The sequence below is a fragment of the Glutamicibacter nicotianae genome, assembly GCF_016907615.1.
Taxonomy (GTDB): domain Bacteria; phylum Actinomycetota; class Actinomycetes; order Actinomycetales; family Micrococcaceae; genus Glutamicibacter; species Glutamicibacter nicotianae.
Map to the genome: position 1 here is coordinate 338957 of NZ_JAFBCH010000001.1, position 57671 is coordinate 396627.

Sequence of the window (57671 nt, forward strand, 5' to 3'; positions counted from 1 at the left end):
GCCGAACGGTGCCGCACCGGCGGCTTCTGCACCGAGAAGGAGCTCGAGGAAGTGCTCGACGGACTGCTCTCCCGTGATCCGCGGCAACGCAGTGCCGCCGCCGCCCGGGCGCCGCAGGCGCTGGCCGGGTTGCGCCGCGAGGACGGCTACGAGGTCGCCTCCGGAGAACGCCTGGAGGTCTTCGACCACTTCGCGCCGCAACTAACCCAGGACGCACCTCAGCCATCTGGCACCGAGACGCAACCAGCGGTGCCATCCGAGACGAGACCCGTAGTGCAATCCAAGACGCAACCCGTTGCTGAACCAGCACCAGCACCAGCGCCGGCCCCGAAGCCTTCCCGAGGCAGTCCGCGCTCCGCGGTCCAGCTGCTGCCGTGGATCGCCTTGCTGCTGGCTCTGGTGCTCGGTGTGCTATCCCTCTGGTTGGTGTTCGGCCAGTCGCCGGACACGGCAACGGCCTCCGCGGCAGCCGCAGTGGCTGGCGTGGAGGCCGCCTGGCCGCCCGGAGGCTAGGCGCGCTGCTTGCCCGCTGCCTGGGCACGCCGGCGCCAGAACCACAGGCCGGCGTAGCCCGCCAGAGCCACGGCCGCGCCGCCGGCCAGGGCGCCGAGCTGCGCGCTGCCCGGCAGCCAGCTGCCGGTTCCCGCCACCGTGCCGCCGGATTCTGTCTGTGCCGCGGGTTCCCAGCCATCGGTGCCGGTGGCCTCTCCGGTGACCTCGATGGCCAGCTCGAAGTTCAGCGGGTTCAGCCCGCGCGGCTCATAGGCTGTGCCGGCCACGGTGATGTAGTAGTCCCCCGGATAGCCCAGCTTCGGATGCGAGCCGTCGACCTGCAGGTCGCGGGACACCGTCGTGGCCAGGCTGCGCGTCAGCGAGGCGCCGGCATCGTCTGCAGATAGTTCCTGCTTGGCGGTGCCGGTCATGATGCCCTCCTGCAGCAGCGGGTTGTAGGTGCCGGTGACCAGTTCCTTGGCGCTGGCATTGGGAGAGTCGAGCACTGTCATCCGGTAATTCAGCCGTTGCCCCTGCGCCACATGGACCTTGTAGTACTTCACCTCATTGGGGAGCACCGAGTCCGAGTAGGCCGAGCCGGAAGACAGTTCGGCCGCATTGGAGAAGCCGCTGCCGCCGGATACTGCCTGCGGCTCGGCATCCAGCGTGACCGACACCGGCGGCAGATCACCTGGGGTGGTGCCGGTGAGCGTGGCAGGATCCAACGCCGGCTGCACCACGACGGTGATCTGCACCGGCAGCTGCGCATCATCCTGCCAGCGCCCATCGCGCTGCAGGGACAGGTACAGTTCGTCGTTGTTCTGGTCCAGGCAGCGCGAGTAGCCCTCGGCCTTCTTCGGTTGGGAGTCCAGTGCCACCAGCGGAAGGTTGTCGATGTTGCGGCGCGAGGTGGAATTGCTGCCCCTGTCGCACCAGTCCCCGTTGGCCTGCACCAGCGCGGCCGATAGTTCGGTGCTCTCCTGGCTGGTGGGCTGCTGCGATGGATCGACTACCAGCTGCGCGCTCACGTGCAGCCGTTCGCCGTCGGCAATCTGCGGCAGCCGGTAATACAGCGCTGAGTCGTCGCCGGTGGTCGGCAGCTCGTCGACCCACTGGCCGGCCTCCAGCTGCGGGGCCGATGCCTGGTCCTGTGCGCCGTCGACCTGCTGGCCGACCGGTTCATGCAGGGGGAGTTCCGCTTCGGAAGCCAGCGCGCCAGCGGCCGGCGACAGGGCAAGTCCGGCACAAAGCAGGGTGGCAAGGATTCTCATGGTCGGCCTCCTGGCACGGTCGGGTCGATGTTGTCGGAGCGCTCATGGGCGGTCGTGGCCCGGTTTCGGAAGAGGAAGGTTCCCGCGCCCAGCAGGGCGGCGGTGCCCACCAGGCCGCCGGTGAACCAGGGCCACAACGGTGCCGAGGAGGCTGCCGGGGCGGTTTCGGCCTGCGGTTCGCTTTCGGACGGGGACGGAGCGGCCGATGATTCAGGGGCGGCTTCCGCTTCAGTGGCGGTTTCCGATTCCGTGGCACCGACCTCGGGCGAGGCGGAGGGCATCTCGCTGGCCTCGAAGATCGGGGCGGCACCGGCGAACTCCTTCTCGGTGCCGGTCACGTCGACGGCCAGCTCGTAGTCATAGGGCACGCCGTTGGCCTTTTGCATCCAGGTGTCCGAGTAGATGACCACATAGTAGTCGCCGGCCAGGTAGTTCGACCGGCCGATGTAGCTGTCATAGTTCGACTGGTCCACCGCGGTGCGCATGGATCGGGTGATCGTTTCCCCGGAGGTGCTCTTGTGGAGCCGGCCGGTGCCGAGCATGTCCACGCCGTCCCGCACCGGGGAGTAGACGCCCATGGTCACGGCCTGGGCGCTGGCATCCTCGTTGTTCCCGCTGGTCAGCCGGAGATTGAGCTTCTGACCGTTGCCCACGTGGACCTTGTAATACCGTGCCTCGCTGCTGAGCACCGAGTCGGAGTAGATCGTGCCGGACTTCACCGGCAGCGCGTCGTTGAAGCTCGAGCCGCCGAGGACCGGCTCTGGCGTTCCGGTGAGGGTGACCGACTGCGGCTTGTCCTCCTCGCGCACCGGGGCGCCCAGCAGCGCGGCGTCCACCGCAGGCTCCAGCACATAGCGCAGCTCCACGGCCATCGGGTCCTCGTGGAACAGCGAGCCCTCGCGGGTGACCTTGGCGAACAGCTCGCCGGTGCCGTCGGCGAAGCAGCCGTAGCTGGAGTCCTGGACGAACTCGGGGCTGCGGGTGTAGGCGGCCAGCGGACGGCCGAGCTCGTCGCTGCCCACCGTGTAGCTGTCGCCCGAGGAGCACTTCGAGCCCTGGCCGTTGACCAGTTCGACGATGACCTTCGCCGGGTCGTCGTCATCCGCGTCGATCTTCTGCTCGGGGATCATGGTTGCGGAGAAATGAGCATACTGCCCGGGCTGCAGCGGGCCGATCTTGTAGTACTTGGTCGTGCCGTCGTTCGAGTTCCAGCTGTCGGTTTCACCCTTCTCCAGCTCGTCGAGGTACTGGCCGGGGACCATCAGCGGCGCCTCGTGCAGGCGGGTGCCGCCCTCGATGGGCGTGCCGGCCGTGGAGTATCCCTGGAAGGCGCGCAGCGTGCGGCTGGTCAGCTCCTCTTCCAGCGACTGCGCGTCGTCGACGTCCACGTAGCTTCCGCCGGTGGTCTCGGAAATGCATTCGAGCTGCTGGCGGGCCTTGTCGTTGACCTTGAAGCCGATGGTGTGCACGGTCAGCGCGATGCCCTGTCCGGCCAGGTCCTTGGCGGCCTCGCAGGCCGGCGGCTTGTCGCAGTTCTCTTCGCCGTCAGAGACCAGGATGATCGACTTGGGCCCTTCGATGCCTTCCAGGTCCTTGGCCGCATGGAGCAGCGAGGCGCCGATCGGGGTTTCTCCCACGGCCTTGAGCTCATCGATTTTCTTGGACAGTTTCTTCTTGTCCACGGCGCCCGGTTTCTGCACGGTGGTGATGTCGTCGCATTTGCCCGGGGACTTCGAGCCGTAGACGACCAGGCCCATCGTGGCATCTTCCGGGGCATTGTCGATCAGGCTCTTGGCCGCGGTCTTGGCGGCGTCGATCCGCTTGGTGCCTTTGGCGTCGGCGTCCTTTTCCAGCATGGAGCTGGAGTAGTCCATGACGACGACCACTGGTTCGGTGGTGGTTTGCTCATCGGCGTGGGTTGCGGCTAGCGGCACGGCGGCCAGCAACACTGCCAAGAGCGGTGCGAGTAGATGTCGGCGAAGCATCAGGCTTTCCTTCCGGCGGTGATGTTTGCAGTTGCAAATATATGCCATTTGTTTGCAATTGCAAACCCCCGTGCGAAGATTGTTTCCATGGACAGTCCTATCGAACAGCAGCGGAGGCTGTATGGAGCCCCCCTGGCGGAGCGTTTCGGGCACGTGATGGAAAAGTATGCCTTGTCCCAGCGCTCGCTGGCCCAGGTGCTGGGCCTCTCCGCGCCGATGCTCTCGCAGCTGATGGGAGCCAAGCGGATCAAAATCGGCAATCCGGCGGTGCTCGGACGGCTCATGATGCTCGAAGCCCGATCCGACGAAGCGGATTTGCAGGCAGTGCTCCAGCAGGCCGAGCGGCTCGATGCCGCCACTGCCACCCATGGATCGGCGGAAGCGGGGGAGGGTGCGGCGGCCAGCGAGTACCTGCGGTCGGTGGGCAGCCCGGAAGTGCTCGCAGAGATGGCAGGGCTCGCCCGGGCCCGTGGCCACGAACAGCTGGCCGAAGTGCTGGAGCGGGCCGCACGCTAAGCGCCCCTCAGACGCCCGCGGTCGCGCGCTGCGCGTCCAGGCGCACCGTGGTGTAACGGAAGAAGAACTGCGTGGCGGGGCCGATTAGCAGCGCATAGGCCACCGTGCCCACGCCCACCGGACCGCCGAGCATCCAGCCGATCCCCAGTACGCACACCTCGATGATCGTGCGCAGCAGGCGGATCGATTTGCCGGTGCGCAGATGCAGCCCGGTCATCAGGCCATCGCGCGGCCCGGGCCCGAAATGGCAGCCGATGTACAGTGCGCCGCCCAGTCCATTGATGACTATGGCGCCCACCAGGGTCAGGATCTGCCAGCCCAGGCCATGGACATCGGGGATGAGCCAGAGGAAGAAATCTAGGCCGAGCCCGATAAGCAGCACATTGGCGATGGTCCCCAGCCCCGGCCACTGCTTCAGCGGAATCCACGCCAGCAACACCACGACGCCGACAAGTATCACGATGGTTCCCAGCGACAGCGGAATGTGGTTGGCCAGGCCCAGATGCAGCACATCCCATGGGTCCACGCCGAGCTGGGCGCGGATCAGCAGCGCCATGGCCAGCGCAAAAAGCATCAGGCCGATGAACAGATTTGCCAGGCGCAGCGGGAGCTTCCCGGCGCGCAGCTGATCGAGCGGGGTGAGATTGTGCAGGGTCATGATGGTTCAAGGCTAGCCTCGCGCCGAACCGCCACAGTAATCCGCAGGTATCAGTTGGTCATATTCCCGGTGCCAGTTAACGAAGGGCAAAGCGTCGTTGAAAAGTGGGCCAACTCAGCCCAGTGCACCCAGTATCGCGATGCCCAGCGCCTGTGGCAGCTCGCTCAGGCCTGAGCGCTGCTGCTGGATAGCCGTTGCATCGGTTTCAGCACCTACCGTGGCCCGGATGCCTGGCGGGCGCAGTGCAGGAACATGGATGAACAATGCCGGGACCGGCTGGGAATAGGCCACATAGGCAACGTGATTGCAGACGAAACGCCCTGCGTCCTCGGACACGCTGGCCTCAAGGCCGGCGGCCAGCAGGGCCTGGGCGGCCGCCGTTGGATTGATGCTCGCCTCCACGCGCGTCGGGGCGTTCTCCCTAATCGCTGTTGAGCGAGGCTGCTCTCCATCATTGTCTGGAATGCGCGCATGATCCTCGTTGACCGCCCAGCGCTCGGGAGTAATCGCGGCTCGGCCCCCGGCCTCGCCAACGCAAATCAGCGCATCGGGCTGATGCTCGGCCAGCAACGAGGCAAGGACCTGCCCGGAGGCCGCGAAGGACACCGGCAGGATCGCGGTGGTCACCTCGTGCTCGCCAAGTCGAGCTGGCAGCTGGCGGACCGCCTCGCCGCTGGCATTGAATGCGTCATTGCCGAAGGGCTCGAAACCGGTGACCAGAATGTGCATGAACCCATTATGTCCCCAAACTGTCGGTATCCGCTGATAGGACTGGGGTAATGGTTCGCTCGACAGATCTTGGCTAGGTGCTCATGATTATCGTGGTTTTTGTACTCGTCATCCTCAATATTCTTGCAACGGCATGTGTTGCTCTGCTGCTGATTCGCAGGACTTCGGGCTCCGAAGGCACCCAGGTCCAGGACGCGGTGCGTGCTGGAAATGCGGAGCTGAGGCAGGAACTGGGAACCCAGCGCACCGAACTGCGCCAGGGCATGGGCGAGGTGCGCACCGAGCTCGACGCCAAGCTGACCGCGATGGCCGAAGCCAATGCGAACCGCCATCTGCAGGTCCAGGTGCTGCTCCAGCAGGAAATGGAAAAGCTGCGCGCCGGCAATGAAGCCAAGCTCGAGAAGATGCGCGAAACGGTAGACGAGAAGCTGCAGGGAACCCTGGAGAAGCGGCTCGGGGATTCCTTCGAACTGGTCAGCAAGCGGCTGGAAATGGTCCAGAAAGGTCTGGGTGAAATGCAGTCCCTGGCCCAGGATGTCGGCGGGCTCAAACGCGTGCTTACCAACGTGAAGAGCCGCGGGTCCTGGGGAGAAGTGCAGCTGGCCCGACAGCTGGAAGACATCCTCACCGCAGAGCAGTACGAGCAGAACGTGGCGGTGGTCCCTGGCAGCCGCGAGGTTGTCGAGTTCGCGGTGATCCTTCCCGGCCGGGACGCCGGAACGATCTACCTGCCGATCGACTCCAAGCTGCCTCAGGAAGACTACGAGCGCCTGCTCGATGCCCAGGAGCACGGAGACAAGGCGGCCATCGCCGCGGCCGGCAAGGCGCTGGACCGGGCAATCCTCGAACAGGCCAAGCTGATCTCCAGCAAGTACATCGCCCCGCCGTACAGCACCGACTTCGCCATCATGTACCTGCCCACCGAAGGCCTGTTCGCCGAGGTGGTGCGCAGCCCGGGGCTGGCCAGCAAGCTGCAGACCGAGCACCGGGTGCTGGTCACCGGGCCGACCACCCTGATGAGCCTGCTGAACTCGCTGCAAATGGGCTTCCGCACCTTGGCCATCGAGAAGCGCAGCAGCGAAGTGTGGCAGGTGCTCTCGGCAGCCAAGGAAGAATTCCGCAAGTACGGAGATGTTTGGGACAAGCTGGGCAAGCAGCTGGCCACGGCGCAGAATACGGTGCGCGATGCCGGCACCCGGACCCGGGCGGTGGAGCGCAAGCTCAAGGACGTGCAGACCCTGGAAGTTGCCGCGCAGGACGACGTGCTCAGCTCGCTGCTGCCCGACGCCTGAGGCTGGGCAGCGCAAAAGCAATGGCGGCGACCCCCGAAGGGGATCGCCGCCATTTCAGCTCAAGTCCAGCGACTAGGCCTTGAAGCGCTCGATGGAGCGAGCCAGCTCGGCTTCGGCAGCCTCGCGGCCTTCCCAGCCCTCGGCCTTGACCCACTTGCCTGGTTCCAGGTCCTTGTAGCGGGTGAAGAAGTGCTCGATTTCCTTGATCAGCCATTCGTCGATGTCTTCAAGTTCCTTGATGTGGTCAAAGCGCTTGTCGGCAGGAACGCACAGCAGCTTGGCATCGCCACCGCCATCGTCGGTCATGTTGAAGACGCCAATCGGGCGGGCTTCCACGACAACGCCTGGGATCAGGTCGACACCCGGGAGGTAGACCATGGCATCCAATGGATCGCCATCTTCGCCCAAGGTATCGTCGAAGTAGCCGTAATGGGTTGGGTACTGCATCGAGGTGAACAGCACGCGATCCAGGCGCAGGCGGTGGGTCTCGTGGTCGATCTCGTACTTGACGCGCGATCCGGTAGGGATCTCGATGGTCACGTCGTGGCTCATGAAAAGCACACTCCTAAACTAGTCTTAGGGATATCCGCTAATAAGGGTATCGCCCCATTGCGCCTGATGGATAAAACTGCGAGAGGAATGTAACCATATGAACACTGCCGCCCGACGCGCCATAACGCTGGGGGTGGCGATTGTTGCCGTGGTTGCAGTCGTCGTCGCGATGCTCCTGGCCCCGCGATTCTTCACCGGGGAGCCCGAAGCTTCCTACACCCCGGCCAGCGTGCAACTGGCCGCGCCATCCCCAGTCGCCGTGCAGGATCTGGACCCCGAAGCCGTCCAGCCGGACCCCGGAATCCTCGCCGCGAAGCTGGACGCCATCCTGGCCGACAAGCCCGACCGGACCTCCTTCAGCGCCCAGGTGGTGGACGTCGCCACGGGCAACGTCCTGTATGACAAGAATGCCGCCGCAAACGGCACCCCTGCCTCCAGCCTGAAGGTCGCCACCGCCGTCGCCGCCCTCGACGCCCTGGGCGGAGACACCCAGCTGTCCACCAGCGTGCTGCTCGATGGCGGGACGCTGATCCTGCGCGGCGGGGGCGATGTATTGCTGGGCGACGGGGAATCCGACCCGGCGCACCCCAAGGGCTATGCAGGACTGGCGACCTTGGCTAAGCAGACCGCCGATGAGCTTGAAAAACGCGGGATCAGCGAGGTCGAGCTGTGGCTGGACGACTCGCTGTTCGGCGACGCGCACAGCAACCCGGACTGGGACAAGTCGTTGTTCACCTCGAACAATATTGGCGAGGTCTACCCGATAGCGCACTACGCCGGGCGTGCCGGGCAGAGCACCAGCACCGCCTACCAGTCCGACGCCGCCCAGCAGGTCCGCAAGGTCTTCGCCCGGGCCCTGGGCGAGCGCATCACGGTGACCGAGGGCGGCCGCGGACCTTATGCCGGCGGCGAGCAGATCACCGAGGTGAAATCCGCGCCGCTGCGTGATGTCGTCAAGCATATGCTGCTGGTCTCGGATAACTACATCGCCGAAACCATGGGACGGCTGGTCGCGCTCAAGCGCCAGATGCCCGCCGAGCAGGCGGGAGCCGCCGTCGCCGCGGTAGCCGCCGAGCACGGCGCGAGTGGCCTTTCGCTGGTGGACGCCAGCGGCCTGGCCGCCAAGAACCAGATTTCGCCCGCCGCGCTGACCGCAGTGCTGCGTTCGGCGGCCACCAGCGGCAAGCCGGAATTGCGCGAGCTCGTCTATTCGCTGCCAGTCTCCGGCTACAACGGCACCCTGATGCACCGCCTGGACGGTGCCGCGACACTTGGTCTGGTCCGTGCCAAGACCGGCTCGCTGACCGGCGTGGCCACGCTGACCGGCATGACCATGACCGAGGACGGGCGCCTGCTCGCCTTCTCGATCTATGCCAACCAGCCCAACGGAGCACTCGCACCCCACAAGCCAACCATTGACTCTGCAGTCACCGCCATCCGCGGTTGTGGCTGCCGGAGCTGAAAGCTCAGGAGCAGTAAATGAACCAGTTCGTCGATTGGAAGCTGGCGGCCAAGGCCGCGAAAACCCTGATGCCCGCTGGGCCGAAGATCCAGGCCCAGGATGCCGCCCGGATCGTCGAGGAACTGCGCATCGCCGCCGGCGAAGGCCTGGTGGAGGCCGAGAAGGTCTCCAGGCTGGCCTCGACTGCGCCAGCGCAGACCCTGGTGGTGGACCGCTCAGGCTGGGCCAAGGCCGTCAGCCAGAACTTCGCGGCCATGCTCCCGTCAATGCGCCAGGATGTCCCCGGCGCGGTACCGCTGATCGCCGGCGCCGAACTCGGCGCAGTGCTCTCGGTGCTCGGCACCCGGGTGCTGGGCCAATTCGATCCGTTCGTCGGACCCCGGCTGCTGCTCAATGCACCGACCATAACCCAGATCCGCGGCGAACTGAACGTCAACGCCCGCGACTTCTACCTGTGGATCGCCACCCATGAGCAGACCCACCGCCTGCAATTCGAGCACGCCCCCTGGATCCCCGAGGTCATGAAGCAGACGCTGGCCGAGGCCTTCGAGCCGCTGGCCGGCACTACCAATTCCATGGGCGCACTGGGCGAACGCCTGAAATCCATGAAGTCCGAGGTTTCCGAGCTGACCAGCATCATGTCGGTGCTGGAGGGGCATGCCATGGTGGTGATGAACGATGTCACCTCGATCCGCAGCATCAAGACCATCCGCCGCCGCTTCGAAGCCCGCGGCGAGAACCGCTCGGCCCTGGCGATCCTGCTGGGCAAGCTGCTGGGCCTGGATGCCAAGGCACTGCAGTACAAGCGCGGGGCGAAATTCGTGCGTCATATCGTCGATGAGATCGGCTATGAAGGCTTCAACGAGATCTTCACCGCCCGCGAGCTGTTCCCCAGCTCCGAGGAACTCGACCACCCCGAACGCTGGCTGGCCCGCACCCGATGAGCCGCGCCCTGCACCTCGCCCGCGGCGCGATCCAGGCCAGCTGCGCGCCGGGGCTGAACCTGATCGGGGTCTCCGGCGGTGCCGACTCGCTGGCCCTGGCCATTGCCGCGGCGACGCTGCATGGTTCCTTCGGCGCGGTGGTCATCGACCACGGCCTGCAGGCCGGCAGCGCCGAGGTGGCCGAGCGCGCCGCCGCGCAGTGCCGCGAGCTGGGGCTGGAGCCGGTGCAGGTGATCCGGGTCGAGACCTCGAAAGATGAGGATTCGGCGCGCAAGGCCAGGTACCAGGCCTTCGAGGAGGCCCTCGTCCAGCACAACGCGCAGACGCTGATGCTCGCGCATACCCGCGACGACCAGGCCGAACAGGTGCTGCTCGGATTGCTGCGCGGATCCGGTACCCGTTCGCTGGCAGGCATCCCGGCCCGCCGCGGACCCTACCGGCGTCCCCTGCTGGATCTGTCCCGGGAGCAGACCGAGCAGATCTGCCGGGAGGCAGACCTGGACTTCTGGGAAGATCCGAGCAACACGGACACCGGGTACCGGCGCAACCTCATCCGCCACCGGATCCTGCCTTTGCTGCGCGACGAGCTTGGCGAGCATGTCCCCGTTGCCCTGGCGCGCACCGCCAGCCTGGCCGCCGCCGACGCCCAGGCACTGGATTCCTGGGCGCAGGCGGCCAAGGCCGAGCATGGGTTGCGGATCGCGGAACTGGCCAAGCTGCCGGTGGCCGTCAGCTCGCGAGTATTACGCCTGGCCGCCATCCAAGCCGGCGCTAGGAATGTGGGCCATGAGCGAACAGCGGCGCTCTGCGCGCTGGCCGGATTCGGCGTCCCCAAGTCCAAATCGGCTGGTCCGGTGCAGCTCGATGGCGCGATCAGCGCCTTCCGCCGGCAATCGGTGATAGTTTTCACCACAACCGGCTAAACAACAATCCGCCAAATGTGGCACTCTAGGTAAGTACCACACCTCTAGAATCAGGAGAATTCTCGTGGATTCCAATGCAGTCAAAGCCGATCTTGCGCACGTTCTGTACACCAAGGAAGAAATCCAGACCCGCGTGGAGGAACTCGCCGCGCAGATCGACAAGGACTACGAAGGCCGCGACATCCTCGTGGTAGGTGTGCTCAAGGGCGCCGTGATGATTATGGCCGACCTGGTCCGCGCGCTGAACTCCCACCTGACCATGGACTGGATGGCAGTGTCCTCCTACGGTTCGGGTACCCAGTCCTCCGGTGTGGTGCGCATCCTCAAGGACCTGGACTCCGACTTGATGGGCAAGCATGTGCTGATCGTCGAGGACATCATCGACTCCGGCCTGACCCTGTCCTGGCTGAAGTCCAACCTGGAATCCCGCGGCCCGGCATCGGTGGAAATCTGCACCCTGCTGCGCAAGCCCGAGGCTGCCAAGGTGGAAATCGACGTCAAGTACGTCGGCATGGACATCCCGAACGAATTCGTCGTGGGCTACGGCCTGGACTACGCGGAGAAATACCGCAACCTGGATTGCGTGGGCACCTTGGCCCCGCACATTTATCAGTAGGGAACTTTTCGCGCCATTGGGGCGTTGAGAAGTATCGAAGGTGGCGTGACCCGGACGCCAGAGCAGTGCGTGAGGGGGATGCGCCAGGCGCGGGGCCTGGCGGATCAATGAAAACGAAGAAGCTTTTTAACAGCTGGATCATTTGGGTTTTGGTCGGAGTCGTGGCAGTGGTGCTGTTCCTGCCGATGGTCTTTGGCAATAATTCTGCCAAGGTGGATACCTCCGTCGGCTTGCACCAGCTGACCAGCGGCAATGTCACCGAAGCGAAGATGTTCGACGGCGACCAGCGTGTCGACCTGAAGTTGCGCGACGCCCTGAAGGTGGACGGCGTGGACAAGGGCACCACGGTGAGCTTCTACTACTCGACCGCCCGCGCCGAACAGGTGGTCGATGAGATCAACAAGGCCAATCTGGGCAAGTTCACCGACCAGCCGGTGGAAAGCAACTGGCTGCTGTCGATGCTCGGGATCATCATCCCGTTCCTGCTGATCGCCGGCATCTTCTGGTTCATCCTCGCCCGCTCGCAGGGCGGCGGTTCCAAGGTCATGCAGTTCGGCAAGTCCAAGGCGAAGCTGATCACCAAGGACATGCCGCAGGTGACCTTCAAGGACGTCGCCGGCGCCGACGAGGCAGTGGAAGAACTCCACGAAATCAAGGAATTCCTGCAGGAACCAGCCAAGTTCCAGGCCTTGGGCGCGAAGATCCCCAAGGGCGTGCTGCTCTACGGCCCTCCGGGCACCGGCAAGACCCTGCTGGCCAAGGCGGTGGCCGGCGAAGCCCAAGTGCCGTTCTACTCGATTTCCGGCTCCGACTTCGTCGAGATGTTCGTCGGCGTGGGCGCCTCGCGCGTGCGCGACCTGTTCGAACAGGCCAAGAACAATTCCCCGGCGATCATCTTCGTCGACGAAATCGACGCGGTGGGCCGCCACCGCGGCGCCGGCATCGGCGGCGGCAACGACGAGCGCGAGCAGACCCTGAACCAGCTGCTCGTCGAGATGGACGGCTTCGATGCCACCACCAACGTCATCCTGATCGCCGCGACCAACCGTCCCGACGTGCTAGACCCGGCGCTGCTGCGCCCGGGCCGCTTCGACCGGCAGATCCCGGTGGAGGCACCGGACTTGAAGGGCCGCGAGCAGATCCTGTCGGTGCACGCCAAGGGCAAGCCGATGGACGCCACCGTGGATCTGAACGCCGTCGCGAAGAAGACTCCGGGCTACACCGGCGCCGATTTGGCCAACGTGCTCAACGAGGCCGCGCTGCTCACCGCACGCTCCAACGCGAACCTGATCGACGACCGCGCGCTGGATGAGGCCATCGACCGCGTCATGGCCGGCCCGCAGAAGCGCACCCGGCTGATGGACGAGCACGAGCGCAAGGTCACCGCCTACCACGAGGGCGGGCACGCGCTGGTCGCCGCAGCGATGAACCAGACCGCACCGGTCACCAAGATCACCATCCTGCCGCGCGGCCGCGCGCTGGGCTACACCATGGTGGTTCCGGAATCCGACAAGTACTCGGTCACCCGCAACGAGCTGCTGGACCAGATGGCCTACGCCATGGGCGGGCGCGTCGCCGAGGAGATCGTCTTCCACGACCCGTCCACCGGAGCATCGAACGACATCGAGAAGGCCACCGCCACCGCGCGCAAGATGGTCACCGAATACGGCATGAGCGAGAAGGTCGGCGCGGTGCGCCTGGCTGGCTCGGCAGCCGAGCAGGGCATGGGCAACGCCGCCCGCGAATTCTCCGACGAAATGGCCCACCTGGTGGACCAGGAGGTGCGCGAGCTGATCGAGCAGGCGCACAACGACGCATACCAGGCGCTGACCGCCAACCGCCATGTGCTCGACCGCCTGGCCCTGGCCCTGCTGGAGCGCGAGACCCTGAACCAGACCGAGATCGCGGAGATTTTCGCCGATCTGGCCAAGCGCGAGAAGCGCGAAGTCTGGCTGAGCAACGAGGCCCGTCCGGTGCACAGCGAGGGCCCGATATTAAGCCCCAAGGAGCGCGCAGCTTCCTCGACCGACTAGGATCAAAGCGTGAGTGAACTGAAAGAGATTGACCAGCCGCGGATCGCGGCAGCCGTGCGCGAGATCCTGGAGGCCATCGGCGAGGACCCCGACCGCGACGGCCTGGTCGACACCCCGAAGCGGGTGGCCAAGGCCTACGCGGAGTTCTTCGCCGGCCTGCACCAGCACCCGGCAGACCACCTGTCCACCACCTTCGACATCGAGCACGATGAGATGGTGCTGGTCAAGGACATCCCGTTCTACTCGACCTGCGAGCACCACCTGGTGCCCTTCTACGGTTCGGCGCATATCGGCTACATCCCGGGCAAGGGCGGCAAGGTCACCGGCCTGTCCAAGCTGGCCCGCCTGGTCGAGGTGTACGCCCGCCGCCCGCAGGTCCAGGAACGCCTGACCACCCAGATCGTCGATGCGCTGGTGGAGCACCTGAGCCCGGCCGGCGCGATTGTCGTTGTCGAATGCGAGCACATGTGCATGTCGATGCGCGGGGTGCAGAAGCCCGGAGCGAAGACCGTGACCAGTGCGGTGCGCGGCCAGCTGCGCGAGACTGCCACCCGTGCTGAAGCCATGAGCCTGATCCTCGGAAAGTAGGAACCCCATGTCGCTTGGAGCGATCCCGGGCACCGGCCCGAACACCAGCCCCTTGCCCATCATCCGCAAGTCCAAGAAGAAGACGATGGCCGACCTGCCCACCGGCCGCACCCTGGTCATGGGCATCCTGAACGTCACCGAGGACTCCTTCTCGGACGGCGGGAAGTACCTGTCCGCCGATGCCGCGATCGACCAAGGCCTGAAACTGCTCTACTCCGGCGCGGACATCATCGACGTGGGCGGCGAATCCACCCGCCCCGGCGCCAAGGACGTGGATCCGGCCCTCGAGCAGGAGCGCATCATCCCGGTCATCGAAGCCCTGGTGAAGGCCGGCGCCGTGATCTCCGTGGACACCATGCATGTCTCCACCGCCCGCGCGGCCATCGAGGCCGGCGCGCACATCATCAACGACGTCTCCGGCCTGACCTACGAGCAGGGCATGCCCGAGCTGATCGCCGAAACCGGCGTCCCCTACGTGCTCATGCACCGCCGCGGCACCGCGCAGAACATGGTCGCCGAGGCCGAATACCAGGACGTGGTCGCAGAGGTCATCGGCGAGCTGCGCGGCCTGCGCGACGAGTTCGTCGCCAAGGGCGTGGCCCCGGAGCAGATCATCATCGACCCGGGACTGGGCTTCGCCAAGGAAGCGGAGCACAACTGGGCGCTGCTGGCCAACGTCCCTGCCATGGAAGAGCTCGGCCACCGCGTGCTGATCGGCACCAGCCGCAAGCGCTTCCTGGGCGAGCTGCTGGCCGAAGGCTCCAAGAGCCGGGCACCGCTGGAACGCGATGCGGCAACCGCGGCCACCACCGTGCTCGGCGCCCGCGACAAGGTCTGGGCGGTGCGCGTGCACGATGTCGCCGGCAGCCGCGACGCCATCGAAGTCGTGCAGGCCTATGGATCGCATTAGCATCTACGGAATTTCGGCCACCGGCTACCATGGCGTGTTCGAGCATGAGAAGCGCGACGGCCAGGAATTCATCATCGACGTGGTGCTGCACGTGGACATCACGCGGGCGGCAGCCAGCGACAATGTGCTGGACACCGTGCACTACGGCGAAGTCAGTGAGCTGGTGGTCGAGCAGATCAAGGCCGGCCCGTGGGACTTGATCGAGAAGCTGGGCAGCGAAATCGCCGAGGCGATCCTCGCCGCCTACCCGTCCGTGGCCGCCATCGACGTGGTGGTGCACAAGCCGCAGGCGCCGATCCCGGTGCCATTCAGCGATGTCACGATCTCGCTGACCCGGCACCAGAAGCAGCACACCGCGATCATCGCGCTGGGCGCCAACCTGGGCGACCCGCAGGCCACGCTGGCCGCCGCGGTGCAGGAGCTCGGTGCGGAAACAGAGCTGCTCAAGGTGTCCCCGCTGGCCATCACCAAGCCGGTGGGAGGCCCGCCGGACCAGCCGGACTACACCAACCAGGTAGTCCAGGTGCGCACCCGGCGCTCCCCGCATGAGCTGCTGGATTTATGCCAGTCCATCGAGGCCAAGCACCACCGCACCCGCGAGGTGCGCTGGGAAGCACGCACCCTGGATTTGGACTTGATCGCCTACGACCAGCTGCGCCTGGATGACGAGCGGCTGACCCTGCCGCATCCGCGCGCCGCGATCCGCGGCTTCGTGCTGGCCCCGTGGAGCTGGATGGATCCGGACGCGGTGCTGGAGGGGCAACTGGTCTCCCGCCTGGCCGCCGAAGCCGCCGACACGAAAGACATCATCCGGCTATGACGAAGCTGAAGCTGCGCTGGCTGTTCGCGTGCGCCGGGCTCGGAGCCGCGGCCGGCTGGATTGCGCTGCGCCTGCTCACCTCGGCCGGCCGGTATGCTCCGGTGCTGGACTACTCCGCGCTGTACTCGCTGGGCGCAGTCTGCGCGGTGGTGCTGTTCCTGGGGATCCGGGTGAAGCGCTCCACCCAGGGCAAGGCCGACTTCGAGCCGATCGCCGCGGCCCGCACTCTGGTGCTGGCGCAGGCCTCGGCCTATGCCGGCGCGGTCATCGCCGGCTGGCATGTTCCAGCCATCATCATGCTCTGGGCGGCCACCGGCATGACCCCCACCCTGACCCGCGGCTTGGTGTTGGCCGGTGCCGGGCTCCTCATGGTGGTCATTGGGTATATTGTTCAGCAACTGTGCAAACTTCCACCGGAGGATACCGATGGCAACAGCGACTCCGTGGTCACCGAGTAGCTTCACCCCAGCCCACCGGGACTATGCCAAGGTCAAGCTCACCACCTGGGCGATCACCTGGGGCGTGATCCTGCTGGCCTCCCTGATTCCTGCCGTGCTGGCCGCAACCGGCGCCGGCATTGCGCCGTGGCTGGTGCTCACCCCGATCCTGCTGGTGCTGCTGCTGGCACTGCTGGCCCTGCGCATCATCCGCCGCCAGGTCGCCGCACTGGGCTACCTCGAACGCGAGGAAGACTTCATTGTCCGCTCGGGGGTGATGTGGCGCAAGCAGGTAGTCATTCCCTACGGCCGGATGCAGTATGTCGAGGTCAACAGCGGACCGCTGGAGCGGCGCTACGGCCTGTGCCAGTTGACGCTGAACACCGCAGGCACCGGCGCCACCGCGCACGTCTACGGGCTGCCCGAGCGCGAAGGTCAGGAATTGCGCGAACGGCTCGTGGCCGCCGGCGAAGAGCAGATGCTATGAGCCAGTCCGTGGAACCGGCCGCCGGTGACAGCGCCGAGCCATGGCAGCGGGTGCACCCGGCCAGCCCCTTCGTCCACGGCTGGCTGGCCATCATCGGCCTGGTCTACATCTACTGGCAGAACACCGACGAACTGTCCTGGGTTGAACGCTTTTCCGGCGACAGGCTGATCTGGACCGTCGCGGGCGCCGGCATCGCCCTGCTCGTGGTGCTCATCTTCTACTTCCTTTCCTGGTACTTCACCCGCTACAAGCTCACCAGCACGCACGTGTACGTGAATTCAGGGATGCTCTTCCGCAGCCAGAAGCAGGCGCGCATCGACAAGGTGCAGGGCATCGACATCGCCCAGCCGCTGGTTGCCCGGCTGCTGGGACTCGCCGAGCTGCGCTTCGACGTGGCCGATTCCTCCGAGTCGGTGCTGCGCCTCTCCTTCCTGCGCAAGGCCGATGCCCACGAGCTGCGCCAGGTCATCCTCCAGCGAGCCCGCGGAGGACGACCCGCGCATGCCCCAGAAGCCGAACAGGCTGCGGCAGATGCGCCCGCACCGGCCGATCCGCAGCCTGCCATGCAAGCATCGCCGCTGATGGCCAAGGTGCCCATCGGTCGGCTGATCGCCTCGCTGTTCCTGCAGCTGCCGGTGATCATCGGTCTGCTTGCCTGCCTGTCGATGCTGGTGCTGTGGATTTCCGGGGTCGAGGGAATCATCGCCGGCCTGGTGCCCTCGGTGCTGGCCTTCGGCAGCTGGTTCTACAAGCAGCTGAACCAGGGCTGGAACTTCACCGCCAGTGCCTCGGACACCGGCATGCGGATCAGCTACGGTCTGGCCGACACCCGCCAGCACTCCATTCCCTCCGGCCGGGTCCAGGCCATTTCGGTGACGGCCCCCTTCTTCTGGCGGATGCTGGGCTGGTACAAGGTGGAGGTCAACGTGCTGGGCACCAAGAGCGATGACGCCGACAACCTGCAGGTGCTCCCGGTGGGCGACTTCGAGTCGGTCGCCCGGATCATGGGGATCCTGCTGCCGGACCTTGGCGTCGAGAACCAGCGCGAGGTGCTGGCCACGGCGGTGAGCACCGGATCCGAGCACGGTTTCATCGGCTCCCCGGAACGCGCCAAGCCGTTGTCCCCCGGGGCATGGAAGCACCAGGGATTTTTGGCCACCGGCACCACGGTGATTTCCCGGTACGGCTGGCTGGCGCGCCAAGCCAGCTTCGTGCCGCATAACCGGGTGCAGGGCATGAGCTGGCTACAGGGTCCGTGGGAGCGAGGCCGTAGACTGGCCGGTGTCCGCTTGCACAGTGCTGGCGGAAGCATCACCGGATACGTGCATCAGATTGATGCGGACACCGCTGCGGAATTTATCCGGGCGCAAACCCGGCGCATGGTTGAAAGGTAGAAGTGGACGCACCACGCTTGGGAATCGGCATCATCTCGGCCGGCAAGGTAGGCACCGTGCTCGGTGCGGCGCTGGCCGCCAGCGGGCACCGGATCACCGGCATCCATGCAGTCTCGGAGGCTTCGCGCGATCGCGCCGACGCCCTGCTGCCCGGCGTGGAACTGCTGGACCCGGCAGAAATCCTGCGGCGCAGCGAACTGGTGCTCTTTGCTGTGCCCGATGATGTGCTCGGCGAACTCGTGGCCGGGCTGGCAGCGGGCGGGCATTTCTCCGTGGGGCAGCTGGTCGCCCACACCGCTGGGCGGTACGGCACCTCGATCCTGCAGCCGGCCATGGACGCCGGCGCCTTCGGCCTGGCAATCCACCCGGCAATGACCTTCACCGGGATGAGCATGGACCTGCAGCGGCTGACCGATTGCGTTTTCGCGGTCACCGCCGACGAGGCCATCCTGCCGGTCGCCCAGGCGCTGGTGGTGGAGATGCGCGGAGAGCCTGTGGTGATCGCCGAGCAGGACCGGGTCAGCTACCACGCGGCCCTGGCCCATGCGGCAAACCACCTGAACACCATCACGGCGCAATCGGCCGATATCCTGCGCCGCATCGGCGTGGAAGAGCCATCCAATACCCTGCGAGCCTTGATGTACGCGAGCCTGGATAACGCGCTGCGTTCCGGAGCCGGCGCCCTGACCGGCCCGGTGGCCCGCGGCGATCGCGGGACCGTGACCGCGCACCTGCAGGCCTTGGCCGACGACCCGGCAGAAACGAATAATTCCTACCGGAGCCTCTCGCGGGCGACGGCACTGCGCGCGGCCGATCGCGGCCTGATCTCCCAGAGCACGCTGGAAGAGCTCCTGCGAGTTCTAGAATAGATAGCGTGAATACCCCGAAGATTGTCAAGACCCGTGCCGAGCTGAAGGCCGCCGTTGCCGCAGCCAACCCGGGATCGCTGGGCTTCGTGCCCACCATGGGAGCCCTGCACAGCGGCCACGCTTCGCTGTTCAAGGCAGCCCGTGAAGAAAATGAACTTGTGGTCATTTCAGTATTCGTCAATGAACTGCAGTTCAACGATGCCAACGACTACGCGAAGTATCCGCGCCAGCTCGACGCTGATGTCCAGCTGGCCGCTGCCGCCGGGGTGGATATCGTCTTTGCCCCGGAAGCCTCCGAGATCTACCACGCCGGGGTGCCGCTGGTGAAGCTGGACTCCGGCGCACTGGGCGAAATGTATGAAGGCGCTTCGCGGCCGGGCCACTTCGATGGAATGCTGGCAGTTGTTGCCAAGCTGCTGCACCTGGCAGACCCGCGCCGTGGCGAATACCGCGCCTACTTCGGCCAGAAGGATGCCCAGCAGCTGGTGCTGATCCGCCGCATGGTTGCCGACCTGGATTACCCGGTAGAGCTGCGTGCGGTGCCGATCGTGCGCAGCGAGAAGGGCTTGGCGCTGTCCAGCCGCAATGCATTGCTCAGCGAGGAAGAGAAGGAAGCGGCATTGGTGCTGCACCGTTCGATCCAGCTGATTGCCGATCGCGCGGCACGCAACGAGCCACTGTACATCGAAGATGCCATCGGCATGTACCAGATGGAACCTCTGGTCGAGCTTGACTACTTCGTCGTCGTCAACCCGGATACCCTGCAGGAACTGGCATTCAACTGCCAGGACACCCCCTTTACCGGAGAAGGCCTGGTCCTTGTCGCGGCGAAGGTGGGCAATGTCCGGCTGATCGACAACCAGCCGATCTAGGAAAAGCGCCGTGCTGCATCGGCGAGGATCTGGCGGAAGCCGCACAGTTCCCGCATGACCTCGGCGGCTGGCTGCTCAGCGTCCACGAACTGCACTGCCTCGCCGGCGTAGACCGGGGCGATGTCCGTCAGCGCTTCGGCACGGGCCTTGATCATCTGCTCGCGCAGTGCATCGTTGGGCTCCCAGGCAGACAGGTCCTCGTGCTTGTCGCTGAACTCATTGCGCAGTGCGCGTCCGCCGAATTCCGGTGCCCACGGCAGTTGCTGGGCGATATCGAAGGCACGCGTATAGATAGTGCCATCCAGGCCCGCGTTGCGCACTGCGCTCTTCATGTTCTCGTGCCCGCTGGCTTCTGTTGCCGAAAGGAAGCGGGTGCCGATCCAGGCGGCTTCGGCGCCAGCTGAAAGCACCGCGGCGACACCCCGTGCGGTGCCGATGCCGCCAGCCGCGATCACCGGCTTCTGGTGCTGGGAGGTTGCCAGCTGCAGCAACGGCAGGGTTCCAGCTTCATTGCGGCCGTGTCCGCCACCTTCTGCCCCACGGGCAATGATGATGTCGATGTCATCAGCCATGGCGCGTTCCAGATCTGCCGCGTTGCCTACCTGCATGGCGGTCAGAACTCCAGCCTCATGGGCTACCGCCGCGGCCCGGGTGACATCGCCGAAGCTCAAGGTCACCAACGAGGGCCCGAACTCCAAGAAGGCCTCTAGCGGGGAGAGATCCGTTTCCAGCGCCCAGGCCATGAAGCCGACGCCCCATGGAGTACTCAGGGATTCAACGAATTGCGTTTGCTGTTCAATCCAGTCAGCTGTGGGAGTTGCAGGCGAACCGATCATCCCTACACCTCCCGCGTGGGAAACAGCTGCAGCCAAGGCGCCGCCAGCCGCGCCAGCCATAGATGCATTGAAGATGGGTTCACGGTATCCAAGGAGTCTTTGCAGGTCGCTCATGAGCCCAGACTAGAACAGCGAAATGAATGTGACCTAGAACGCGGCCCCTCGATTTGTAAGTGCCCAAGAACCTGTGTATAGTTTTTATCTGTTGCCGGAACGGAAACACCACGGAATCTACCGAATGTTTACCCGGCAGCCAATCACTTTCCACTCAAGGTTTTCCACCGATTTTGATCGGATCAGGAAGTCTGGTAAGTTGGAAAAGTTGCTCCGGAGCGAAGCAGTGGCCATCAGAGGATGGCTGGTGTGGTGTCGAGAGTGTTTGTTGTTTGAGAACTCAATAGTGTGCCAAGTTTGTTGATACCGAATATTTTTATTTGGTGAATACATAACATTTGCTTGAGGCATTGCACCCCCGTGCAGTGTTCTTGAGTGTTTTATTATTCGCCAGGACTTCATCGGCTTCGCCCTTCTTTTCCAAGGGGTTGCTGGTGGCTTTTTGTTTTTTATGGAGAGTTTGATCCTGGCTCAGGATGAACGCTGGCGGCGTGCTTAACACATGCAAGTCGAACGATGAAGCCCAGCTTGCTGGGTGGATTAGTGGCGAACGGGTGAGTAACACGTGAGTAACCTGCCCCCGACTCTGGGATAAGCCCGGGAAACTGGGTCTAATACCGGATATGACCATGGAACGCATGTTTTGTGGTGGAAAGATTTATCGGTGGGGGATGGACTCGCGGCCTATCAGCTTGTTGGTGAGGTAATGGCTCACCAAGGCGACGACGGGTAGCCGGCCTGAGAGGGTGACCGGCCACACTGGGACTGAGACACGGCCCAGACTCCTACGGGAGGCAGCAGTGGGGAATATTGCACAATGGGCGAAAGCCTGATGCAGCGACGCCGCGTGAGGGATGACGGCCTTCGGGTTGTAAACCTCTTTCAGTAGGGAAGAAGCGAAAGTGACGGTACCTGCAGAAGAAGCGCCGGCTAACTACGTGCCAGCAGCCGCGGTAATACGTAGGGCGCAAGCGTTATCCGGATTTATTGGGCGTAAAGAGCTCGTAGGCGGTTTGTCGCGTCTGCCGTGAAAGTCCGAGGCTCAACCTCGGATCTGCGGTGGGTACGGGCAGACTAGAGTGATGTAGGGGAGACTGGAATTCCTGGTGTAGCGGTGAAATGCGCAGATATCAGGAGGAACACCGATGGCGAAGGCAGGTCTCTGGGCATTTACTGACGCTGAGGAGCGAAAGCATGGGGAGCGAACAGGATTAGATACCCTGGTAGTCCATGCCGTAAACGTTGGGCACTAGGTGTGGGGGACATTCCACGTTTTCCGCGCCGTAGCTAACGCATTAAGTGCCCCGCCTGGGGAGTACGGCCGCAAGGCTAAAACTCAAAGGAATTGACGGGGGCCCGCACAAGCGGCGGAGCATGCGGATTAATTCGATGCAACGCGAAGAACCTTACCAAGGCTTGACATGTGCCAGACCGCTCCAGAGATGGGGTTTCCCTTCGGGGCTGGTTCACAGGTGGTGCATGGTTGTCGTCAGCTCGTGTCGTGAGATGTTGGGTTAAGTCCCGCAACGAGCGCAACCCTCGTTCCATGTTGCCAGCACGTAGTGGTGGGGACTCATGGGAGACTGCCGGGGTCAACTCGGAGGAAGGTGGGGATGACGTCAAATCATCATGCCCCTTATGTCTTGGGCTTCACGCATGCTACAATGGCCGGTACAATGGGTTGCGATACTGTGAGGTGGAGCTAATCCCTAAAAGCCGGTCTCAGTTCGGATTGGGGTCTGCAACTCGACCCCATGAAGTCGGAGTCGCTAGTAATCGCAGATCAGCAACGCTGCGGTGAATACGTTCCCGGGCCTTGTACACACCGCCCGTCAAGTCACGAAAGTTGGTAACACCCGAAGCCGATGGCCTAACCACCTTGTGTGGGGGGAGTCGTCGAAGGTGGGACTGGCGATTGGGACTAAGTCGTAACAAGGTAGCCGTACCGGAAGGTGCGGCTGGATCACCTCCTTTCTAAGGAGCTAACCATTATTGGTTGCCCATGCTGGACACGAGTGTTGTCCGGGTGGGTTGCTCATGGGTGGAATATCAATGGACTCAATACTGGAAAACGTGCTGGCTGATGCTGGTGCGGGGTATTGGCTGTGGCCGCGTGGTGCTTGGGCATCTGCTAGTACGCATTGCAGGGGGTTTTCTTCTTGCGGTGCTGGAATGCGGTGTGTGGGTGTTGTGTGGTTTGTATGGTTTGGCATGCTGTTGGGTTTTGAGGCAACAAGCCTCCTTTCCTGGTGAATGGTTGCCGGGGTTCTTCCTGTGGGGAGGGTCCTGGTGGTGTTCGCTTGGGTGAGGGGTTCTTGGTGTTTCGGTGTTTGTCCTGTGTTTGCTGCAAGGATGTCCTGTTGGATTGATGCTGGCCTTTGGTTGGTGTTGGTTTTGGGGTGTTGTTGCGGGGGTGCGGGGTTGTTGTTTGGGAACTGTATAGTGAACGCGAGCATCTTGCAGATGAGATGAGCTGGGTAGTCCTTTTCCTGGGATTGCCTGGTGTTGGAGTCTTGTCTGCGTGATTTTGTTAGATTGTTTTATTGCTCAATTCTGAGACTTTTATTTGTGTTGAAGTTTTTAAGGGCGCACGGTGGATGCCTTGGCATCAAGAGCCGATGAAGGACGTGGGAATCTGCGATAAGCCTGGTGGAGTCGATAACCGGACGTTGAGACCAGGATTTCCGAATGGGGGAACCCCGCACCATGTTATGTGGTGTGACCTGCAGCTGAATGTATAGGCTGTGTGGAGGGAACGCGGGGAAGTGAAACATCTCAGTACCCGCAGGAAGAGAAAACAATAGTGATTCCGTTAGTAGTGGCGAGCGAACGCGGATGGGGCTAAACCGGTTGGTGTGTGATAGCGGATAGGCGTTGCATCACCGGGGTTGTGGGGTTGACATGTACCAGCGCTATCTTGCTGGTGGGATGAGGTGCAGGCGTATAGGTGAATCGGTTGGAATGCCGGACCAGAGAGGGTGATAGTCCCGTAGGTGTAATGCGTGTCTGCCGTTCTAGTGTTGATACCCGAGTAGCACGGGGCCCGTGAAACCTTGTGTGAATCTGCCAGGACCACCTGGTAAGCCTGAATACTACTTGATGACCGATAGTGAATCAGTACCGTGAGGGAATGGTGAAAAGTACCCCGGGAGGGGAGTGAAATAGTACCTGAAACCGTGCGCTTACAATCCGTTAGAGCTGGGGACTTGTTCCCTGGTGATGGCGTGCCTTTTGAAGAATGAGCCTGCGAGTTAGTGTTACGTCGCGAGGTTAACCCGTGTGGGGAAGCCGTAGCGAAAGCGAGTCTGAATAGGGCGTTTGAGTGGCGTGATCTAGACCCGAAGCGAAGTGATCTACCCATGGCCAGGTTGAAGCGCGTGTAAGAGCGTGTGGAGGACCGAACCCACTTCAGTTGAAAATGGAGGGGATGAGCTGTGGGTAGGGGTGAAAGGCCAATCAAACTTCGTGATAGCTGGTTCTCCCCGAAATGCATTTAGGTGCAGCGTTGCGTGTTTCTTGCTGGAGGTAGAGCTACTGGATAGGCGATGGGCCCTACAAGGTTACTGACCTTAGCCAAACTCCGAATGCCGGCAAGTGAGAGCGCAGCAGTGAGACTGTGGGGGATAAGCTTCATAGTCGAGAGGGAAACAGCCCAGAACGCCAACTAAGGCCCCTAAGCGTGTGCTAAGTGGAAAAGGATGTGGAGTTGCTGTGACAACCAGGAGGTTGGCTTAGAAGCAGCCACCCTTGAAAGAGTGCGTAATAGCTCACTGGTCAAGTGATTCCGCGCCGATAATGTAGCGGGGCTCAAGCACACCGCCGAAGTTGCGTCATTCAAGTATTAGCCTGGTTTCGATTGGGTGCTTGGATGGGTAGGGGAGCGTCGTGTGGACGGTGAAGTCGCGGTGGAAACCAGCGGTGGAGGCCACACGAGTGAGAATGCAGGCATGAGTAGCGAATGACGGGTGAGAAACCCGTCCGCCGAATGATCAAGGGTTCCAGGGTTAAGCTAATCTGCCCTGGGTTAGTCGGGACCTAAGGCGAGGCCGACAGGCGTAGTCGATGGACAACGGGTTGATATTCCCGTACCGGCGAAGGACCGCCCATACCAAGCTGTGGATGCTAACCATGACGGATCATGGCTGTTGCGGCCTTCGGGTTGCTGGTTGTGTGATGTGGTGGGAACCGATGCAGTGAGGTCAGCGTATTAACAGGTGTGACGCAGGAAGGTAGCCGAGCCAGGCAATGGAATTGACCTGGTCCAAGGGTGTAGGAAGAGTGGTTGGCAAATCCGCCGCTCATATGTTCTGAGACCTGATAGGCGCCCCGTTTATGGGGTGATTCGGTGATCCTATGCTGCCTAGAAAAGCATCGGCGCGAGGTCCCAGTCCGCCCGTACCCCAAACCGACACAGGTGATCAGGTAGAGAATACTAAGGCGATCGAGAGAATCATGGTTAAGGAACTCGGCAAAATGCCCCCGTAACTTCGGAAGAAGGGGGGCCTGCCCCGTGATGGAGACGTGCTCTCCGGAGGCGGGTGTGGGCCGCAGAGACCAGGGGGAAGCGACTGTTTACTAAAAACACAGGTCCGTGCGAAGTCGCAAGACGATGTATACGGACTGACTCCTGCCCGGTGCTGGAAGGTTAAGAGGACTGGTTAGCCCTTGTGGCGAAGCTGAGAATTTAAGCCCCAGTAAACGGCGGTGGTAACTATAACCATCCTAAGGTAGCGAAATTCCTTGTCGGGTAAGTTCCGACCTGCACGAATGGAGTAACGACTTCCCCGCTGTCTCAACCATGAACTCGGCGAAATTGCAGTACGAGTAAAGATGCTCGTTACGCGCAGCAGGACGGAAAGACCCCGAGACCTTTACTATAGTTTGGTATTGGTGTTCGGTGCAGCTTGTGTAGGATAGGTGGGAGACTGTGAAGCTTGGACGCTAGTTCAGGTGGAGTCATCGTTGAAATACCACTCTGGCTGTACCGGTCACCTAACTTCGGACCATGATCTGGTTCAGGGACAGTGCCTGATGGGTAGTTTAACTGGGGCGGTTGCCTCCTAAAATGTAACGGAGGCGCCCAAAGGTTCCCTCAGCCTGGTTGGCAATCAGGTGTCGAGTGTAAGTGCACAAGGGAGCTTGACTGTGAGAGTGACAGCTCGAGCAGGGACGAAAGTCGGGACTAGTGATCCGGCGGCACCTCGTGGAAGGGCCGTCGCTCAACGGATAAAAGGTACCTCGGGGATAACAGGCTGATCTTGCCCAAGAGTCCATATCGACGGCATGGTTTGGCACCTCGATGTCGGCTCGTCGCATCCTGGGGCTGGAGTAGGTCCCAAGGGTTGGGCTGTTCGCCCATTAAAGCGGTACGCGAGCTGGGTTTAGAACGTCGTGAGACAGTTCGGTCCCTATCCGCTGCGCGCGTTGGAAATTTGAGAAGGGCTGTCCTTAGTACGAGAGGACCGGGACGGACGAACCTCTGGTGTGTCAGTTGTACTGCCAAGTGCATCGCTGATTAGCTACGTTTGGAAGGGATAACCGCTGAAAGCATCTAAGCGGGAAGCCTGCTTCGAGATGAGATTTCCATGCACCATTGTGTGTGAGAGGCCCCCAGCTAGACCACTGGGTTGATAGGCAGGATGTGGAAGCAAGAACTGAAGACTTGTGCAGCTGACCTGTACTAATAGGCCGATGACTTACAACACACAATAAAACAATAATTTGAACTGATGATTTCAATGCTGTTCGCGTTCACTATGCGGTTACGAGACAACAACCTCAAACCGAGAATACTTGGCTTTGTGCGTGCTTTGCTGCATGCCACCGAAGGCAACACCAAACCGTAGGGTTTGTGTGCTTCGTGATTGTTACGGCGGTCATAGCGTGGGGGAAACGCCCGGTCCCATACCGAACCCGGAAGCTAAGGCCCATTGCGCCGATGGTACTGCACTCGTGAGGGTGTGGGAGAGTAGGTCACCGCCGGACTTAACTTGAGTAGATGGTTTGAGGCCCTGGTACCGTTTGGTGCCGGGGCCTCACCTGTTTAACGAGAAGGGGAGGGGGAATTGGGCAGCTGGTACTGCTTGGTTCCTCCTCCCCTTCGGGCTATAGGCAATAAATGGTGTCTGGCCCGGGTGTGTCACCCGGGCCAAACCCCGTTCTAGGTCCTAGTTCTAGCGGTTTCTTCCGGCCCAACCGGCCCTGGAATACTGTCCTTCCTCAGCCGTTGCGGTGGTCCCGTAGAGCTCCGGCCCAACAGGTTCTTCGTCAGCTTGTCGCTTTGCTTCTTCCTGTTCTTGTTCGTAGGCCGTGGTGGCCTTGATCAGCGCTGGCAAGGTCGGCCGTGAGCTCTTGTCCGCGTGCGTCCAGCAGAACCATTCGCACGCCCGCCTCCGGTGCTCGATCGGCATCCCGCGATGGTTGCGGATCATTTCCCGGATCCCGGAGTTGATCGCTCCTTCGATCATGTTCGTCGTCGCGTTGATCCCTAGTCCTTCCAAATCGTGGTCGAGGTAGGTGAACAGGTGGCCGCGCGGCAGCGCCCGGTTCATGCTCTCGTAGGCCTTGCGCAACCTGTCGTGCGTGTACCACCAGGTCCGGGTCTTGCGCAGCCCTTTAGGTCGTGGACCGGCCCAGTCGCGAGCGTAGGTGCGTTCAGCGAGCAGGTCCTGATGCTCGGTGTGCCATGCAGCGAACGCGGCCATCCATGCCGTGGCTTCTTCTTGGGTGCGGATACGCGTCAGTTGCAGGCTCAACTGGCGCAACGCCTTGCCTGCGGCCAGGCGCGGGTTCAGGGTCAGGTGTGTGCGCACGTTGCGCTGGATATGTACCAGGCACCGCTGGACCTTCACCTCGGGCCAGAGGTTCTTCAAAGCTTTCATCAGTCCTGAGCCGCCGTCGGTGACGATGACTTTCGGTTCCGGAAGATGCTGCTGCAGCGCGGTCTATGCTGCTGCTTTCTCGTGGTTGCACCATTGCCAGGAGATGACTTTGCCGTTGGCGATGGCGATCAAAAGGCACCAGCCGCGGCGCAGGTAGATTCCGTCGACTTGGATCTCGTCGAAGACTTCTCCGGTGTGGTTCAGATAGGGGTGGGTGTTCCAGCACCATTGGGTTTGGTGGTGGAAGGTTCGTCCGGTGCCGCCGGCGTGTTCGGCTTGGGTGAGCTTGCCCTGTCAACGCTAACTGAATACTGACCCTTGAACGACTTTTGAAAATTGACCCCACCCGGTCCATTCAACAGTCATTCTGAGGGAGTGATTAATGTGGAACAGTGGGCAGAGATCCGTCGGCTGCATAAAGCAGAAGGCGTGCCAATCAAGGAGATCTCGCGGCGACTTGGCATCGCACGCAACACCGTACGCTCAGCATTGGCAGCCACCGAGCCGCCAAAATACCAACGGGCGAAGCGTGGTTCCATCGCCGACGCTTTCGAACCAGAAATTCGAAAGCTGCTGCGTGAGTATCCGCGCATGCCTGCAACGGTCATCGCCGAACGGATCGGATGGACGAATTCCATCTCCACGCTGAAGAACCGCGTCGCACTGATACGGCCGGAATACACGAGCGTGGACCCTGCGGACCGGCTGGTCCACGAACCAGGGCAAGCCGCGCAAATGGATCTCTGGTTCCCCGAGCCTCGAATTCCCGTCGGGTTCGGCCAGTCAATGATCCTTCCGGTGCTGGTGATGACGCTGTCCTATTCCAGAGTGCTCGGCGCCCTGATGCTTCCCAGCCGGCAGGGCCCTGACCTGACTGCGGGGATGTGGAGCTTGATCAACGATGCGGGAGCAGTTCCCAAAGCCTTGATCTGGGACCGCGAGTCAGCCATCGGCGGCAAAGGAAAAGTCACCGAAATCGCGGCAGCGTTTGCCGGGACCCTGGCAACTAGGATCATTCTGGCTCCACCGAGGGATCCTGAGTTCAAAGGCCAAACAGAACGCAATAACCAGTTCTTCGAAACCTCGTTCCTGCCGGGAAGGAAGTTCACCTCCCCGCAGGATTTCAACCAGCAACTCGCTGCGTGGCTGCCAAAAGCCAATGCGCGCACGGTCCGTTCGATCCAGGGCCGGCCCATCGACCGGTTGCCGCAGGATCTGCAGGCGATGACGGCACTGCCGCCGATGCCACCGGCCACGGGTTTCAGCCAACGGATGCGGCTGAGCAGGGATTACTATGTCCGGCTGGATCGCAACGACTACTCGGTGCATCCTTCGATGATCGGCCGGCTTGTCGACTTCACGCTCACCACGGATCGGGTGATCGGGGTCTGCGACCAGCAGGTGGTGGCCGATCATCCACGGTGCTGGGCCAAGCACCAAGTCATTACCGACCCGCAGCATGTGCAGGTTGCTGCAACGCTGCGCTCGGCGTTCAACAAGATCCGCCGTACCACCGCCAGCCACGTCCACGACACAGGCGTCGCCTCACGCCAGCTGTCTGACTACGACAAAATCTTCGGCCTGGACGGCCATGACTTTCTAGGAGATCCTTCATGAGTTCTTTGGAAGCAACAATTGAGCATTTGGCCAGAGCCATCAAAATGCCAACGATCCGCCGGACGTGGAAACAGCTGGCCGATCAGGCACGTGATGAAGGATGGTCCCATGAGGAGTATCTGGCCGCGGTGCTCCAGCGTCAGGTTGCGGATCGGGAGGCCAGCGGCACCATGTTGCGTATCGCCGGTGCGCATTTCCCCTCAATGAAGACCGTGGAGGATTTCAACTGTGATTTCCAGCCGTCGCTGAGGCGTGATGTCCTGGCGCATCTGGCGACGACGACATTCATTCCGAAGGCTGAGAACGTGATTTTGCTCGGACCACCGGGCGTGGGCAAAACCCACTTGGGCATCGCACTGGGCGTCAAGGCCTGCCAGCAAGGGTATCCGACACTCTTTGATACGGCTGCTGGCTGGGTCCAGCGTCTGGCTGCAGCGCACCACAGCGGGAAATTGAACGATGAGTTGCGGCGCCTGAAACGCTACAAGTTGTTGATCATCGACGAGGTCGGGTATCTGCCGTTTGATGCTGAAGCCGCCAATTTATTGTTTCAACTGATTGCGCACCGGTATGAGCAGGGCTCGGTTCTGGTCACGTCGAATATGCCTTTTGGCCGATGGGGCGAGGTGTTTGGCGATGATGTTGTAGCCTCAGCGATGATTGATCGTCTGGTTCATCATGCCGAAGTGTTGTCCTTGTCCGGTGATTCGTACCGGGTGAAGAACCGTCAGGATCTGCTGAGAAACGCTGAGCAGGTATAGAAGATACTGGACCGGGAGGGTCAATTTTCGATTGGCGCCAGGGGGTCAATTTTCAGCTAGCGTTGACATGCCCATCAGCCAGGTGATGAAGCTTGCCAGCTGGTTCCGTGCGGTGAGGTCAGGGCGGTTGTGTGTGGTGGAGGCGTTGCAGTTGGTGCATCGCCAGCGTTGCTTGCCGTTGCGTTGCCCGTTCTTCTTTTGAGGGCTTTGGCAGATACTACATAGGTGGGTGTTTTTTCTATTAAGGGTCACGCCTATGGGAACAACATCCATAGTCGACTTGATTCTGCCCCGGGATTCCGGGGCAGGATCAGGTCGCGCGACACCACTTATTGCCTATAGGCCTCCCCTTCTGCTTTAACGAGCTTGAGTGCTGGCCGCTAGCGCAGACCGCTGAAGGAACGACCAGGCAGGCATGGGGTTGTGAATGCAGCCATGGCTAAGCTGTGTCCCGATGTCGGACGCGCTTGAAGCGACTAAGCAGACGGCGTGGCCCTGGACCTCCGCGGCTCACTACGGGAGAGAACGCCCGCTCCGTTGCAGGTGCTTTATCCGATGGGTTCTGGCCCGCCAATCGGCAAGATCCTGCCTTTTGATGCCTCTGACAATCGATTGCTTGCACCTGGCTATCATTTCGGTAACTTGTTGCCGATTCTTGCTCCATGCTGAATGATAGTGAGCAGAATGTCGCCAATCGGCGCAATGCTGCCGGAAGAGGATCCTTCATGAATTCAGTGACTGAGCTAGGGGCCGAATTGCAGCGCGTTAGAAAACAGAATGGCTTGACGCAGGAACAGCTGGCTGAATTAGCTGGCATCTCCGAACGTACGCTGCGCTCCATAGAACGAGGGGCGGGAAACCCCTCCATTGAAGCGGTGCTCTCCGTCGCGGATGTACTCGGCCTTCGAATTCGCGTGGCCAAATGAAGCCGCAACTCCAAGAGCTCAAGCTTGTTACCAAGGCTGACGTCTACTGCAACGAAAACCTCGTCGGCACTCTAGCCAGACAGTCCGACGGAAGCGTGGCCTTCAGCTATAACAAGGACTACCTTGCACATGGTGACGCGGGCATTGCGACATCTTTGCCAGCTTCCCCGGAGGCATACGTTGGGCCTGGGGGCGCGTTGCCATCGTTCTTCTCGGGACTATTGCCCGAAGGCCATCGCCTGACCGTTCTCAAGGACGCAACTAAGACCAGCATCTCTGACGAGTTGACTCTGCTGATGGCAGTGGGCGCCGATACTCCAGGCAATGTACGCGTTGTTCCGGAAGGATCAGCACTGGAGCAAACCCCCGTGGTTGCTGAATTCAGCAGCACGGCCGAACTCGACTTCTCGGTCCTCGCGCGCACCTTGGACCGCCACTCGATCCCCGGCGTGCAAGACAAGATCAGCGCAACCATGCTGACAACACCAGTGGAGTTCAAGAACAGCGCCTATCTGCTCAAGCTTGATCCCCGGGATCATCCGCATTTGGTCGTTAATGAGGCGCAGCACCTGAAAGCAGCGCGATTGCTCAAACTTCCGGTCGCAAACAATCGGCTAGTACTGGATTCCACTGGGAGTCCGGGGCTGCTGGTCGAGAGGTTCGATCGCAAGGGTGTCGAGGGGGCGGATAGTCCCACGCGTTTGGCGTTGGAAGATGCCATGCAGGTATTGAACCTTCCGCCGGCAAGCAAGTATGCAGTGAGCACGGAACAAGCTATTGAGGCCTTAGCGCTGCAGTGCCAGGCGCCGGTGCTCGCCAGGCGGAATCTATACATGCAGTTCGTCTTTGCGTGGCTAACTGGCAACGGCGACTTGCATGGAAAGAACGTCTCGATTCTGGCGGACTTGCATGGACGGTTTCATGTAGCGCCCATCTATGACATCCCATGCACCCTGGTCTACGGCGATGACACCATGGCTTTGACTGTTGCCGGCAAGGCTAAGAATCTGAAGAAGAAGCACTGGACGGAGCTTGCAAGGGTGCTCGGCTTGGCTGACCGGGCCACGCAGTCAGCGAACCAGTTGGCATTGAAAGCCGCATTGACTGTGGATCTCAGCGAGGTGCCTTTTGAAGGTTCACCTTTGCGGGGTGCGCAACGAGAACTCAGGTTCCGGCGCATGGAGCTGCAGTAGGAGTCTGAGCGGGACAAGTTAGTCTGCGAGCAACGTGAACGCAGGCAGCTGACTGTTCTGGCTTTTCTTCGCTTGCCCCTTAAGGCCAGCCGTCCATGATGGATAGACGCGGAAACCGCGCTTGCCTGGAGCCGATGCTGAGGCGAAAACGCCCAGCTCCTCGAGGTGCTGTTGAGTAAAGCGGAAGACGCCGAAACAGCCGGCTTCCTCGATAAAGACCATAACTCCGCGCAGTCCCTCTTCGGATTCGTAGGGGGCAGTAGTCCCAGTTTCGTCCCGATGCCATATGGCTACGAACCCACCTGGCTTTGTTGGCGTGATCCTTGCGGTCCTGATTCGCCACCGCTGTCCGTCAAGCTCAGTTACCCCGGCTTGATAATCGCTCTGCTGTTCTTCGGGAGTCACCTCGCCATACGATTGCCCAGTGAGGTGGCAATAGCGTTCCAACGCCGTGAACTTCATAGACTTCATCCTGTATTCGGTAGATCATCAAGTGGAGTGGCAGCGATCGAAATATCGCTGCTATTCACCGTAGCCGAGGGTGGTGCTTACGTAGCACTGCGAGACCTGTATTGGGCCGGCATCAATGCCGACTGCTCTAGGTAGTCATTGCGCTGATGCCGCCTTGGCCGTCACGCGCATGGAACCTCCAGATGCATCGTTTCGCCATGTGCGTTCTCTTCTTGTGCCTTGCTCAGACTCACGCATGCGCCCGCATCGTCTAATCGGCTGATGTGGGCACAATTCATGGGTTCGCGTATATGCGTACGCTTCTCAAGGGTTCAATAAACTCGCTAGGTACAGGCGCTGATGCTCTGTGCAGCTGCGAAATAATGTTTACGCGCTCAGCCCTAGCTCGGTAATAATTGCCAGCGATTGGGCACATGGAAAGAGCCGAATCAGCAGTTCAGGAATTAAGTGTGCACGGTCACCGTCAAAAACCACCCACCCGATTTGCAGCACCCCGCAAACCCGTGTATAGTTTTTCCTTGTCGCCGAGAACAAAACGGAACAAAAAACCCGTAGCTCAACGGCGGCAGAACCCCAGAAAATCAAGGTTTTTCCACAGTCTTGTGGATAAAGAATTGAAAAGAATGGGAACCAAGAATACTGGTTCAAATCACAAACAATGGATTTGACTTCCAGAAATTCAAGGTTATAGAATATGAATATAACGCTGGACGAAATTACCGCCTGGAATGGCAGGTAAAGAACCGGTAAGTGTTTGTTGTTTGAGAACTCAATAGTGTGCCAAGTTTGTTGATACCGAATATTTTTATTTGGTGAATACATAACATTTGCTTGAGGCATTGCACCCCCGTGCAGTGTTCTTGAGTGTTTTATTATTCGCCAGGACTTCATCGGCTTCGCCCTTCTTTTCCAAGGGGTTGCTGGTGGCTTTTTGTTTTTTATGGAGAGTTTGATCCTGGCTCAGGATGAACGCTGGCGGCGTGCTTAACACATGCAAGTCGAACGATGAAGCCCAGCTTGCTGGGTGGATTAGTGGCGAACGGGTGAGTAACACGTGAGTAACCTGCCCCCGACTCTGGGATAAGCCCGGGAAACTGGGTCTAATACCGGATATGACCATGGAACGCATGTTTTGTGGTGGAAAGATTTATCGGTGGGGGATGGACTCGCGGCCTATCAGCTTGTTGGTGAGGTAATGGCTCACCAAGGCGACGACGGGTAGCCGGCCTGAGAGGGTGACCGGCCACACTGGGACTGAGACACGGCCCAGACTCCTACGGGAGGCAGCAGTGGGGAATATTGCACAATGGGCGAAAGCCTGATGCAGCGACGCCGCGTGAGGGATGACGGCCTTCGGGTTGTAAACCTCTTTCAGTAGGGAAGAAGCGAAAGTGACGGTACCTGCAGAAGAAGCGCCGGCTAACTACGTGCCAGCAGCCGCGGTAATACGTAGGGCGCAAGCGTTATCCGGATTTATTGGGCGTAAAGAGCTCGTAGGCGGTTTGTCGCGTCTGCCGTGAAAGTCCGAGGCTCAACCTCGGATCTGCGGTGGGTACGGGCAGACTAGAGTGATGTAGGGGAGACTGGAATTCCTGGTGTAGCGGTGAAATGCGCAGATATCAGGAGGAACACCGATGGCGAAGGCAGGTCTCTGGGCATTTACTGACGCTGAGGAGCGAAAGCATGGGGAGCGAACAGGATTAGATACCCTGGTAGTCCATGCCGTAAACGTTGGGCACTAGGTGTGGGGGACATTCCACGTTTTCCGCGCCGTAGCTAACGCATTAAGTGCCCCGCCTGGGGAGTACGGCCGCAAGGCTAAAACTCAAAGGAATTGACGGGGGCCCGCACAAGCGGCGGAGCATGCGGATTAATTCGATGCAACGCGAAGAACCTTACCAAGGCTTGACATGTGCCAGACCGCTCCAGAGATGGGGTTTCCCTTCGGGGCTGGTTCACAGGTGGTGCATGGTTGTCGTCAGCTCGTGTCGTGAGATGTTGGGTTAAGTCCCGCAACGAGCGCAACCCTCGTTCCATGTTGCCAGCACGTAGTGGTGGGGACTCATGGGAGACTGCCGGGGTCAACTCGGAGGAAGGTGGGGATGACGTCAAATCATCATGCCCCTTATGTCTTGGGCTTCACGCATGCTACAATGGCCGGTACAATGGGTTGCGATACTGTGAGGTGGAGCTAATCCCTAAAAGCCGGTCTCAGTTCGGATTGGGGTCTGCAACTCGACCCCATGAAGTCGGAGTCGCTAGTAATCGCAGATCAGCAACGCTGCGGTGAATACGTTCCCGGGCCTTGTACACACCGCCCGTCAAGTCACGAAAGTTGGTAACACCCGAAGCCGATGGCCTAACCACCTTGTGTGGGGGGAGTCGTCGAAGGTGGGACTGGCGATTGGGACTAAGTCGTAACAAGGTAGCCGTACCGGAAGGTGCGGCTGGATCACCTCCTTTCTAAGGAGCTAACCATTATTGGTTGCCCATGCTGGACACGAGTGTTGTCCGGGTGGGTTGCTCATGGGTGGAATATCAATGGACTCAATACTGGAAAACGTGCTGGCTGATGCTGGTGCGGGGTATTGGCTGTGGCCGCGTGGTGCTTGGGCATCTGCTAGTACGCATTGCAGGGGGTTTTCTTCTTGCGGTGCTGGAATGCGGTGTGTGGGTGTTGTGTGGTTTGTATGGTTTGGCATGCTGTTGGGTTTTGAGGCAACAAGCCTCCTTTCCTGGTGAATGGTTGCCGGGGTTCTTCCTGTGGGGAGGGTCCTGGTGGTGTTCGCTTGGGTGAGGGGTTCTTGGTGTTTCGGTGTTTGTCCTGTGTTTGCTGCAAGGATGTCCTGTTGGATTGATGCTGGCCTTTGGTTGGTGTTGGTTTTGGGGTGTTGTTGCGGGGGTGCGGGGTTGTTGTTTGGGAACTGTATAGTGAACGCGAGCATCTTGCAGATGAGATGAGCTGGGTAGTCCTTTTCCTGGGATTGCCTGGTGTTGGAGTCTTGTCTGCGTGATTTTGTTAGATTGTTTTATTGCTCAATTCTGAGACTTTTATTTGTGTTGAAGTTTTTAAGGGCGCACGGTGGATGCCTTGGCATCAAGAGCCGATGAAGGACGTGGGAATCTGCGATAAGCCTGGTGGAGTCGATAACCGGACGTTGAGACCAGGATTTCCGAATGGGGGAACCCCGCACCATGTTATGTGGTGTGACCTGCAGCTGAATGTATAGGCTGTGTGGAGGGAACGCGGGGAAGTGAAACATCTCAGTACCCGCAGGAAGAGAAAACAATAGTGATTCCGTTAGTAGTGGCGAGCGAACGCGGATGGGGCTAAACCGGTTGGTGTGTGATAGCGGATAGGCGTTGCATCACCGGGGTTGTGGGGTTGACATGTACCAGCGCTATCTTGCTGGTGGGATGAGGTGCAGGCGTATAGGTGAATCGGTTGGAATGCCGGACCAGAGAGGGTGATAGTCCCGTAGGTGTAATGCGTGTCTGCCGTTCTAGTGTTGATACCCGAGTAGCACGGGGCCCGTGAAACCTTGTGTGAATCTGCCAGGACCACCTGGTAAGCCTGAATACTACTTGATGACCGATAGTGAATCAGTACCGTGAGGGAATGGTGAAAAGTACCCCGGGAGGGGAGTGAAATAGTACCTGAAACCGTGCGCTTACAATCCGTTAGAGCTGGGGACTTGTTCCCTGGTGATGGCGTGCCTTTTGAAGAATGAGCCTGCGAGTTAGTGTTACGTCGCGAGGTTAACCCGTGTGGGGAAGCCGTAGCGAAAGCGAGTCTGAATAGGGCGTTTGAGTGGCGTGATCTAGACCCGAAGCGAAGTGATCTACCCATGGCCAGGTTGAAGCGCGTGTAAGAGCGTGTGGAGGACCGAACCCACTTCAGTTGAAAATGGAGGGGATGAGCTGTGGGTAGGGGTGAAAGGCCAATCAAACTTCGTGATAGCTGGTTCTCCCCGAAATGCATTTAGGTGCAGCGTTGCGTGTTTCTTGCTGGAGGTAGAGCTACTGGATAGGCGATGGGCCCTACAAGGTTACTGACCTTAGCCAAACTCCGAATGCCGGCAAGTGAGAGCGCAGCAGTGAGACTGTGGGGGATAAGCTTCATAGTCGAGAGGGAAACAGCCCAGAACGCCAACTAAGGCCCCTAAGCGTGTGCTAAGTGGAAAAGGATGTGGAGTTGCTGTGACAACCAGGAGGTTGGCTTAGAAGCAGCCACCCTTGAAAGAGTGCGTAATAGCTCACTGGTCAAGTGATTCCGCGCCGATAATGTAGCGGGGCTCAAGCACACCGCCGAAGTTGCGTCATTCAAGTATTAGCCTGGTTTCGATTGGGTGCTTGGATGGGTAGGGGAGCGTCGTGTGGACGGTGAAGTCGCGGTGGAAACCAGCGGTGGAGGCCACACGAGTGAGAATGCAGGCATGAGTAGCGAATGACGGGTGAGAAACCCGTCCGCCGAATGATCAAGGGTTCCAGGGTTAAGCTAATCTGCCCTGGGTTAGTCGGGACCTAAGGCGAGGCCGACAGGCGTAGTCGATGGACAACGGGTTGATATTCCCGTACCGGCGAAGGACCGCCCATACCAAGCTGTGGATGCTAACCATGACGGATCATGGCTGTTGCGGCCTTCGGGTTGCTGGTTGTGTGATGTGGTGGGAACCGATGCAGTGAGGTCAGCGTATTAACAGGTGTGACGCAGGAAGGTAGCCGAGCCAGGCAATGGAATTGACCTGGTCCAAGGGTGTAGGAAGAGTGGTTGGCAAATCCGCCGCTCATATGTTCTGAGACCTGATAGGCGCCCCGTTTATGGGGTGATTCGGTGATCCTATGCTGCCTAGAAAAGCATCGGCGCGAGGTCCCAGTCCGCCCGTACCCCAAACCGACACAGGTGATCAGGTAGAGAATACTAAGGCGATCGAGAGAATCATGGTTAAGGAACTCGGCAAAATGCCCCCGTAACTTCGGAAGAAGGGGGGCCTGCCCCGTGATGGAGACGTGCTCTCCGGAGGCGGGTGTGGGCCGCAGAGACCAGGGGGAAGCGACTGTTTACTAAAAACACAGGTCCGTGCGAAGTCGCAAGACGATGTATACGGACTGACTCCTGCCCGGTGCTGGAAGGTTAAGAGGACTGGTTAGCCCTTGTGGCGAAGCTGAGAATTTAAGCCCCAGTAAACGGCGGTGGTAACTATAACCATCCTAAGGTAGCGAAATTCCTTGTCGGGTAAGTTCCGACCTGCACGAATGGAGTAACGACTTCCCCGCTGTCTCAACCATGAACTCGGCGAAATTGCAGTACGAGTAAAGATGCTCGTTACGCGCAGCAGGACGGAAAGACCCCGAGACCTTTACTATAGTTTGGTATTGGTGTTCGGTGCAGCTTGTGTAGGATAGGTGGGAGACTGTGAAGCTTGGACGCTAGTTCAGGTGGAGTCATCGTTGAAATACCACTCTGGCTGTACCGGTCACCTAACTTCGGACCATGATCTGGTTCAGGGACAGTGCCTGATGGGTAGTTTAACTGGGGCGGTTGCCTCCTAAAATGTAACGGAGGCGCCCAAAGGTTCCCTCAGCCTGGTTGGCAATCAGGTGTCGAGTGTAAGTGCACAAGGGAGCTTGACTGTGAGAGTGACAGCTCGAGCAGGGACGAAAGTCGGGACTAGTGATCCGGCGGCACCTCGTGGAAGGGCCGTCGCTCAACGGATAAAAGGTACCTCGGGGATAACAGGCTGATCTTGCCCAAGAGTCCATATCGACGGCATGGTTTGGCACCTCGATGTCGGCTCGTCGCATCCTGGGGCTGGAGTAGGTCCCAAGGGTTGGGCTGTTCGCCCATTAAAGCGGTACGCGAGCTGGGTTTAGAACGTCGTGAGACAGTTCGGTCCCTATCCGCTGCGCGCGTTGGAAATTTGAGAAGGGCTGTCCTTAGTACGAGAGGACCGGGACGGACGAACCTCTGGTGTGTCAGTTGTACTGCCAAGTGCATCGCTGATTAGCTACGTTTGGAAGGGATAACCGCTGAAAGCATCTAAGCGGGAAGCCTGCTTCGAGATGAGATTTCCATGCACCATTGTGTGTGAGAGGCCCCCAGCTAGACCACTGGGTTGATAGGCAGGATGTGGAAGCAAGAACTGAAGACTTGTGCAGCTGACCTGTACTAATAGGCCGATGACTTACAACACACAATAAAACAATAATTTGAACTGATGATTTCAATGCTGTTCGCGTTCACTATGCGGTTACGAGACAACAACCTCAAACCGAGAATACTTGGCTTTGTGCGTGCTTTGCTGCATGCCACCGAAGGCAACACCAAACCGTAGGGTTTGTGTGCTTCGTGATTGTTACGGCGGTCATAGCGTGGGGGAAACGCCCGGTCCCATACCGAACCCGGAAGCTAAGGCCCATTGCGCCGATGGTACTGCACTCGTGAGGGTGTGGGAGAGTAGGTCACCGCCGGACTTAACTTGAGTAGATGGTTTGAGGCCCTGGTACCGTTTGGTGCCGGGGCCTCACCTGTTTAACTAGACTATTTAAGCCGTACGCGCATCGGCGGTCCTCACCCTTCCTATCTTCATGGAAGTAGATAAGGTGTGTAGTAGAAATAACAAGATCTTCTACACGAGGGGCTTTCCTTGACCACCGAGACCACGAGTCCACTGACATACCGCGACGATTCAATTCGTCCCCAGGACGATCTCTACCGCCATAGCAATGGCAAGTGGTTCGAGACAGCAACGATTCCAGGAGATCAAGGAATTTACGGCTCCTTCATGGAACTCCGCGACCAGGCTGAGGCTGCGGTCCACGGAATCATTAATGAAGCAGTGCAGAAGGTCGATTCCGGTGCAGAAACTGACGCCGCCACCCAGCGCATTGCCCGCCTCTATAGCTCATTCATGAATGAAGCCGTTATCGAAGAACGCGGTGCAGATCCGGTTGCTGTCTTCTTGAATACTATTTCGGATATCCAGAACACCGAACAGCTGCTCGAAGTATGCGGTTTCTTCCAGCGCAAAGGCATCAGCGGCTTCATGGATATCGGCGCGATGAACGACGCCGGCAATCCGGACCGGAACCTGCTGACCTTCCTGCAAGGCGGCCTGGGCCTGCCCGACGAGTCCTACTACCGCGAAGAGCAGTTCGCTGAAACCGTAGCCGACTACCAAGAGCACCTCGGCCGGCTGCTGGGTCTTGGCAGCATTGCCGGCGCTGAAGCAGCCGCAGCCAGCGTCGTGGAGCTCGAGAAGGCGATCGCCTCTCACCACTGGGACCGGGTCAAGGTCCGCGACGCCCAGGCACGCTACAACCTGATGTCCGGAGAAGAGCTCGCCACGCTGTTCCCAGGGGTGACCACCTGGCTGGCAGGCGCCGGCATTGAGACGAAGTACTACAGCGAAGTTGTCGTCTGGCAGCCAAGCTACCTTCAGGGATTGTCTGAGCTATTCGGCTCCCAGCCGCTGGATGCCTGGAAGAACTGGTTGCGGGTCCAGGTGCTGCGCTCGTTCGCTCCCTACTTGTCCAGCGCATTCGTCAATGAGAATTTCTCCTTCTACTCGGCCAAGCTCGGTGGCGTGGAACAGCTCAAGGAACGCTGGAAGCGAGGTGTCGCATTCACCGAAGGTGCTGTTGGCGAAGACATCGGCCAACTGTACGTGGCTGAGCACTTCCCTGCAGAGGCCAAGGATGCCATGGACGCGCTGGTCCAGCGGCTCATCGAGGCTTACCGCATCTCGATCAGCGAACTGTCCTGGATGGGCCCGGAGACCATCGAAAAGGCACTGGATAAGCTTTCCAAGTTCCGTCCGAAGATCGGCTACCCGAACCAATGGATCGACTACTCTGCCATCCAGGCTGATGAACTGGACGTCATCGCGAATATTGCCTCTGCGAACGAATTCGAGTTCGCTCGTGAACTGAAGAAGATCGATGACGGGGTGGATCGCGAACTGTGGTTCATGTTCCCCCAGACGGTGAACGCCTACTACCACCCGCTGCTGAACGAAATCGCGTTCCCAGCGGCAATCCTGCGCCCGCCATTCTTCGACGTGAACCGTGACATTGCCTCGAACTTCGGCGGCATCGGCGCGGTCATCGGCCACGAAATCGGCCACGGCTTCGATGACCAGGGCTCGCAGTTCGATGGCACTGGCCAGCTGACCAATTGGTGGACCGATGAGGACCGGGCTTCCTTCGAGAAGCTGACCGCCAAGCTGGTGGACCAGTACAACGCGCTGTCCCCTTCAGAAGCCCCGGAACACAACGTCAACGGTGCACTGACCTTGGGCGAAAACATCGGCGACCTCGGTGGATTGGGCATTGCCTACAAGGCCTACAAGCTCGAGCTGGCGGCCCGCGGCATCCAGGAAGATGAAGTGATCGACGGTATCACCGGCGACCAGCGCTTCTTCTACTCCTGGGCCGAATGCTGGCGCACGCTGATCCGTCCGGAAACCGCGGTGGTGCGCGTGACCACGGACCCTCACGCACCCGGCGAATTCCGTTGCAACCAGGTGCCGAAGAACCTGGATTCCTTCCACGAGGCCTTCGGCACCAAGCCGGGCGATGGCATGTGGCTGGATCCGGCCGACCGCGTGGAAATCTGGTAAACCGCATCACCTAATGGATGGGGCAGGGGCAAAGCAGGCTTTGCCGCTGCCCCATCCTGCGTTGCGGGCCAAGATCACTGTGTAAGGCTGATCATGAAGGGCTTCAACTGCGCGCCATGACACGTAGAATGGACTATTGTGACTTCCGAAAATAATTCCGCACCGGCCCCAAATCCAAACGACCAGCGACAGGTGCGCGCCGATAAGCGCAACCAGCTGCTGGCCAAGGGCGAGGAAGCCTACCCGGTAGGCATTGCCCGCACCCACTCGTTGCAGGAAATCCGCGACAAGTACGAGCACCTCGAAGCCGGCGAGGAGACCGAGGACGTCGTCGGCATCGTCGGCCGCATCGTTTTCATGCGCAACACCGGCAAGCTGTGCTTCGCCACCTTGCAGGAAGGCGGCCAGAAGGGCGAAGGGGTTCGCCTGCAGGTCATGCTCTCGCTGGCCAACGTCGGCGAAGAGCGCCTGGCGCAGTGGAAGTCGCTCGTCGATTTGGGTGACCACGTATTCGTGACCGGCAAGGTCATCTCCTCGCGCCGCGGCGAGCTGTCCATCATGGCCGATGCCTGGGAAATGGCTTCCAAGGCCCTGCGCCCGCTGCCGGTGCTGCACGCCGACCTGAACGAAGAGACCCGCGTGCGCCAGCGCTACGCCGATTTGATCGTGCGCGACGAAGCCCGCGAGATGGTCTACAAGCGAGCCGCGATCATCCGCGCCGTGCGCAACACCCTGGAGAGCCGCGGCTACGTCGAGGTTGAGACCCCGATGCTTCAGCTGGTTCACGGCGGCGCTTCGGCTCGCCCGTTCAAGACCCACCTGAACGCCTTCGACCAGGAAATGACCCTGCGCATCGCCACCGAGCTGTACCTCAAGCGTTGCGTCGTCGGCGGCGTCGACCGCGTCTTCGAGGTGGGACGCATCTTCCGCAACGAGGGCGTCGACTCGACCCACTCGCCCGAATTCACCACCCTTGAATCCTACGAAGCCTATGCCGACCAGTACGTCATGGCCGACCGCATCAAGGAAATCATTCTCAACGCAGCTGACGCCATCGGCGCAGGCCGCACCATCGAGACCCCCAAGGGCACCGTCAACCTGGACGGCGAATGGCGCTGGGTCAGCGTCTACCCGGGCCTGTCCGAGGCTGTTGGCGTGGAGATCACCCCAGACACAGACGCATCGGTGCTGCGCGAGATCGCCGCGAAGCACGAAGTGAAGATCGATCCGGCCTGGGGAGCACAGAAGCTGGTCATCGAGCTGTTCGGCGAAATCGTCGAACCGACCTTGATCGACCCGACTTTCGTGTGCGATTACCCGCCTCTGGCACAGCCGCTGGCGCGTCCGCACCGCTCGAAGCCGGGTGTTATCGAAGCATGGGACCTGATCATCGGCGGCATGGAGCGCGGCACTGCATTCTCCGAGCTGATTGATCCGGTAATCCAGCGCGAGCGCCTGACCGAGCAGTCCTTGATGGCTGCCGGCGGAGACCCAGAAGCAATGCAGCTTGATGAAGACTTCCTGCGTGCCCTGGAATACGGTGCACCGCCAATGGGCGGCATCGGCTTGGGCATCGACCGACTGGTTATGCTTTTCACCAACGTCGGTATTCGTGAAACTATTCTGTTCCCACTGCTAAAGCCGGAGGCATAAGAATGCCATATATTGAGGCGATCGTCCCGACAATCTGCCTGGCGCTGCTTTTCTGGTACGTGATGAAAGCTATTACAAACGCGGATCGAAAAGAACGCCAAGCTGAAGCTGAAGCTGATGCGCTAATTCAAAATCGCTCGGATTCAAATAATCCAGTAAACGAGAATTAGTCGTTCCTGATAGAACCTTGTGAATTCTGATGATAATTAGAATTTATCGTGCCTATTTGTATATGCTTGTTGTTTGAAATGGACTGATGGCTGAATGCCGATCCGTCCAGTACATTCAAGCTCGGAGGAATCCCTAAATGGCACGTCAGGTTCAAATTGCCCTGATCGACGATATTGATGGTAGCGAGGCAACTGAATCAATTGCATTCAGCGTCGCTGGTCAGCATTTTGAAATCGACCTGAACGACGAGCATGCTGCTCAGTTCCATGCAGCCATCGAGCCGTACATCGAAGCGGCTCGTTCGTCAAAGCAGACTGCAGCGAGCGAAGCTCCAGCAATCCGCGCATGGGCGAAGGAAAACAACATCAAGGTCAACGCACGCGGACGCCTTAATGCAGAGGTTGTAGACGCCTACAACGCTGCAATGCGAAAGGGTGGTCGAGGCCGCGCGAAGTAATTCGCGAGGTTTTGCACAAGTCTCAAATAGGAGCCGGCACGCAATGCGTGCCGGCTCCTATTCTTATAACGATGTTCGTTATTCACGATGGATTTTCATTGAAGATTGCAATATTGGCGAACCAAGTAATTCGCATTATAAATTGCATGCCTATTGCTGATTCCCGGTAACGGGGAGCGGTATCGGTTATCCCTGTGGCGAACAAGGGAGCATTGCGGGCGCATGGTGCGTAGCATCGAATTATTGGTAAGCAAGGAGTGTGCCGAAGATGTTTGAGAGATTTACCGACCGTGCCCGCCGAGTTGTCGTGCTCGCCCAAGAAGAGGCGCGCATGCTCAACCACAACTACATCGGCACCGAGCACCTGTTGCTCGGTCTAATCCACGAAGGCGATGGCGTCGCCGCAAAGGCGCTCGAGTCGCTGAATATTTCGCTGGGTGCCGTTCGTGAGCAGGTTCAGGAGATTATCGGCAAGGGCCAGCAGGCGCCTTCCGGTCATATCCCGTTCACTCCTCGCGCCAAGAAGGTCTTGGAGCTCTCGCTGCGCGAAGCGCTGCAGCTGGGACACAACTACATTGGTACCGAGCACATCCTGCTCGGCCTGATCCGCGAGGGCGAGGGCGTCGCAGCCCAGGTTCTGGTGAAGCTTGGCGCCGACCTCGGTCGCGTGCGCCAGCAGGTCATCCAGCTGCTCTCTGGCTACCAGGGCGGCAAGGAAACCGCATCCGCTGGCGTCAGCTCGGGCGGACAGCAGGAAGGTACCCCTGCAGGCTCGGCAGTGCTCGACCAGTTCGGCCGCAACCTCACCGCAGCCGCCCGCGAAGGCAAGCTCGACCCGGTGATCGGCCGCGAGCACGAGATGGAACGCGTCATGCAGGTCCTCTCGCGCCGCACCAAGAACAACCCGGTGCTGATCGGCGAGCCCGGCGTCGGCAAGACCGCCGTTGTCGAGGGCCTGGCCCAGGCCATCGTGCGCGGCGACGTACCGGAAACCATCAAGGACAAGCAGCTGTACACCCTGGACCTCGGTTCGCTGGTGGCCGGCTCCCGCTACCGCGGCGACTTCGAGGAACGCCTGAAGAAGGTCCTGAAGGAAATCCGCACCCGTGGCGACATCATCCTGTTCATCGACGAGATCCACACCCTGGTCGGTGCCGGTGCCGCCGAAGGTGCCATCGATGCCGCGTCGATCCTCAAGCCGATGCTGGCTCGTGGCGAACTGCAGACCATTGGTGCAACCACCTTGGACGAGTACCGCAAGAACATCGAGAAGGACGCCGCGCTCGAGCGCCGCTTCCAGCCGATCCAGGTCAAGGAACCTTCGGTTGAGCTGACCACGCAGATCCTGCGCGGCCTGCGCGACCGCTACGAGGCGCACCACCGCGTGACCATTACTGACGGCGCGCTGCAGGCTGCCGCCCAACTGGCCCACCGCTACATTTCCGATCGCTTCCTGCCGGACAAGGCAGTTGACCTGATCGACGAGGCCGGCGCACGCCTGCGCATCCAGCGCATGACCGCGCCACCGGCACTGAAGGAAATGGACGAGGAAATCGCCACCGTGCGCCTGGAGAAGGAAGCCGCGATTGACGCGCAGGACTTCGAAGGTGCAGCCTCGCTGCGCGATAAGGAATCCAAGCTGATCGAGGCCCGCAACGAGAAGGAGAAGTCCTGGCGCAATGGCGACATGGACGAAATCTCCGAGGTGACCGAGGACCTCATTGCAGAGGTGCTTGCCAACTCCACCGGAATCCCGGTAGTGAAGCTGACCGAGGAAGAGTCCTCGCGCCTGCTCAACATGGAAGAAGAGCTGCACAAGCGCGTTATCGGCCAGGACTCGGCCATCAAGGCCATCTCGCAGGCGATCCGCCGCACCCGTGCCGGCCTGAAGGACCCGAACCGTCCAGGCGGCTCGTTCATCTTCGCCGGCCCGACCGGCGTGGGCAAGACCGAGCTGGCCAAGGCGCTGGCGGAGTTCCTCTTCGGCGAGGAAGACGCGCTGATCACCCTGGACATGTCCGAATACTCGGAGAAGCACACCGTTTCCCGCCTGTTCGGTGCCCCTCCAGGCTACGTCGGCTACGAAGAGGGCGGTCAGCTGACCGAAAAGGTCCGCCGCCGTCCGTTCTCCGTGGTGCTCTTCGACGAGGTGGAGAAGGCCCATGCGGACCTGTTCAACTCGCTGTTGCAGATCCTGGAAGACGGACGCCTGACCGACTCCCAGGGCCGTGTGGTGGACTTCAAGAACACCATCATCATCATGACCACCAACCTCGGTACCCGTGACATCTCCAAGGGTGTGTTGACCGGATTCCAGTCGGCCGCGGATACCAAGACCGGCTACGAGCGGATGCAGGCCAAGGTCCAGGAAGAACTGCGCCAGCATTTCCGCCCTGAGTTCCTGAACCGTGTTGACGACACCGTGGTCTTCCCGCAGCTGAACCAGGAGGAGATCGAGGAGATCGTCGACCTGTTCATCGCACGCCTGGCCAAGCGCCTGCAGGAACGCGATATCACCATCGAGCTGACCCAGGCTGCCCGCAGCCTGCTGGCCCAGCGCGGCTACGATCCGGCAATGGGTGCACGCCCGCTGCGCCGCACCATCCAGCGCGACATCGAGGACCAGCTCTCCGAGCGCATCCTCTTCAGCCAGATCGTTGCCGGCCAGAAAGTCACCGTGGACGTCGAGGGCGAAGGCGAGAGCCGCAAGTTCGTCTTCCACGCCGAAGGCGGCACCGGCCAGCTGGAAGGCGAGCCGGCACCGGCAGCCCTGGAAAGCTGAGCCGTTAGCGGAATCACCACTAGCCGTGGAACTGGGAAATCCAGTTCCACGGCTATTGGCTTTAATCCGCCCATGTCGTAGGGTCAACACATGAAGATGCGAAGAAAGGGGCAGCAGATGATTGCCGCATCCTGCCTCGCCGTCATGGCCTATTTGGCCCTGTACCTTTTCCTGCGGCCCGAGCTTCCGGAACAGCTGGTGCGCCACGCAGGAGCCGATGGCGCCGGATACAGCCCGACATGGCTGGTGATGCTCGTAATCGGCGCCGTGGCCACGCTCAGCATTGCCATCGGCATCATCGCGTACCGCGACTTCACCTCACTGGGGCACTGGAATCCCGGGCCGAAATCCATTGTGGTCTGCTTCGTGGCAGCTGGATTCGGAATCCTCGGGCTCGGTGCCGCCATGCTGTTCACCGTCTTGGGTCAAGACGCCGCCCAGCTGGGCTCCTTGCCTGTCGGCATGGGGCTGATCGGTTTGCTCGGGGTCTTCGCGCTTTCTGCCGGGTTGCTGGCCAGGGCCCTGCCCAGGGCAGAGCAAGAGGCCCTCGATGACTGAGAGGCGATCGAGGCCCGCCTTGCCAGCCGGACTTAGCGGCCTACCGCCTTGGCGACCGGCGCGGCAAGCTTTTCCTCCAGCTGCTCATCAAGCGCGGTAATGGCGAATGACGCGGGCCAGAGCGTGCCCTCATCGAGCTGCGCGACATCGTTGAAGCCGAAGGTCAGGTAGCGGGTGCCGAACTTCGTGGCATCCTGCATGAAGCACAAGATCTTGCCGTCCAAGGAGTAGGCTGGCATGCCATACCAGGTTTTCGGTTCCAACTCAGGAGCCGTGGAGGTGACGATCCGGTGCAGCTTCTCGGCCAGCACCTTGTCGTTTCCTTCGAAGGAAGCAATCTTCTCTTCCACTTCCCGTCGAGCCTGCTCGGCCTTCTCGGCCTTGGTCATGCGCTTCTTCGGAGCGCGCACCTCAGCGGCGCGCTCTTTCATCGCGGCCTTCTCAGCGGCCGAAAAACCCTCTTGTTCAGTACTGCTCATGCTTTTCTGCCTAAACCGTTTGGTTGATACGGACCATATTTCCCGAAGGGTCGCGGAATGCGCAATCGCGCGGACCCCACGGCTGGTCCATCGGCTCCTGCAGGACTTCAGCGCCCGAGGCGCTCACGGTCTCGAACACCTGGTCCAGGTCGGTAGTGGAAAGCACCAGCGGACCGATGGTTCCCTTGGCTACCAGCTCGGCCAGGGTCTGCGCATCGGCGTCGGAGCGGCCGGCGCCCGGAGCCGAAAGCACCAAGCTGGTGCCGGTGCCATCGGAGCCCGCAAGCGATACCCAGCGGAAGCCGCCGTTGGCGACATCTGAAATTACCGTGAAGCCCAGCGCATCGCGGTAGAACGCGAGCGCCTCATCTACATCGAGCACGGTCAACGGGACATGATTGATTGAAATATTTGCCATGGCTCCAGCCTAGGCAGTGCCGCGCAGCGCGCGCTTCTTCAAAAATGCTCAGAATCTCTCGGGACGCAAAAGGATCTTGGCAATGCAGGCAGGGATCTGCTCCGTGGCAGAATGATCCCGTTCCCGGTAGGCGGAGGGGGTTTCCCCCACCACTTCGGTGAAGCGTGTGCTGAAGGAACCCAGCGAAGTCCAGCCCACTTGCATGCAGGCATCAGTGACCGAGACTGACGCGCGCAGCAGATGCATGGCACGCTCAATGCGGCGGGTAAGCAAATAGGAATGCGGCGTCTCGCCATAGGCCCGCTTGAACTCCCTGGAAAAGTGCGCAGGAGACATGGACGCCCGCTGGGCCAATGCCGGCACATCCAAAGGCTCGGCATAGTTCCGATCCATCAGGTCCTTGGCACGGCGCAAATGCGCCAGTGCCTTCAGCGCTTCGGCATCCACCGGCTAACCTCGATTCCTGGCCCGCAGCACCAGGATTGCACCGAGCACAGTCGAGCACAGGTAGATCCCGATGACCGCGATCCAGCCCGCGGTGAATCCACCGGCCGATCCCACCAGCAGGCCCATGGCCAGCGGCCCGACGGTGAATCCGCCGAACTGGCCTGCCGAGACGATTCCGCTGGCGCTGCCCAAGTGGCTTGCCGGGATCGCACGCAGCAACCCCGCCATGAGCACCACCGAAACTCCCAGGGCCGAGGCGCCATGCAGGGCAACCGCCAGCCAGAGCAGCGCCACCGAATGCATTTGCTGGGCCAGAAGGAAGCTGGCTCCGCCCGCAGTGGCCAGCGATGCCAACAGCAGCAGGAGCTTGGGCGCTGAAACCCCGCGGGCCATCATCTGCCCCCAGCCGACGCGGGCACTGACCCCAACGACTCCGGCCACCGCAGCGGTCAGGCCGCCGGCCACCAAGGAGAAATCCAGTTCGCGGACCGCAAAGAGCGCTAGATAGACATTGGTTGCCTGCACGCCGACGCCGTTGATGAAACCGAACAGGGCCAGCGCGAAAATGACGAACTTCGTCGAGGGGGCTGCCGCGGCGATCGGCTTGTCCGCATCCGTCTTCGGCTTTTTCGGTGCAGGCACGCTGAGCATGGGGGTAGCGCGGACAACTCGTACGGCGATGAGCGCGAGCACTGCGGCGAGTACCGCGCCAGCCAGCGACGCGCCATGCCAGCCGATGAACGCCGCCAGCAACGGGAACCCCACGCTGCCTACGAGCTGTGAAACCTGCACGCCTGACTGCTTGATGCCGGTCCACGTAATGCGCTGGGCGCTGGGAACCCGCTGGGCAAGAATGCGGTTGGTGACGCCGTTGGGGAATGACTGGGCCAAACCGGCAAGCCCGGATGCCACCAGCAGCAGCACATAGCCGGCCGGGATGGCCGCCAGGCCCAGCGCAACCGCGGTGGTGCAGAAAATCAGCAGCATCAGCCTGGTATCCGGTTGCCTGTCCGAGAACTTCCCGAAGACGGCGTTGCCCAGTGCGGCGCAGCCAAAGCAGGCCGTCGCCAGCAGGCCGAACTGGGATTCGGTGATTCCCAAATCCCTGATGACCAGGTCGCTGGTGGCGCTCAACCCGTAATTAAGCAGGGGAGCGATACCCACTGCGGAGAGCAGGATGGCAAGCAACCCGAATCCGGGGCGTGCTGTTCTAGCTGTCATCCTCGTCCTTGCTCCCGGGGCTTCAATGTTCAAGCTTATTGTGGCAGTTCTGCGTGCAGGATGTTCCTTCCAGGACATATCCAGCGACTTCTTCGATTCTGCAAACTGGGAGGCATAGGATCTAAACGTGAACTCTTTTACCGTCCGCCCAGCCAAAACCAGTGATGTCAACGCGATCCGCAATCTGGTGCGCCCCCTGGCCGAGGAACGAATCCTGCTGGATAAGGAAGCGGTCACCTACTACGAGTCCATCCAGGAATTCCTGGTAGCCGAGGATCCGGAGGGCAGCGTTGTCGGCTGCGGCGGCTTGCACGTCATCTGGGAGGACATCGCCGAAATCCGCACCCTCGCCACCTCCGATACGGTCCGCGGCATGGGGGTCGGGCACCTTTTGCTGGGAGAACTGCTCAAACGCGCCAAGGCTGTCGGGGTGTCGCGTGTTTTCTGCCTGACCTTCGAAGTTGCATTCTTCGAACGCCAAGGGTTCAAGGTGATGGCTGACCAGAGCGCCGTGGATCCCGCGGTGTACCAGGAGATCCTGCTCTCCCGGGATGAAGGCGTCGCTGAATTCCTGGACCTTGCACGTGTGAAGCCGAATACCCTGGGCAATACCCGCATGATCATTACGCTGGACTGATATTCCTACTCCATCCGGTCATAGCGGGCACGGAACATCAGGTAGACCGCGTAGCAAACCAGGCCAACACCGATGGCAATCAAGGCAACGGGCCCGAAAGGCTGGTCCTGGATGGCCTTCAACGCGCCATCGATGCCGCTGGCCTCTTCCGGGTCGCGCTGCACCGTGGCCACGATGAATAACAGGCCAACGGCACCCAGGACTGCGCCCTTGGCCGGGTAGCCGAGCATGCCTGAGAACTTCACCGCGCGGGAAACCTCCTTGTTTCCAGAACCCCGCAGATCCTCCAGGAACTTCTTGGCGGCTCCCTTGTAGATGTAATAGCCGGCCATGACCAGCATGCCGAGGCCGATGGCGATCAGCAAGGCCCGGCCAAGGCCTGTCTGCATCAGTTCGCCGCTGAAGCTGCTGGCGGTCTTTCCCGAATCGCTGGGATTGCCCGCGGCGAATCGTCCAAAGGTGAATCCGACAGCCAAGAACGATATTGAAGTAGCCGCGGACTTGAGCCTTTCCTTCAGCTTCTTCTCGGGCAAGAAGGCCTGCGCCATGGACCACAGGCCCAGCAGCAGGGCGCCGATTGCGCAGATCCACAGCAGAATCATACCAAAGGGCTGATTTGCCAGTGCGCCCATGGCTCCGCCCTGGTCGGCTTCCGCCTTGCGGCCGGCAGCGACAACAACTGCAAGGATTCCCAAGGTGGCATGGAGAATCCCGTTGGCGACGAATCCCAAGCGGGCGGCACCCTCGAACCAGGGATGCTCGGCTACGTGGCGAACCGTGCCGGCAGGGTCAACTGAAGCGTTCATGGGCTAAGCATAGGTACGCGCTGGCAGATAAAGCCAGCAGGCACCCGCGTGTTCTTTGCCGGTATCAGGAAGGCAGGCGGATGCCGTCATCCTCGGCGATCGCCAGGCCATCTTTCAGCAGCCCAGCCAGCGCGCGTTCACGCTGGTCCAGCGGAGACTGCAACCGTGCAAGTGCCACGTAGCCTGCATGCGATTCCTGGGCCAGATCGGACAGGAATGACTGCTGCGGCACAGCGTCCTCATGTTCGCGCAGGATCGCCATGATGGCTCCCCGGACCTGGCGATCGGTACCCTTCCAAGCCTGGCCCTTCGGGGTGTAGTGCGGTGCCGGTTGCCCGCCGGCAACCCAGGCGCACTGCTGGTACACCGGGCATTGCCCGCACTTCGGGCTGCGTGCAGTGCAGACCAGTGCACCGAGCTCCATCACCGAAACATTCCACAGATTTGCTGCCCGGTCATCTTCGGGCTGGACTTCCCTGGCCCGGACGAACTCGCTGGCGCGCGGGCTTGGCTCGGGCAATGCCATGCCGCCAAAGAGCCGGGCATGCACACGGCGGATATTCGTATCCACGACGACTGTGCGCTCGCCGAAGGCGAAGCAGGCAATCGCGGCCGCGGTGTAGTCGCCGATGCCGGGCAAGGCCAACAGCTGCGCTTCGGTGCGCGGGACTTCGCCGTTGTATTCGGTGGTGATCTCCACGGCGGCGGCATGCAAGCGCTGCGCACGCCGCGGATAGCCAAGCCGTCCCCAGGCCTTCAAAGCCTCGGACAGCGGCTCCGCGGCCAGATCCTGCGGCCGCGGCCAGCGGCGCATCCATTCCTCCCACACCGGCAGGACACGAACCACGGGGGTCTGCTGGAGCATGAACTCGCTGACCATGACTTCCCATCCGCTCACGCCAGGACGGCGCCATGGCAGGTCGCGGGCGTTCTCTAGGTACCAGTCGTTGATGGTTTCGTGGATTTGCTGCACCCCACCACTCTAGGCCAGCGCACGGAAGACCCGGAATCCGAGGGGATCCAGTGGGGAACGCGATGCGCCCCGGATCCTACGCCATTACCGGGTTCGGGCAGTGCAATGAATTAGCCTTAAGCCATGAGCAACGCATCAGGGAGGAAACCATCGGCCAGCGTTTACCGGCGCCGGCGGATTACCGTGGCAGTACTTGCCCTGGTGCTCATCGGCCTGATCGTCTGGGGCGTCGTTGCCCTCGTGGGGGTCTTTGCCCCCGATGAGCAGGAAACTGCGGGCAATGAACCGACCGCCCAGCAGACACAACCGGTCCCTTCGCCATCGGCCGAGCCGGAAGAGAATGAAGACTCGGCCAAGATGTGCAGCGGCGACGAGATCGAGGTTACCGCGACGACCGATGCGAAAAGCTACGCCTCGGACAAGAAGCCGACATTGATTCTCGGCATCGAGAATGTCTCCAAGCGCGAATGCGAGGTGAACGTCGGAAGCACGCAGCAGGAGTTCCTGGTTTCCAGCGGTTCTGACCGCATCTTCTCCACGGTCGACTGCCTCGAGAACGCAGAGGACGTAATCCTGGCCTTCAAGCCCGGCCAGAAGGAGAATTCGCGCTTCACCTGGAACCGCGAGCGTTCGGCTCCCGGCTGCAAAGCTGTCAGCGTGCAGCCGCGTCCGGGAACCTACAAGTTCACCGCGGCTGTCGGCGACTTTGTCTCCGAGCCGGTGACCTTCACCCTGGAGTAAGCGACTAGATGTAGCGGTCCAGCAGCGAGGACTCGGCCATGCGGGCCAGGCCTTCGCGGATGGAACGTGCGCGCTGCTCGCCGACGCCTTCAATTTCCATGAGCTGGCTGGTTGATGCGGACATCAGCAGCTGCAAGTTGTCGAATGCCGCCACCAGGCGATCTCCCACCACCTTGGGAACCGTGCGGATCTGCGAGAGCAGGCGGTATCCCTTGGGGGTCAGCTGGGCGTCCTGGCCAATGCTGGAATGCGGGAACAGGATCTTGGTCAGCCCGTCGAGCTCGACCAGCTGCGCATCGGACACTTCATGCAGCGTCTCCAAGGCATGCTCGATATCCAGGTCCTGGCCCTCGGCGTCGGAGTAGTCCCGCAGCAGCAGCTCGTTATCTGCCTGGATGCCGGAGAGCAATTCGGCATGCTGGGCTGCCAGCAGGCGCCCGTCGATGCCCAGCTCCAGCACGTAGCGGGAGATTTCCTCGCTGGTGCGGCGCAGCATCTCGGTGCGCTGCAGCACCGCCAGCACTTCCCGCGCAGTGGCGACATCCTCGATCTCCGCCGCAGACAGGGCGCTGGTGACCTGGTCCAAGCGGTGGCGGTAGCGTTCCAGGGTGGCGATGGCCTGGTTGCCACGGGCCAGCAGGCGCTCGGCAGGCTCGAGCACATGGCGCTCGCCGTCGGCATAGAGGGTGATGGTCTGCATCGACTGCGACACCGAAATCGTCGGGAACCCGGATTGCGCGGCCACGCGTTCCGCGGTGCGGTGGCGGGTGCCGGATTCCTGGGTTTCAATCTGCGCATCCGGCATCAGCTGCACGCCTGCCTGCAGGATCTGCCGTCCGTTACCATCCAGGATGATCGCACCGTCCATCTTGGCCAGTTCGCGGATGCGGGTAGGGGTGTATTCGGTGTTGATCCGGAAGCCGCCGGAGCTGATCGACTCGACGAGCTTGTCGTGACCCAGCACAATCAGGGCGCCGGTGCGGCCGCGCTGGATCCGCTCAAGACCCTGGGCGAGTTCGGTACCGGGGGCAATCTGGGCCAAGACGGCAAGGAATCCGGGGGTTGGGTGCGCTTTCAACTGGCGTCCTTTCGGCGGGCGGCAATAATCAAGTTTATCGCGTTGGCTTCTGCCGCTGGTTGAAGGCGATATCCAGGGCCTGGGCGATATTCTCCACCTGGATGACGCGGATGCCCTCGGGGATGTTCTTCAACGGTTCCGGGGTGGCAGGGGCCATCGCGAAGGAGAATCCCAGACGCTGGGCCTCGGTGATGCGCCGCGAGATTTCCGGTACCTGCCTCACCTCGCCGGCCAAGCCGACCTCGCCGAAGGCCACGAAGTCCTGCGGCAGCGGGAACTCGTTCATCGACGAGGCCAGGGCCAGCGCGCAGGCCAGATCCGATGCCGGTTCGGCGATCTTGACGCCGCCCACCGTGGCGATATACGAGTCCATGGACGACAGGTCCATATGCGCGCGGGCCTGCAGCACCGCCACCACCATCTGCGCCCGTGCCGCATCCAGGCCGCTGGTGGCCCTGCGGGCGGCCGGGGCGTTGCTGCGCGAGAGCAAGGTCTGCACCTCGGCCACCAGCGGCCGGCGGCCCTCGAGGGTGACCGTGATGCAGGTGCCCGGTACGGGGTTGCGGGTTCGCGTGACGAACAGCTTGGAAGGATCGGTCAGCGATTCGATGCCGTCCTCATTCAGGTCGAAGCAACCCACCTCATCTGTGGCGCCGTAGCGGTTCTTCAGCGCGCGCAGGATGCGCAGCCGCGAATGCTTCTCGCCATCGAACTGGCAGACCACATCCACCAGGTGCTCGAGCAGCCGCGGGCCGGCGACCGACCCTTCCTTGGTGACGTGGCCGACCATGATGGTGGACATGGCCCGGGTCTTGGCCGCGTTGATGATCGAGGCGGCTACTTCGCGGACCTGGGACACGCCGCCGGCGGCGCCGTCCACCTCTGCCGAGGAGAAGGTCTGCACCGAGTCCAGGATCAGCAGCTGCGGATCGATCTCCTGGATCTGCCCCAGCGCCAGGGCCAGGTCGGTTTCGGCTGCCAGGAACAGCGTATCGGCGATGGCGTTGATGCGTTCGGCGCGGGATTTGACCTGCGCGGCCGATTCCTCGCCGGTCAGGTAGAGCACGCGCAGGCCGGTCTGCGCCGCTTTCGCTGCGACGTCCAGGAGCAGCGTGGACTTGCCTACGCCGGGTTCTCCGGCGAGCAGGATCGCGGCTGCCGGGACCAGTCCGCCACCGAGCACGCGGTCCAGCTCGGAGACGCCGCTGGGGCGGAAGGCGGCTTCGGAGCCGTCGATCTGCGCGATCGGCTTGGCCGGGTGGGCGACTTTGGCCGCGGCCACGGTGCGCGCCGAGACCACACCCACTTCTTCGACGGTGCCCCAGGCCTGGCATTCGCCGCAGCGGCCCACCCATTTGATCGTGGTCCATCCGCATTCGGAGCATTTGAACGATGCGCTGGATTTGCTGCGGGTGGAAGTTTTGGCCATGGCTCAATGCTATCGAGCCATGCGGACATTTTTGTTCAGGAGAGCTTGGGCAGCACTTCGATGGCTTCCTCGTGCACGCGGCCGGCTGCCTCGAGCAGATCCACCACCAGCGGGCGCAGCAGCAGGACAAGGCCTTCGCCCTGGAGCCCTTCGACGCCGAGGGCGCGCGGATCCAGCTGAGCGGCGACACCTTCGAGCTGCAGCTGCGCGGACTTCTCGTATTTGCGCTGGCCCGCCACCGTGGTCTCGCGCACCGAGTGCGCCAAGGTGTTGACCGCCTCGGACAGCTCGCGCATCAGCGGAGCCAGGGTTTGCGCGCCTTCCGGGGTCAGCGCGCTGTTACTGAGCACGGAAGCCAGCCGCCGGGCGAAAACCCGCGAGTTGCGGGCGGCCCAGTCGTAGTGGTTGAAGCGCTTGGACAGCCGGTTCAGCTCGTGGCGGTGGCGCCGCCCGGCGGGGGAAATCGTGGCGATTTCCTTGGACGCGCGGAAGGCGGCTGGCAGCTTGTCCAGATGCTTCTGGGTGCCGCGTGCCTTGATCAGCGCGTGGAATGCGGAGCGCCGGTCATCGTCGCGGATGGCCCAGGAGCATTCCAAAAGCGCTTCGGAAAGCTCCTTGAACAAATCCGATAATGCGGAAACCGGACTGCGCCTCGGGTCGGTGGGCCAGAAAATAATGACCAGCAGGGCGAGCAGGGAACCGGTCAGGGCATCGATGGAACGGGCAAATGGGCCGTCGGCGCTGATTGGCAGCAGCACCACCAGTGCCGATTGCATACCCAGCTGGGTGGAGAAGATGGCACCTGAATCCAGGTAGCGGGCTATGACCAGGCTGAGCGACATCACCAGCGCGGCCTGCCAGATACCCTGCCCGAACCAGTGCATGAGGGTGTCGCCCAGGGCCACGCCGAGGGTGCATCCCAGGGCGACCTCGGCAGTTTTGCGCACCGTGGTGGAGGCGCCGAAGCCCAGGGAAACCAGTGCGCTGGTGGCCGCGAAAATCGGCTGGGAATGCCCCCAGATGCTTTCGGCGATCCAGAAGGCGCCGATTGCGCCGAGGGTCATGCGCAGGATTCGAGGCAGGGAATTGCGCGAGCGTATCAGCCCGGCGCGATTGCGCTGGGATAAGAAGCCCAATACATGCGCTGGCATGCGCTTGGCCTTCCGTGTAGTTGCCATGGCTTCAGTCTTCCATGCGTTCGGTCCCAGATGGCAGAAGCTGCCGGGATATTGCGCTGGTGAGCAGGATCACCTGCCTGTGGACAAGTTGTTAACCTTCTGTTCACCTTCGCCGGGGAAGCTGGTTACTTTCGATCCTTAACGTCGTAGATGAAGCGGAGAGAAGCCGCTGAAAGTTTTACATCGATCTACCAACATGGGGAGTAAATCTCGTGAAGCTCAACCGCTTTGGCAGCGCAGCTGCCGTTCTTTCCGTCGCAGCACTCGCACTGACCGCTTGCGGCTCGGATAACCCAACCGCCGCTGCCGGTTCCGAAGGCGCAGAGACCTCTGCTGCATCCGGTGTCACCGGTACGCTGACCGGCATCGGCGCATCCAGCCAGAACTCGGCCATGGAAGCATGGGCCACCGGCTTCAAGGCTGCCAACCCGGACGCCAACGTGCAGTACTCGCCAGACGGCTCCGGCGCAGGCCGCGAAGCATTCCTGGCAGGCGGCGCGCAGTTCGCCGGCTCGGATGCCTACCTGAAGGAAGACGAGGCCGCCAAGGCCAAGGAAGTTTGCGGCCCAGAAGGCGCATTCAACATCCCAGCTTACGTCTCGCCGATCGCGATCGCCTTCAACCTCGAAGGCGTTGAAGAGATCAACATGGACGCAGCCACCATCGCCAAGGTGTTCAAGAAGGAAATCACCAAGTGGAACGATGAGGCCATTGCCAAGCAGAACCCGGACGTGGAGCTGCCTGATACCGCAATCACCGTTGTGCACCGCAACGACGAGTCCGGCACCACCGAGAACTTCGTCGAGTACCTGAAGGCCGCAGCGGCTGATGTCTGGACCTACGATGTCTCCGGCGACTGGCCAAGTGACATCCAGTCGGAGAACGCCAAGGGCACCTCCGGCGTGGTTTCGACCACCACTTCGACCAACGGCGCCATCACCTACGCTGACTTCTCCGCAGTGGGCAACCTGTCCACCGTGAACGTCAAGGTTGGCGATGAGTACACCAAGATCTCCGCCGAGGCAGCTGCCAAGGCCCTCGAGACCGCAACCCCGGTTGAAGGTGCGGCCGAGAACGACCTGGCCCTGGATCTAGAGCGCGACACCACCGAAGCGGGCACTTACCCAATCGTCCTGGTTTCGTACCACATCTTCTGCAGCAGCTACAAGGACCAGGCAACCGCTGATCTGGTCAAGGCCTTCGGCAACTACGTCATCTCCGAAGACGGCCAGAAGACCGCCCAGGCTTCGGCAGGCAACGCCCCAATTTCGGCATCCATCGCCGAGAAGGCCAAGAAGTCGATCGACGGCATCACCGTCGCCGAGTAGTACCCCGCCGGGCAACCGGCAACAGGTGCGGGTGGCCGAACTCAA

Annotated in this window: 47 protein-coding genes, 6 rRNA genes and 1 pseudogene (1 of these 54 cut by a window edge); 35 read left to right on the forward strand and 19 right to left on the reverse strand. The window is 61.2% G+C overall.

Annotated elements, in window-relative coordinates; translation table 11 throughout:
* Window positions 1–513, forward strand: the 3' portion of a protein-coding gene (locus tag JOE62_RS01710) for a protein kinase domain-containing protein (protein ID WP_204719862.1). Its footprint begins 633 nt before the window's first position; the window shows 513 of its 1146 coding nt (coding positions 634–1146); its start codon lies beyond the left edge, outside the window; it ends in the stop codon at window positions 511–513.
* Here JOE62_RS01710 and JOE62_RS01715 read toward each other — a convergent pair.
* Together JOE62_RS01715 and JOE62_RS01720 are read right to left on the reverse strand one after the other, a co-directional pair.
* On the reverse strand, window positions 510–1763 hold the full coding sequence (locus JOE62_RS01715) for a hypothetical protein (RefSeq protein WP_204719864.1): 1254 nt from the start codon (window positions 1761–1763) through the stop codon (window positions 510–512). The genes JOE62_RS01710 and JOE62_RS01715 overlap by 4 nt on opposite strands.
* Entirely contained in the window at window positions 1760–3748 is a 1989-nt protein-coding gene (locus tag JOE62_RS01720) for a vWA domain-containing protein (RefSeq protein ID WP_204719866.1), read from the reverse strand. Before JOE62_RS01720 ends, JOE62_RS01715 begins: the two co-directional genes overlap by 4 nt.
* Before the next feature lie 87 nt (window positions 3749–3835).
* Between JOE62_RS01720 and JOE62_RS01725 the strand changes: the two genes are divergently transcribed.
* Window positions 3836–4264: a DNA-binding protein gene (locus JOE62_RS01725; protein WP_141357963.1), complete on the forward strand. Its 429-nt coding sequence runs from the start codon at window positions 3836–3838 to the stop codon at window positions 4262–4264.
* Window positions 4265–4271: 7 nt separating this feature from the next.
* On the opposite strand, the gene yczE is transcribed toward JOE62_RS01725, so the two are convergent.
* The gene (gene yczE / locus JOE62_RS01730) at window positions 4272–4922 is read right to left on the reverse strand and encodes a membrane protein YczE (protein WP_204719868.1); all 651 of its coding nucleotides are present in this window, start codon (window positions 4920–4922) and stop codon (window positions 4272–4274) included.
* A 114-nt stretch (window positions 4923–5036) separates the two neighbouring features.
* Window positions 5037–5651, reverse strand: coding sequence for a pyroglutamyl-peptidase I (locus JOE62_RS01735; RefSeq protein ID WP_073707220.1), 615 nt, complete (start codon window positions 5649–5651; stop codon window positions 5037–5039).
* An 83-nt stretch (window positions 5652–5734) separates the two neighbouring features.
* On the opposite strand from JOE62_RS01735, the gene JOE62_RS01740 reads away from it, so the two are divergent.
* On the forward strand, window positions 5735–6943 hold the full coding sequence (locus JOE62_RS01740; protein WP_204719870.1) for a DNA recombination protein RmuC: 1209 nt from the start codon (window positions 5735–5737) through the stop codon (window positions 6941–6943).
* A 72-nt stretch (window positions 6944–7015) separates the two neighbouring features.
* On the opposite strand, the gene JOE62_RS01745 is transcribed toward JOE62_RS01740, so the two are convergent.
* Entirely contained in the window at window positions 7016–7495 is a 480-nt protein-coding gene (locus tag JOE62_RS01745; RefSeq protein WP_038992659.1) for an inorganic diphosphatase, read from the reverse strand.
* Between the two features lie 97 nt (window positions 7496–7592).
* Between JOE62_RS01745 and dacB the strand changes: the two genes are divergently transcribed.
* From dacB to panC, 13 genes are all read left to right on the forward strand, one after another.
* On the forward strand, window positions 7593–8957 hold the full coding sequence (gene dacB, locus JOE62_RS01750) for a D-alanyl-D-alanine carboxypeptidase/D-alanyl-D-alanine endopeptidase (RefSeq protein WP_204719872.1): 1365 nt from the start codon (window positions 7593–7595) through the stop codon (window positions 8955–8957).
* Window positions 8958–8974: 17 nt separating this feature from the next.
* Entirely contained in the window at window positions 8975–9901 is a 927-nt protein-coding gene (locus JOE62_RS01755) for a zinc-dependent metalloprotease (RefSeq protein ID WP_121865907.1), read from the forward strand.
* Window positions 9898–10824 (forward strand): tRNA lysidine(34) synthetase TilS, encoded by a 927-nt coding sequence (gene tilS, locus JOE62_RS01760; protein ID WP_239543125.1) that lies wholly within the window; start codon window positions 9898–9900, stop codon window positions 10822–10824. The genes JOE62_RS01755 and tilS overlap by 4 nt, the downstream gene beginning before the upstream one ends.
* A 64-nt stretch (window positions 10825–10888) precedes the next feature.
* Complete coding sequence (gene hpt, locus JOE62_RS01765; protein WP_128470811.1) at window positions 10889–11440, forward strand: hypoxanthine phosphoribosyltransferase; 552 nt, start codon at window positions 10889–10891, stop codon at window positions 11438–11440.
* A 107-nt stretch (window positions 11441–11547) separates the two neighbouring features.
* The gene (gene ftsH / locus JOE62_RS01770; protein ID WP_204719874.1) at window positions 11548–13473 is read left to right on the forward strand and encodes an ATP-dependent zinc metalloprotease FtsH; all 1926 of its coding nucleotides are present in this window, start codon (window positions 11548–11550) and stop codon (window positions 13471–13473) included.
* Window positions 13474–13482: 9 nt separating this feature from the next.
* On the forward strand, window positions 13483–14061 hold the full coding sequence (folE, locus tag JOE62_RS01775; RefSeq protein WP_338085729.1) for a GTP cyclohydrolase I FolE: 579 nt from the start codon (window positions 13483–13485) through the stop codon (window positions 14059–14061).
* 7 nt (window positions 14062–14068) lie between these two features.
* Window positions 14069–14971 carry a dihydropteroate synthase gene (folP, locus tag JOE62_RS01780; protein WP_239543127.1) on the forward strand — a complete coding sequence of 301 codons (903 nt, stop codon included), beginning with the start codon at window positions 14069–14071 and terminating at the stop codon, window positions 14969–14971.
* Window positions 14958–15791, forward strand: a complete 834-nt coding sequence (gene folK / locus JOE62_RS16160; RefSeq protein ID WP_239543129.1) for a 2-amino-4-hydroxy-6-hydroxymethyldihydropteridine diphosphokinase — start codon at window positions 14958–14960, stop codon at window positions 15789–15791. The genes folP and folK overlap by 14 nt, the downstream gene beginning before the upstream one ends.
* Window positions 15788–16249, forward strand: coding sequence for a DUF3180 domain-containing protein (locus JOE62_RS01790; RefSeq protein WP_066142591.1), 462 nt, complete (start codon window positions 15788–15790; stop codon window positions 16247–16249). Before folK ends, JOE62_RS01790 begins: the two co-directional genes overlap by 4 nt.
* On the forward strand, window positions 16218–16715 hold the full coding sequence (locus JOE62_RS01795) for a PH domain-containing protein (RefSeq protein WP_204719876.1): 498 nt from the start codon (window positions 16218–16220) through the stop codon (window positions 16713–16715). The genes JOE62_RS01790 and JOE62_RS01795 overlap by 32 nt, the downstream gene beginning before the upstream one ends.
* A complete protein-coding gene (locus JOE62_RS01800) occupies window positions 16712–18109 on the forward strand; it encodes a PH domain-containing protein (protein ID WP_204719878.1) in 1398 nt (465 codons plus the stop codon). Before JOE62_RS01795 ends, JOE62_RS01800 begins: the two co-directional genes overlap by 4 nt.
* A 2-nt stretch (window positions 18110–18111) precedes the next feature.
* Window positions 18112–18978, forward strand: coding sequence for a Rossmann-like and DUF2520 domain-containing protein (locus JOE62_RS01805; protein WP_038992645.1), 867 nt, complete (start codon window positions 18112–18114; stop codon window positions 18976–18978).
* A 5-nt stretch (window positions 18979–18983) separates the two neighbouring features.
* Complete coding sequence (panC, locus tag JOE62_RS01810) at window positions 18984–19850, forward strand: pantoate--beta-alanine ligase (RefSeq protein WP_204719880.1); 867 nt, start codon at window positions 18984–18986, stop codon at window positions 19848–19850.
* On the opposite strand, the gene JOE62_RS01815 is transcribed toward panC, so the two are convergent.
* Window positions 19847–20800, reverse strand: coding sequence for an NAD(P)H-dependent flavin oxidoreductase (locus tag JOE62_RS01815; RefSeq protein ID WP_204719882.1), 954 nt, complete (start codon window positions 20798–20800; stop codon window positions 19847–19849). The two genes, panC and JOE62_RS01815, sit on opposite strands and share 4 nt — an antisense overlap.
* Window positions 20801–21248: 448 nt before the next feature.
* On the opposite strand from JOE62_RS01815, the gene JOE62_RS01820 reads away from it, so the two are divergent.
* The 3 genes from JOE62_RS01820 (at window position 21249) to rrf (JOE62_RS01830) (ending at window position 26785) form a co-directional block, all read left to right on the forward strand.
* A 16S ribosomal RNA gene (locus JOE62_RS01820) occupies window positions 21249–22774 on the forward strand.
* Between the two features lie 596 nt (window positions 22775–23370).
* Window positions 23371–26505 (forward strand): 23S ribosomal RNA (locus JOE62_RS01825).
* Window positions 26506–26668: 163 nt separating this feature from the next.
* Window positions 26669–26785, forward strand: a 5S ribosomal RNA gene (rrf, locus tag JOE62_RS01830).
* Together the 16S, 23S and 5S rRNA genes form the textbook arrangement of a ribosomal RNA operon.
* A gap of 188 nt (window positions 26786–26973) precedes the next feature.
* Here rrf (JOE62_RS01830) and JOE62_RS01835 read toward each other — a convergent pair.
* Window positions 26974–27969 (reverse strand): annotated as a pseudogene (locus tag JOE62_RS01835) (IS1249 family transposase); the annotation flags it as partial.
* 87 nt (window positions 27970–28056) lie between these two features.
* Here JOE62_RS01835 and istA point away from each other — a divergent pair.
* The gene (gene istA, locus JOE62_RS01840; protein WP_204719761.1) at window positions 28057–29298 is read left to right on the forward strand and encodes an IS21 family transposase; all 1242 of its coding nucleotides are present in this window, start codon (window positions 28057–28059) and stop codon (window positions 29296–29298) included.
* Entirely contained in the window at window positions 29295–30059 is a 765-nt protein-coding gene (istB, locus tag JOE62_RS01845) for an IS21-like element helper ATPase IstB (protein WP_204719763.1), read from the forward strand. Before istA ends, istB begins: the two co-directional genes overlap by 4 nt.
* Window positions 30060–30104: 45 nt before the next feature.
* Here istB and JOE62_RS16710 read toward each other — a convergent pair whose 3' ends face one another.
* A complete protein-coding gene (locus tag JOE62_RS16710; RefSeq protein ID WP_420842168.1) occupies window positions 30105–30332 on the reverse strand; it encodes an IS1/IS1595 family N-terminal zinc-binding domain-containing protein in 228 nt (75 codons plus the stop codon).
* A gap of 452 nt (window positions 30333–30784) precedes the next feature.
* Here JOE62_RS16710 and JOE62_RS01850 point away from each other — a divergent pair, with 452 nt between their 5' ends.
* Both JOE62_RS01850 and JOE62_RS01855 read left to right on the forward strand, forming a co-directional pair.
* Window positions 30785–30985: a type II toxin-antitoxin system RelB family anti-toxin gene (locus tag JOE62_RS01850; protein ID WP_038993722.1), complete on the forward strand. Its 201-nt coding sequence runs from the start codon at window positions 30785–30787 to the stop codon at window positions 30983–30985.
* On the forward strand, window positions 30982–32178 hold the full coding sequence (locus JOE62_RS01855) for a type II toxin-antitoxin system HipA family toxin (RefSeq protein ID WP_204719884.1): 1197 nt from the start codon (window positions 30982–30984) through the stop codon (window positions 32176–32178). Before JOE62_RS01850 ends, JOE62_RS01855 begins: the two co-directional genes overlap by 4 nt.
* A gap of 18 nt (window positions 32179–32196) precedes the next feature.
* Here JOE62_RS01855 and JOE62_RS01860 read toward each other — a convergent pair whose 3' ends face one another.
* Together JOE62_RS01860 and JOE62_RS01865 are read right to left on the reverse strand one after the other, a co-directional pair.
* Window positions 32197–32640 (reverse strand): MepB family protein, encoded by a 444-nt coding sequence (locus JOE62_RS01860; protein WP_038993720.1) that lies wholly within the window; start codon window positions 32638–32640, stop codon window positions 32197–32199.
* A 375-nt stretch (window positions 32641–33015) separates the two neighbouring features.
* Window positions 33016–33489: a hypothetical protein gene (locus tag JOE62_RS01865; RefSeq protein ID WP_204719886.1), complete on the reverse strand. Its 474-nt coding sequence runs from the start codon at window positions 33487–33489 to the stop codon at window positions 33016–33018.
* Window positions 33490–33586: 97 nt separating this feature from the next.
* Between JOE62_RS01865 and JOE62_RS01870 the strand changes: the two genes are divergently transcribed.
* The 9 genes from JOE62_RS01870 (at window position 33587) to JOE62_RS01910 (ending at window position 46891) form a co-directional block, all read left to right on the forward strand.
* Window positions 33587–35112: ribosomal RNA gene (locus JOE62_RS01870) — 16S ribosomal RNA — on the forward strand.
* Window positions 35113–35708: 596 nt separating this feature from the next.
* Window positions 35709–38843: ribosomal RNA gene (locus JOE62_RS01875) — 23S ribosomal RNA — on the forward strand.
* 163 nt (window positions 38844–39006) lie between these two features.
* Window positions 39007–39123: ribosomal RNA gene (rrf, locus tag JOE62_RS01880) — 5S ribosomal RNA — on the forward strand.
* 173 nt (window positions 39124–39296) lie between these two features.
* Window positions 39297–41270 carry a M13 family metallopeptidase gene (locus JOE62_RS01885; protein WP_204719888.1) on the forward strand — a complete coding sequence of 658 codons (1974 nt, stop codon included), beginning with the start codon at window positions 39297–39299 and terminating at the stop codon, window positions 41268–41270.
* A 138-nt stretch (window positions 41271–41408) separates the two neighbouring features.
* On the forward strand, window positions 41409–42923 hold the full coding sequence (gene lysS, locus JOE62_RS01890; RefSeq protein ID WP_204719890.1) for a lysine--tRNA ligase: 1515 nt from the start codon (window positions 41409–41411) through the stop codon (window positions 42921–42923).
* Between the two features lie 2 nt (window positions 42924–42925).
* Window positions 42926–43093, forward strand: coding sequence for a hypothetical protein (locus JOE62_RS01895; RefSeq protein ID WP_204719892.1), 168 nt, complete (start codon window positions 42926–42928; stop codon window positions 43091–43093).
* A 137-nt stretch (window positions 43094–43230) separates the two neighbouring features.
* Window positions 43231–43551, forward strand: a complete 321-nt coding sequence (locus JOE62_RS01900; RefSeq protein WP_038993581.1) for a histone-like nucleoid-structuring protein Lsr2 — start codon at window positions 43231–43233, stop codon at window positions 43549–43551.
* A 268-nt stretch (window positions 43552–43819) separates the two neighbouring features.
* The gene (locus JOE62_RS01905) at window positions 43820–46333 is read left to right on the forward strand and encodes an ATP-dependent Clp protease ATP-binding subunit (RefSeq protein WP_204719894.1); all 2514 of its coding nucleotides are present in this window, start codon (window positions 43820–43822) and stop codon (window positions 46331–46333) included.
* Window positions 46334–46423: 90 nt separating this feature from the next.
* Window positions 46424–46891 carry a hypothetical protein gene (locus JOE62_RS01910; protein WP_204719896.1) on the forward strand — a complete coding sequence of 156 codons (468 nt, stop codon included), beginning with the start codon at window positions 46424–46426 and terminating at the stop codon, window positions 46889–46891.
* Window positions 46892–46923: 32 nt separating this feature from the next.
* On the opposite strand, the gene JOE62_RS01915 is transcribed toward JOE62_RS01910, so the two are convergent.
* From JOE62_RS01915 to JOE62_RS01930, 4 genes are read right to left on the reverse strand one after another with little or no spacing between them, the layout of a single operon-like run.
* Window positions 46924–47370 (reverse strand): iron chaperone, encoded by a 447-nt coding sequence (locus JOE62_RS01915; RefSeq protein ID WP_204719898.1) that lies wholly within the window; start codon window positions 47368–47370, stop codon window positions 46924–46926.
* A 10-nt stretch (window positions 47371–47380) separates the two neighbouring features.
* Window positions 47381–47788, reverse strand: coding sequence for a VOC family protein (locus JOE62_RS01920; RefSeq protein WP_038993585.1), 408 nt, complete (start codon window positions 47786–47788; stop codon window positions 47381–47383).
* Window positions 47789–47836: 48 nt separating this feature from the next.
* Window positions 47837–48181 carry a helix-turn-helix domain-containing protein gene (locus JOE62_RS01925; RefSeq protein ID WP_052254094.1) on the reverse strand — a complete coding sequence of 115 codons (345 nt, stop codon included), beginning with the start codon at window positions 48179–48181 and terminating at the stop codon, window positions 47837–47839.
* Between the two features lie 57 nt (window positions 48182–48238).
* Window positions 48239–49456 carry an MFS transporter gene (locus tag JOE62_RS01930; protein WP_204719900.1) on the reverse strand — a complete coding sequence of 406 codons (1218 nt, stop codon included), beginning with the start codon at window positions 49454–49456 and terminating at the stop codon, window positions 48239–48241.
* A gap of 127 nt (window positions 49457–49583) precedes the next feature.
* On the opposite strand from JOE62_RS01930, the gene JOE62_RS01935 reads away from it, so the two are divergent.
* Window positions 49584–50093 (forward strand): amino-acid N-acetyltransferase, encoded by a 510-nt coding sequence (locus JOE62_RS01935; protein WP_073707952.1) that lies wholly within the window; start codon window positions 49584–49586, stop codon window positions 50091–50093.
* Between the two features lie 5 nt (window positions 50094–50098).
* On the opposite strand, the gene JOE62_RS01940 is transcribed toward JOE62_RS01935, so the two are convergent.
* A complete protein-coding gene (locus tag JOE62_RS01940; RefSeq protein WP_204719902.1) occupies window positions 50099–50899 on the reverse strand; it encodes a DUF1206 domain-containing protein in 801 nt (266 codons plus the stop codon).
* A 64-nt stretch (window positions 50900–50963) separates the two neighbouring features.
* Window positions 50964–51872: an iron-sulfur binding domain-containing protein gene (locus JOE62_RS01945; protein ID WP_204719904.1), complete on the reverse strand. Its 909-nt coding sequence runs from the start codon at window positions 51870–51872 to the stop codon at window positions 50964–50966.
* A 123-nt stretch (window positions 51873–51995) separates the two neighbouring features.
* Here JOE62_RS01945 and JOE62_RS01950 point away from each other — a divergent pair, with 123 nt between their 5' ends.
* Window positions 51996–52613 carry a hypothetical protein gene (locus tag JOE62_RS01950; RefSeq protein ID WP_204719906.1) on the forward strand — a complete coding sequence of 206 codons (618 nt, stop codon included), beginning with the start codon at window positions 51996–51998 and terminating at the stop codon, window positions 52611–52613.
* A 4-nt stretch (window positions 52614–52617) separates the two neighbouring features.
* Here JOE62_RS01950 and disA read toward each other — a convergent pair whose 3' ends face one another.
* From disA to JOE62_RS01965, 3 genes are read right to left on the reverse strand one after another with little or no spacing between them, the layout of a single operon-like run.
* A complete protein-coding gene (gene disA / locus JOE62_RS01955) occupies window positions 52618–53691 on the reverse strand; it encodes a DNA integrity scanning diadenylate cyclase DisA (RefSeq protein ID WP_204719907.1) in 1074 nt (357 codons plus the stop codon).
* A gap of 34 nt (window positions 53692–53725) precedes the next feature.
* Window positions 53726–55120, reverse strand: coding sequence for a DNA repair protein RadA (radA, locus tag JOE62_RS01960; protein WP_204719909.1), 1395 nt, complete (start codon window positions 55118–55120; stop codon window positions 53726–53728).
* A gap of 35 nt (window positions 55121–55155) precedes the next feature.
* Window positions 55156–56298 (reverse strand): FUSC family protein, encoded by a 1143-nt coding sequence (locus tag JOE62_RS01965; protein ID WP_204719911.1) that lies wholly within the window; start codon window positions 56296–56298, stop codon window positions 55156–55158.
* Window positions 56299–56510: 212 nt separating this feature from the next.
* Here JOE62_RS01965 and pstS point away from each other — a divergent pair, with 212 nt between their 5' ends.
* Window positions 56511–57626, forward strand: coding sequence for a phosphate ABC transporter substrate-binding protein PstS (gene pstS, locus JOE62_RS01970; protein ID WP_038993596.1), 1116 nt, complete (start codon window positions 56511–56513; stop codon window positions 57624–57626).
* Window positions 57627–57671: the final 45 nt, after the last annotated feature.

Excerpts from the sequence above, each read along its gene's own strand:
- JOE62_RS01860 (WP_038993720.1), bottom strand. The coding sequence starts at position 32,640 with ATGAAGTTCACGGCGTTGGAACGCTATTGCCACCTCACTGGGCAATCG.
- folK (WP_239543129.1), top strand. The coding sequence starts at position 14,958 with ATGGATCGCATTAGCATCTACGGAATTTCGGCCACCGGCTACCATGGC.
- dacB (WP_204719872.1), top strand. The coding sequence starts at position 7,593 with ATGAACACTGCCGCCCGACGCGCCATAACGCTGGGGGTGGCGATTGTT.
- ftsH (WP_204719874.1), top strand. The coding sequence starts at position 11,548 with ATGAAAACGAAGAAGCTTTTTAACAGCTGGATCATTTGGGTTTTGGTC.
- JOE62_RS01745 (WP_038992659.1), bottom strand. The coding sequence starts at position 7,495 with ATGAGCCACGACGTGACCATCGAGATCCCTACCGGATCGCGCGTCAAG.
- JOE62_RS01715 (WP_204719864.1), bottom strand. The coding sequence starts at position 1,763 with ATGAGAATCCTTGCCACCCTGCTTTGTGCCGGACTTGCCCTGTCGCCG.
- JOE62_RS01915 (WP_204719898.1), bottom strand. The coding sequence starts at position 47,370 with ATGAGCAGTACTGAACAAGAGGGTTTTTCGGCCGCTGAGAAGGCCGCG.
- JOE62_RS01920 (WP_038993585.1), bottom strand. The coding sequence starts at position 47,788 with ATGGCAAATATTTCAATCAATCATGTCCCGTTGACCGTGCTCGATGTA.
- JOE62_RS01855 (WP_204719884.1), top strand. The coding sequence starts at position 30,982 with ATGAAGCCGCAACTCCAAGAGCTCAAGCTTGTTACCAAGGCTGACGTC.
- JOE62_RS01735 (WP_073707220.1), bottom strand. The coding sequence starts at position 5,651 with ATGCACATTCTGGTCACCGGTTTCGAGCCCTTCGGCAATGACGCATTC.
- JOE62_RS01905 (WP_204719894.1), top strand. The coding sequence starts at position 43,820 with ATGTTTGAGAGATTTACCGACCGTGCCCGCCGAGTTGTCGTGCTCGCC.
- JOE62_RS01865 (WP_204719886.1), bottom strand. The coding sequence starts at position 33,489 with ATGCCTCAAGCAAATGTTATGTATTCACCAAATAAAAATATTCGGTAT.
- JOE62_RS01725 (WP_141357963.1), top strand. The coding sequence starts at position 3,836 with ATGGACAGTCCTATCGAACAGCAGCGGAGGCTGTATGGAGCCCCCCTG.
- folP (WP_239543127.1), top strand. The coding sequence starts at position 14,069 with ATGTCGCTTGGAGCGATCCCGGGCACCGGCCCGAACACCAGCCCCTTG.
- JOE62_RS01925 (WP_052254094.1), bottom strand. The coding sequence starts at position 48,181 with ATGGATCGGAACTATGCCGAGCCTTTGGATGTGCCGGCATTGGCCCAG.
- JOE62_RS01720 (WP_204719866.1), bottom strand. The coding sequence starts at position 3,748 with ATGCTTCGCCGACATCTACTCGCACCGCTCTTGGCAGTGTTGCTGGCC.
- radA (WP_204719909.1), bottom strand. The coding sequence starts at position 55,120 with ATGGCCAAAACTTCCACCCGCAGCAAATCCAGCGCATCGTTCAAATGC.
- yczE (WP_204719868.1), bottom strand. The coding sequence starts at position 4,922 with ATGACCCTGCACAATCTCACCCCGCTCGATCAGCTGCGCGCCGGGAAG.
- JOE62_RS01815 (WP_204719882.1), bottom strand. The coding sequence starts at position 20,800 with ATGAGCGACCTGCAAAGACTCCTTGGATACCGTGAACCCATCTTCAAT.
- JOE62_RS01950 (WP_204719906.1), top strand. The coding sequence starts at position 51,996 with ATGAGCAACGCATCAGGGAGGAAACCATCGGCCAGCGTTTACCGGCGC.
- JOE62_RS01930 (WP_204719900.1), bottom strand. The coding sequence starts at position 49,456 with ATGACAGCTAGAACAGCACGCCCCGGATTCGGGTTGCTTGCCATCCTG.
- JOE62_RS01940 (WP_204719902.1), bottom strand. The coding sequence starts at position 50,899 with ATGAACGCTTCAGTTGACCCTGCCGGCACGGTTCGCCACGTAGCCGAG.
- JOE62_RS01790 (WP_066142591.1), top strand. The coding sequence starts at position 15,788 with ATGACGAAGCTGAAGCTGCGCTGGCTGTTCGCGTGCGCCGGGCTCGGA.
- JOE62_RS01755 (WP_121865907.1), top strand. The coding sequence starts at position 8,975 with ATGAACCAGTTCGTCGATTGGAAGCTGGCGGCCAAGGCCGCGAAAACC.
- JOE62_RS01900 (WP_038993581.1), top strand. The coding sequence starts at position 43,231 with ATGGCACGTCAGGTTCAAATTGCCCTGATCGACGATATTGATGGTAGC.
- JOE62_RS01965 (WP_204719911.1), bottom strand. The coding sequence starts at position 56,298 with ATGGCAACTACACGGAAGGCCAAGCGCATGCCAGCGCATGTATTGGGC.
- JOE62_RS01795 (WP_204719876.1), top strand. The coding sequence starts at position 16,218 with ATGGCAACAGCGACTCCGTGGTCACCGAGTAGCTTCACCCCAGCCCAC.
- JOE62_RS16710 (WP_420842168.1), bottom strand. The coding sequence starts at position 30,332 with ATGGATGTTGTTCCCATAGGCGTGACCCTTAATAGAAAAAACACCCAC.
- JOE62_RS01850 (WP_038993722.1), top strand. The coding sequence starts at position 30,785 with ATGAATTCAGTGACTGAGCTAGGGGCCGAATTGCAGCGCGTTAGAAAA.
- JOE62_RS01895 (WP_204719892.1), top strand. The coding sequence starts at position 42,926 with ATGCCATATATTGAGGCGATCGTCCCGACAATCTGCCTGGCGCTGCTT.
- JOE62_RS01910 (WP_204719896.1), top strand. The coding sequence starts at position 46,424 with ATGAAGATGCGAAGAAAGGGGCAGCAGATGATTGCCGCATCCTGCCTC.
- istB (WP_204719763.1), top strand. The coding sequence starts at position 29,295 with ATGAGTTCTTTGGAAGCAACAATTGAGCATTTGGCCAGAGCCATCAAA.
- JOE62_RS01800 (WP_204719878.1), top strand. The coding sequence starts at position 16,712 with ATGAGCCAGTCCGTGGAACCGGCCGCCGGTGACAGCGCCGAGCCATGG.
- tilS (WP_239543125.1), top strand. The coding sequence starts at position 9,898 with ATGAGCCGCGCCCTGCACCTCGCCCGCGGCGCGATCCAGGCCAGCTGC.
- JOE62_RS01740 (WP_204719870.1), top strand. The coding sequence starts at position 5,735 with ATGATTATCGTGGTTTTTGTACTCGTCATCCTCAATATTCTTGCAACG.